At 69.1% G+C, this 56885-nt stretch carries 53 protein-coding genes, 1 tRNA gene, 1 pseudogene and 1 riboswitch (1 of these 56 running past the window's edge); of the genes and pseudogenes, 41 read left to right on the top strand and 14 right to left on the bottom strand.

Going from position 1 to position 56885, the window contains the following annotated elements; genetic code table 11:
• From ACN8HC_RS15765 to der, 5 genes are all read left to right on the top strand, one after another.
• Positions 1-364, top strand: partial view of a pseudouridine synthase gene (locus ACN8HC_RS15765; protein ID WP_490075790.1) — the 3' portion only. It extends 539 nt beyond the left edge of the window; the window shows 364 of its 903 coding nt (coding positions 540-903); its start codon lies beyond the left edge, outside the window; it ends in the stop codon at positions 362-364.
• 68 nt (positions 365-432) lie between these two features.
• A complete protein-coding gene (locus tag ACN8HC_RS15760) occupies positions 433-1527 on the top strand; it encodes a prephenate dehydrogenase (RefSeq protein WP_490075789.1) in 1095 nt (364 codons plus the stop codon).
• A 62-nt stretch (positions 1528-1589) separates the two neighbouring features.
• The gene (cmk, locus tag ACN8HC_RS15755; protein ID WP_490075788.1) at positions 1590-2288 is read left to right on the top strand and encodes a (d)CMP kinase; all 699 of its coding nucleotides are present in this window, start codon (positions 1590-1592) and stop codon (positions 2286-2288) included.
• The gene (locus ACN8HC_RS15750; RefSeq protein WP_490075787.1) at positions 2285-2965 is read left to right on the top strand and encodes a lysophospholipid acyltransferase family protein; all 681 of its coding nucleotides are present in this window, start codon (positions 2285-2287) and stop codon (positions 2963-2965) included. The genes cmk and ACN8HC_RS15750 overlap by 4 nt, the downstream gene beginning before the upstream one ends.
• A gap of 33 nt (positions 2966-2998) precedes the next feature.
• Positions 2999-4447 carry a ribosome biogenesis GTPase Der gene (gene der, locus ACN8HC_RS15745; RefSeq protein WP_490075786.1) on the top strand — a complete coding sequence of 483 codons (1449 nt, stop codon included), beginning with the start codon at positions 2999-3001 and terminating at the stop codon, positions 4445-4447.
• 49 nt (positions 4448-4496) lie between these two features.
• Here der and ACN8HC_RS15740 read toward each other — a convergent pair whose 3' ends face one another.
• A complete protein-coding gene (locus ACN8HC_RS15740) occupies positions 4497-5006 on the bottom strand; it encodes a group I intron-associated PD-(D/E)XK endonuclease (RefSeq protein ID WP_490075785.1) in 510 nt (169 codons plus the stop codon).
• Between the two features lie 335 nt (positions 5007-5341).
• Between ACN8HC_RS15740 and ACN8HC_RS15735 the strand changes: the two genes are divergently transcribed.
• Positions 5342-5416 (top strand) — tRNA-Pro (locus ACN8HC_RS15735).
• Between the two features lie 1053 nt (positions 5417-6469).
• Here the strand turns inward: ACN8HC_RS15735 and ACN8HC_RS15730 are convergent.
• From ACN8HC_RS15730 to ACN8HC_RS15705, 6 genes are read right to left on the bottom strand one after another with little or no spacing between them, the layout of a single operon-like run.
• On the bottom strand, positions 6470-7999 hold the full coding sequence (locus ACN8HC_RS15730; protein ID WP_490075784.1) for a S53 family peptidase: 1530 nt from the start codon (positions 7997-7999) through the stop codon (positions 6470-6472).
• A gap of 45 nt (positions 8000-8044) precedes the next feature.
• Positions 8045-9175, bottom strand: coding sequence for an N-methyl-L-tryptophan oxidase (solA, locus tag ACN8HC_RS15725; RefSeq protein ID WP_490075783.1), 1131 nt, complete (start codon positions 9173-9175; stop codon positions 8045-8047).
• 2 nt (positions 9176-9177) lie between these two features.
• The gene (locus ACN8HC_RS15720; protein ID WP_490075782.1) at positions 9178-9996 is read right to left on the bottom strand and encodes an amino acid ABC transporter ATP-binding protein; all 819 of its coding nucleotides are present in this window, start codon (positions 9994-9996) and stop codon (positions 9178-9180) included.
• The gene (locus ACN8HC_RS15715; protein WP_490075781.1) at positions 9993-10862 is read right to left on the bottom strand and encodes an amino acid ABC transporter permease; all 870 of its coding nucleotides are present in this window, start codon (positions 10860-10862) and stop codon (positions 9993-9995) included. Before ACN8HC_RS15715 ends, ACN8HC_RS15720 begins: the two co-directional genes overlap by 4 nt.
• Before the next feature lie 6 nt (positions 10863-10868).
• Positions 10869-11855 carry an ABC transporter substrate-binding protein gene (locus ACN8HC_RS15710; protein WP_490075780.1) on the bottom strand — a complete coding sequence of 329 codons (987 nt, stop codon included), beginning with the start codon at positions 11853-11855 and terminating at the stop codon, positions 10869-10871.
• A gap of 14 nt (positions 11856-11869) precedes the next feature.
• Entirely contained in the window at positions 11870-12589 is a 720-nt protein-coding gene (locus tag ACN8HC_RS15705; protein ID WP_490075779.1) for a GntR family transcriptional regulator, read from the bottom strand.
• Positions 12590-12701: 112 nt separating this feature from the next.
• Between ACN8HC_RS15705 and ACN8HC_RS15700 the strand changes: the two genes are divergently transcribed.
• The 6 genes from ACN8HC_RS15700 (at position 12702) to ACN8HC_RS15675 (ending at position 20193) form a co-directional block, all read left to right on the top strand.
• Complete coding sequence (locus ACN8HC_RS15700) at positions 12702-13445, top strand: haloacid dehalogenase type II (protein WP_490075778.1); 744 nt, start codon at positions 12702-12704, stop codon at positions 13443-13445.
• A gap of 6 nt (positions 13446-13451) precedes the next feature.
• Positions 13452-14750, top strand: a complete 1299-nt coding sequence (locus tag ACN8HC_RS15695) for an NAD(P)/FAD-dependent oxidoreductase (protein WP_490075777.1) — start codon at positions 13452-13454, stop codon at positions 14748-14750.
• Complete coding sequence (locus ACN8HC_RS15690; protein WP_490075776.1) at positions 14747-16210, top strand: aldehyde dehydrogenase family protein; 1464 nt, start codon at positions 14747-14749, stop codon at positions 16208-16210. Before ACN8HC_RS15695 ends, ACN8HC_RS15690 begins: the two co-directional genes overlap by 4 nt.
• A 103-nt stretch (positions 16211-16313) precedes the next feature.
• Positions 16314-17390 carry a tartrate dehydrogenase gene (locus tag ACN8HC_RS15685; RefSeq protein WP_490075775.1) on the top strand — a complete coding sequence of 359 codons (1077 nt, stop codon included), beginning with the start codon at positions 16314-16316 and terminating at the stop codon, positions 17388-17390.
• A gap of 47 nt (positions 17391-17437) precedes the next feature.
• Positions 17438-18694, top strand: a complete 1257-nt coding sequence (locus ACN8HC_RS15680; RefSeq protein ID WP_490075774.1) for an aspartate aminotransferase family protein — start codon at positions 17438-17440, stop codon at positions 18692-18694.
• 20 nt (positions 18695-18714) lie between these two features.
• The gene (locus ACN8HC_RS15675) at positions 18715-20193 is read left to right on the top strand and encodes an NAD-dependent succinate-semialdehyde dehydrogenase (protein ID WP_490075773.1); all 1479 of its coding nucleotides are present in this window, start codon (positions 18715-18717) and stop codon (positions 20191-20193) included.
• A 36-nt stretch (positions 20194-20229) separates the two neighbouring features.
• Here the strand turns inward: ACN8HC_RS15675 and ACN8HC_RS15670 are convergent, their stop codons facing one another.
• Positions 20230-20733: an HNH endonuclease gene (locus ACN8HC_RS15670; protein ID WP_490075772.1), complete on the bottom strand. Its 504-nt coding sequence runs from the start codon at positions 20731-20733 to the stop codon at positions 20230-20232.
• A 203-nt stretch (positions 20734-20936) separates the two neighbouring features.
• Here ACN8HC_RS15670 and ACN8HC_RS15665 point away from each other — a divergent pair, with 203 nt between their 5' ends.
• From ACN8HC_RS15665 to gcvP, 12 genes are all read left to right on the top strand, one after another.
• Positions 20937-21761, top strand: a complete 825-nt coding sequence (locus ACN8HC_RS15665) for a class II glutamine amidotransferase (protein ID WP_490075771.1) — start codon at positions 20937-20939, stop codon at positions 21759-21761.
• A 12-nt stretch (positions 21762-21773) separates the two neighbouring features.
• On the top strand, positions 21774-22592 hold the full coding sequence (gene fdhD, locus ACN8HC_RS15660) for a formate dehydrogenase accessory sulfurtransferase FdhD (RefSeq protein ID WP_490075770.1): 819 nt from the start codon (positions 21774-21776) through the stop codon (positions 22590-22592).
• A 73-nt stretch (positions 22593-22665) separates the two neighbouring features.
• Positions 22666-23256, top strand: a complete 591-nt coding sequence (clsA, locus tag ACN8HC_RS15655) for a cardiolipin synthase ClsA (protein WP_490075769.1) — start codon at positions 22666-22668, stop codon at positions 23254-23256.
• 50 nt (positions 23257-23306) lie between these two features.
• Positions 23307-24233, top strand: coding sequence for a DUF881 domain-containing protein (locus ACN8HC_RS15650; protein WP_490075768.1), 927 nt, complete (start codon positions 23307-23309; stop codon positions 24231-24233).
• Positions 24230-24562: a small basic family protein gene (locus ACN8HC_RS15645; protein ID WP_490075767.1), complete on the top strand. Its 333-nt coding sequence runs from the start codon at positions 24230-24232 to the stop codon at positions 24560-24562. Before ACN8HC_RS15650 ends, ACN8HC_RS15645 begins: the two co-directional genes overlap by 4 nt.
• Complete coding sequence (locus ACN8HC_RS15640; RefSeq protein WP_490075766.1) at positions 24562-25305, top strand: DUF881 domain-containing protein; 744 nt, start codon at positions 24562-24564, stop codon at positions 25303-25305. The genes ACN8HC_RS15645 and ACN8HC_RS15640 overlap by 1 nt, the downstream gene beginning before the upstream one ends.
• Before the next feature lie 53 nt (positions 25306-25358).
• A complete protein-coding gene (gcvH, locus tag ACN8HC_RS15635; RefSeq protein ID WP_490075765.1) occupies positions 25359-25748 on the top strand; it encodes a glycine cleavage system protein GcvH in 390 nt (129 codons plus the stop codon).
• Positions 25749-25802: 54 nt separating this feature from the next.
• Positions 25803-26297, top strand: coding sequence for an FHA domain-containing protein (locus tag ACN8HC_RS15630; RefSeq protein WP_490075764.1), 495 nt, complete (start codon positions 25803-25805; stop codon positions 26295-26297).
• Positions 26294-26977 carry a transcriptional regulator FtsR gene (gene ftsR / locus ACN8HC_RS15625; RefSeq protein WP_490075763.1) on the top strand — a complete coding sequence of 228 codons (684 nt, stop codon included), beginning with the start codon at positions 26294-26296 and terminating at the stop codon, positions 26975-26977. The genes ACN8HC_RS15630 and ftsR overlap by 4 nt, the downstream gene beginning before the upstream one ends.
• 10 nt (positions 26978-26987) lie before the next feature.
• A complete protein-coding gene (locus tag ACN8HC_RS15620; protein ID WP_490075762.1) occupies positions 26988-27476 on the top strand; it encodes a bifunctional nuclease family protein in 489 nt (162 codons plus the stop codon).
• A 213-nt stretch (positions 27477-27689) separates the two neighbouring features.
• Entirely contained in the window at positions 27690-28229 is a 540-nt protein-coding gene (locus tag ACN8HC_RS15615; RefSeq protein ID WP_490075839.1) for a MerR family transcriptional regulator, read from the top strand.
• 32 nt (positions 28230-28261) lie between these two features.
• Positions 28262-28354, top strand: a riboswitch (glycine riboswitch).
• A gap of 74 nt (positions 28355-28428) precedes the next feature.
• Complete coding sequence (gcvP, locus tag ACN8HC_RS15610; protein WP_490075761.1) at positions 28429-31296, top strand: aminomethyl-transferring glycine dehydrogenase; 2868 nt, start codon at positions 28429-28431, stop codon at positions 31294-31296.
• A gap of 112 nt (positions 31297-31408) precedes the next feature.
• On the opposite strand, the gene ACN8HC_RS15605 is transcribed toward gcvP, so the two are convergent.
• The 4 genes from ACN8HC_RS15605 to ACN8HC_RS15590 all read right to left on the bottom strand — a co-directional run bounded on the left by ACN8HC_RS15605 (position 31409) and on the right by ACN8HC_RS15590 (position 37734).
• Positions 31409-32008 carry a histidine phosphatase family protein gene (locus ACN8HC_RS15605; RefSeq protein ID WP_490075760.1) on the bottom strand — a complete coding sequence of 200 codons (600 nt, stop codon included), beginning with the start codon at positions 32006-32008 and terminating at the stop codon, positions 31409-31411.
• The gene (locus ACN8HC_RS15600; RefSeq protein WP_490075759.1) at positions 32005-33273 is read right to left on the bottom strand and encodes a pyridoxal phosphate-dependent aminotransferase; all 1269 of its coding nucleotides are present in this window, start codon (positions 33271-33273) and stop codon (positions 32005-32007) included. Before ACN8HC_RS15600 ends, ACN8HC_RS15605 begins: the two co-directional genes overlap by 4 nt.
• A gap of 76 nt (positions 33274-33349) precedes the next feature.
• Positions 33350-36568: an AAA family ATPase gene (locus tag ACN8HC_RS15595; protein WP_490075758.1), complete on the bottom strand. Its 3219-nt coding sequence runs from the start codon at positions 36566-36568 to the stop codon at positions 33350-33352.
• On the bottom strand, positions 36565-37734 hold the full coding sequence (locus tag ACN8HC_RS15590) for an exonuclease SbcCD subunit D (RefSeq protein WP_490075757.1): 1170 nt from the start codon (positions 37732-37734) through the stop codon (positions 36565-36567). The genes ACN8HC_RS15595 and ACN8HC_RS15590 overlap by 4 nt, the downstream gene beginning before the upstream one ends.
• Before the next feature lie 162 nt (positions 37735-37896).
• On the opposite strand from ACN8HC_RS15590, the gene ACN8HC_RS15585 reads away from it, so the two are divergent.
• Complete coding sequence (locus ACN8HC_RS15585) at positions 37897-39378, top strand: glutamate-cysteine ligase family protein (protein ID WP_490075756.1); 1482 nt, start codon at positions 37897-37899, stop codon at positions 39376-39378.
• 102 nt (positions 39379-39480) lie between these two features.
• Here ACN8HC_RS15585 and ACN8HC_RS15580 read toward each other — a convergent pair whose 3' ends face one another.
• On the bottom strand, positions 39481-40092 hold the full coding sequence (locus ACN8HC_RS15580; protein ID WP_490075755.1) for a histidine phosphatase family protein: 612 nt from the start codon (positions 40090-40092) through the stop codon (positions 39481-39483).
• A gap of 811 nt (positions 40093-40903) precedes the next feature.
• Between ACN8HC_RS15580 and ACN8HC_RS15575 the strand changes: the two genes are divergently transcribed.
• From ACN8HC_RS15575 to ACN8HC_RS15525, 11 genes and pseudogenes are all read left to right on the top strand, one after another.
• Complete coding sequence (locus ACN8HC_RS15575) at positions 40904-41338, top strand: OsmC family protein (protein ID WP_490075754.1); 435 nt, start codon at positions 40904-40906, stop codon at positions 41336-41338.
• Between the two features lie 2 nt (positions 41339-41340).
• On the top strand, positions 41341-41877 hold the full coding sequence (locus tag ACN8HC_RS15570; protein WP_490075753.1) for a DUF1697 domain-containing protein: 537 nt from the start codon (positions 41341-41343) through the stop codon (positions 41875-41877).
• 51 nt (positions 41878-41928) lie between these two features.
• Positions 41929-42552 (top strand): L-threonylcarbamoyladenylate synthase, encoded by a 624-nt coding sequence (locus ACN8HC_RS15565; protein WP_490075752.1) that lies wholly within the window; start codon positions 41929-41931, stop codon positions 42550-42552.
• Positions 42549-43433: a DUF3626 domain-containing protein gene (locus ACN8HC_RS15560; RefSeq protein ID WP_490075751.1), complete on the top strand. Its 885-nt coding sequence runs from the start codon at positions 42549-42551 to the stop codon at positions 43431-43433. Before ACN8HC_RS15565 ends, ACN8HC_RS15560 begins: the two co-directional genes overlap by 4 nt.
• Positions 43399-44376 (top strand): quinone oxidoreductase family protein, encoded by a 978-nt coding sequence (locus ACN8HC_RS15555; protein WP_490075750.1) that lies wholly within the window; start codon positions 43399-43401, stop codon positions 44374-44376. The genes ACN8HC_RS15560 and ACN8HC_RS15555 overlap by 35 nt, the downstream gene beginning before the upstream one ends.
• A 148-nt stretch (positions 44377-44524) precedes the next feature.
• Positions 44525-45817 carry an MFS transporter gene (locus ACN8HC_RS15550; RefSeq protein WP_490075749.1) on the top strand — a complete coding sequence of 431 codons (1293 nt, stop codon included), beginning with the start codon at positions 44525-44527 and terminating at the stop codon, positions 45815-45817.
• A 40-nt stretch (positions 45818-45857) separates the two neighbouring features.
• Positions 45858-47186 carry a C1 family peptidase gene (locus ACN8HC_RS15545; RefSeq protein WP_490075748.1) on the top strand — a complete coding sequence of 443 codons (1329 nt, stop codon included), beginning with the start codon at positions 45858-45860 and terminating at the stop codon, positions 47184-47186.
• 2 nt (positions 47187-47188) lie between these two features.
• Positions 47189-47947, top strand: coding sequence for an alpha/beta fold hydrolase (locus tag ACN8HC_RS15540; RefSeq protein ID WP_490075747.1), 759 nt, complete (start codon positions 47189-47191; stop codon positions 47945-47947).
• A 78-nt stretch (positions 47948-48025) separates the two neighbouring features.
• The gene (locus ACN8HC_RS15535) at positions 48026-48925 is read left to right on the top strand and encodes a metal ABC transporter solute-binding protein, Zn/Mn family (protein ID WP_490075746.1); all 900 of its coding nucleotides are present in this window, start codon (positions 48026-48028) and stop codon (positions 48923-48925) included.
• The gene (locus ACN8HC_RS15530) at positions 48922-49752 is read left to right on the top strand and encodes a metal ABC transporter ATP-binding protein (protein ID WP_490075745.1); all 831 of its coding nucleotides are present in this window, start codon (positions 48922-48924) and stop codon (positions 49750-49752) included. The genes ACN8HC_RS15535 and ACN8HC_RS15530 overlap by 4 nt, the downstream gene beginning before the upstream one ends.
• A pseudogene (locus ACN8HC_RS15525) lies at positions 49749-50486 on the top strand (metal ABC transporter permease); the annotation flags it as partial. The gene ACN8HC_RS15530 and the pseudogene ACN8HC_RS15525, both read left to right, overlap by 4 nt.
• A 28-nt stretch (positions 50487-50514) precedes the next feature.
• Here ACN8HC_RS15525 and ACN8HC_RS15520 read toward each other — a convergent pair.
• Positions 50515-51558, bottom strand: a complete 1044-nt coding sequence (locus ACN8HC_RS15520) for a bile acid:sodium symporter family protein (protein WP_490075744.1) — start codon at positions 51556-51558, stop codon at positions 50515-50517.
• Between the two features lie 153 nt (positions 51559-51711).
• Between ACN8HC_RS15520 and ACN8HC_RS15515 the strand changes: the two genes are divergently transcribed.
• Genes ACN8HC_RS15515 through ACN8HC_RS15495 form a run of 5 tightly spaced genes read left to right on the top strand, consistent with a single transcriptional unit; the run spans position 51712 to position 56650 of the window.
• A complete protein-coding gene (locus ACN8HC_RS15515) occupies positions 51712-52239 on the top strand; it encodes a nucleotidyltransferase family protein (RefSeq protein ID WP_490075743.1) in 528 nt (175 codons plus the stop codon).
• A gap of 46 nt (positions 52240-52285) precedes the next feature.
• On the top strand, positions 52286-53158 hold the full coding sequence (locus ACN8HC_RS15510) for an AAA family ATPase (protein WP_490075742.1): 873 nt from the start codon (positions 52286-52288) through the stop codon (positions 53156-53158).
• Complete coding sequence (locus ACN8HC_RS15505) at positions 53155-54258, top strand: vWA domain-containing protein (RefSeq protein ID WP_490075741.1); 1104 nt, start codon at positions 53155-53157, stop codon at positions 54256-54258. The genes ACN8HC_RS15510 and ACN8HC_RS15505 overlap by 4 nt, the downstream gene beginning before the upstream one ends.
• Positions 54251-55369, top strand: a complete 1119-nt coding sequence (locus ACN8HC_RS15500) for an XdhC family protein (RefSeq protein ID WP_490075740.1) — start codon at positions 54251-54253, stop codon at positions 55367-55369. The genes ACN8HC_RS15505 and ACN8HC_RS15500 overlap by 8 nt, the downstream gene beginning before the upstream one ends.
• A gap of 48 nt (positions 55370-55417) precedes the next feature.
• On the top strand, positions 55418-56650 hold the full coding sequence (locus ACN8HC_RS15495) for a transcriptional regulator (RefSeq protein WP_490075739.1): 1233 nt from the start codon (positions 55418-55420) through the stop codon (positions 56648-56650).
• The last annotated feature ends 235 nt before the right edge of the window (positions 56651-56885 follow it).

Here is a 56885-nt window from a genome sequence, read left to right as displayed (position 1 = left end):
CGCCAACCGGCTGCAGCACCCGTCCTACGGCGTGCCGAAGACCTATGTCGCGATGATTCCCGGGCCCGTGCCGCGCACGCTCGGCAAACAGCTGCGCGAGGGCGTCGAGTTGGAGGACGGCAAGGTGACGGTCGACTCGTTCAAGGTCGTCGACTCCACGCCCGGCTGGGCGCTGGTGGAGGTCGTGCTGCACGAGGGTCGCAAGCACATCGTGCGTCGCATGCTGGAAGCCGTCGGCCACCCCGTCGAGTCGCTCTCCCGCACCGATGTCGGGCCGGTGCACCTCGGTGAGCTGCGTCCCGGCAAGATGCGGCCGCTCACCCGGCAGGAGGTCGCGGGGCTCTACAAGGCGGCGGGGCTTTGAGCGCCGACGGAGCCGAGGATCGCAGCGCAGCGAGGACCGGAGGCGAGGGAAGAGGCGCGACAGAAAGTGTGACCGATACACCCACCGTTCGCATCGTCGGCACCGGGCTGATCGGCACCTCCATCGGCCTTGCGTTGTCGCACAAGGGTTTTCGAGTGCTGTTGACCGATCCGTCGCCGACCGCGCAGGCGCTGGCGGCGGATCTGGGCGCGGGAGTCGTGGACGACGACAGCGTCACGGACCTCGTCTTCGTCGCGGCGCCGCCGGACGTCGCGGCATCCGTCGTCGCCGACCAGTTGAAGCGCTGGCCGACCGCCGTCGTCGCCGACGTCGCCTCGGTCAAGCAGCGGGTCGCCGACGACGTGCGCCGGCTGGTCGATCCCACCCAGCTGCATCGGTATGTCGGCAGTCACCCGATGGCCGGTCGTGAGCGCTCGGGCGCCGTCGCGGCGCAGGCCGATCTCTTCGAGGGCCGCACCTGGGTGGTGTGCCCGCAGGACGAGACCGATCCCGACGCCGTCACGCTGGTGCAGGACCTGGCCCGCGCCACGGGAGCAGCGGTCGTCGCGATGCCCGCTGACGAGCACGACGCGGCGGTCGCGGTCGTGTCGCACGTGCCGCAACTCGCGGCGTCCGTTGTCGCCGCGCAACTGCGGGAACTGCCCGAGAGTGCGATCGCGTTGTCCGGCGGCGGGATTCGCGATGTCACCCGCATCGCGGAGAGTGACCCGATGCTCTGGACGCAGATCCTCGCGGGCAACGCGTCGGCGGTGGCGCCGGTGCTCGACCGAGTGATCGCGCAGCTGACGACCGTCGCGCGGTCGCTGGACCAGCTGGCGGCGGACGACAGCACCGCCGACGGCAGTCGGGGAGCGGTGGCGCGATTGATCTCGGACGGTCAGCTGGGCCATGCCCGGATCCCCGGCAAGCACGGGTCGGCGCCTGCGACATACGCGACGGTCATCGTGCCGATCCCGGACGAGCCGGGGTCGTTCGCCAGGCTCTTCAACGATGTGGGGGACGCGGGCATCAACCTGGAAGACCTGCGGATGGAGCACGGCGTCGGTGCGATGGTCGGCCTGGTCGAGCTCTCGGTGCTGCCGGCGGTCGTCGACCGGCTGCGAGAAGTGTTGGAGCACAAGGGATGGAGTGTCCATGAGTGAGCGCAGCGAACGGCCAAAGGACTCAGGACGAATGGCGGGACCCGACGAAGGAGGGGACGGGCATGAGTAAGCCGCTGGTCATTGCGATCGACGGCCCGTCGGGCACCGGCAAATCGAGTGTGTCGAAGGCGGTCGCCCGGCGACTTGCTCTCAGCTATCTCGACACCGGTGCGATGTACCGCGCACTGGCCTGGTCGTGTGTCGCCGCCGGCATCGACCTCGACGACGCCGACGCGGTGAGCGAACACGCTCGCACGTTCGACCTGCGGATGGGCATGGATCCGGCGGCGCCCACCGTCGCGGTCGGTGAGCGGCGGATCGACCGCGAGATCCGGGAGGACGCCGTCACGTCCGTCGTGTCCCGGGTCGCCACGAACCTGGCGGTCCGTGCCGACCTCAAGCAGCGTCAACGCGATCTGATCGCCCAAGGCGTCGCCGCGACCGGTGGTTGCGTTGCAGAGGGTCGCGACATCACGACGGTCGTGGCACCCGATGCGCCGGTGCGAATCCTGATGACGGCGAGCGAAGAGGCCCGTATGGCGCGCCGGTCCCGCCAGCTGCGGGTCGATGTCGAATCCACCAGGTCGCAGATCGTGGACCGGGACCGGACGGACTCGACGGTCTCGCAGTTCAGGACCGCGGCCGACGGAGTCGTCGCCATCGACACCTCCCACCTCGACTTCGCCCAGTCGGTCGAGGCGGTGCTGCAGGTGGTGAGCGAGGTCACCGAGGGCGACCCGCAGCGAATGACTCGGAGATGAGGAACGGAGCTTCGAGTCAGCGCTGTCGCCCACGGCTGGTTGCGGGGTGCCGCAAGCTGGGCTTCGGACTCGCGCACGCGTTGTATGACGTCCAGACGCTGCACGGTGACCGCATGCCGGCCACGGGACCGGTCATCGTGGTGTCCAACCATGTCGGATTCCTCGACGGGCCGATGGTTTTCATCTTCGCGCCGCGCCCCCTGCGCTTCCTGGTGAAGCGGTCCTACTTCTCGTCGTCGTGGGGTGTGTTCCTCAGAGCGACGGGGCAGATCCCGATCGACCAGAACACCGCGGACCGCGATGCGCTGGCCGCCGCGCGCGAGGTGCTGGTCGATGGTGGCGCGCTCGGCATCTTCCCGGAGGGCACCCGCGGCTCGGGCGCGGTGCGGACGGCACAACAAGGAGCCGCGTTCCTGGCACAGGTGACCGGAGCACGCATCGTGCCCGTCGCCGTGCTCGGCACGAAGGGCACCGGCGGCCGCGACTCCTGGCCGAAGCTGCGCGGATCGGTCCGGCTGGTGGTGGGCGAGCCGTTCGTGCTCACCAAGCGGGTCGGCGTGCCGGGCCGGCAACGGCTGCGCATCGCGACAGAGGAGTTGCGGACGAAGCTGGCCGCCCATGTCCTCGAGGCGACCCGGGAGACCGCCCTGGCGCTGCCGGAGGGTGCGCCCGAATAACGGATTCGGGTCCTCGTCAGGGATGATGGGGCAATGTCTGATTCCACCCACGACGAGTCCGTCGAGAATGCGCTCCGGGTCGGCCTGGACGATTTCGAGCTGAGCGACGAGGACCGTGCGCTGCTCGCGACCGACGGCACGGGCGCCGGTGCGGCGGAGGAGGCCGCCGCCCGTCCGGTGGTGGCGATCATCGGCCGGCCCAACGTCGGCAAGTCGACGCTGGTCAACCGGGTCCTCGGCCGCCGCGAGGCCGTCGTCGAGGACGTGCCGGGTGTCACCCGTGATCGGGTCGCCTACGACGCCGAGTGGTCCGGGCGCGACTTCACCCTCGTCGACACCGGCGGCTGGGAGGTCGACGCGAGCGGCATACACCTGCGGGTCGCGGAGCAGGCCGAGGTCGCCATCGACCTGGCCGACGCCGTGCTCTTCGTGGTCGATGCCAAGGTCGGCGCCACGGACACCGACGAGGCCGTCGTGAAACTGCTGCGCCGTTCGAAGAAGCCGGTCGTGCTGGTGGCCAACAAGGTCGACGACCAGAAGACCGAGCTCGAGGCGGCCGCGCTGTGGTCACTCGGACTGGGGCAGCCGTGGCCGGTGTCGGCGTTGCACGGCCGGGGGACCGGCGACGCGCTGGACGCGCTGCTCGACGTGCTGCCGGAGAAGTCCGCCGTTGCGGCATACGGACGCGGTGGCCCGCGCCGGGTCGCCCTCGTCGGGCGCCCCAATGTCGGCAAGTCGTCGCTGCTCAACAAGCTCGCGGGCGAGGACCGCGTCGTCGTCGACAACGTGGCCGGCACGACCCGTGACCCGGTCGACGAACTCATCGAACTCGGCGGGAAGACCTGGCGATTCGTCGACACGGCCGGCATCCGGCGGCGGGTACACCTGAGTCGAGGAGCGGACTACTACGCCTCACTGCGCACCCAGGCCGCGATCGAGAAGGCCGAGGTCGCGGTCGTGCTCATCGACGCCGAGGAGAACATCGCGGAGCAGGACGTGCGCGTCGTGCAGCAGGTGATCGACGCCGGGCGGGCGCTGGTGCTGGCCTTCAACAAGTGGGACCTGCTCGACGAGGAGCGTCGCCACTACCTGGAACGAGAGATCGAGCGTGACCTGTCCCAGGTCTCCTGGGCGCCGCGAGCCAACATCTCGGCGGTGACCGGTCGGCATCTCGACCGGCTCGTTCCCGCGCTCGAGATCGCGCTGGACTCGTGGGACCAGCGCGTGCCCACCGGCCGGCTCAACTCCTTCCTCGGCGAGGTGGTGGCCGCGCACCCACACCCGGTGCGCGGTGGGAAGCAGCCGCGCATCCTGTTCGCGACCCAGGCGTCGACCCGTCCGCCGCGGTTCGTCATCTTCGCCTCCGGCTTCATCGAGGCCGGCTACCGCCGCTTCCTGGAGCGCCGGCTGCGTGAGGAGTTCGGCTTCGAGGGCAGCCCGATCGAGCTGTCGGTGCGGGTGCGCGAGAAGCGTCGCCGCTAGCACGCACGATGTGGTTTGTGGCCGGCGTGGACGGTAGTCACACCAGTCCTCACGAGACTTCCTCGGTCACGGACCATCGCTGTGTGACCTTGAACTGGTCGTATGAGGCGAGGCTGACTGATGTCAGTCCACCGACGACCTGCGTTGGAATCAGGTAGAACTGCAGATCCCCATCGATGACGAAGAAGGCGTCGACGTCGTCCGGATCATACGGTGAGGACGCATGTCCGCTTTGTGCGATCCCCGCGATCCAGGAGGCACCAACTTTCCAGGTGCTGCTCTTGACCTGGATGCGTTGCGTCGCACCGCTTCTGATCACCACCAGGTCGTAGGCGCACGGCTCGAGAGGCCACGAGACGTCATACCGGCACAGGGTGAACCATGCGGCGGCCATCATCGGCGCGGCCCTGCGAAGCATCTCCGGCGCTGGCAAGTCGGGCGTGGAGTCAGCGGTATGACGGGGTGGACACAAATGGTCCGTCGACAGCACGAGGCGGATGGCGTGTCCTTTCAGGGTGGGGGCCCAGGACCCGCCTCTCAAGCCGAGCCGATCCGCCACCTCCGTCCAACTCGAACTCGCCGAAACGGCAAGGGCCAAGTCCTGGTCGGTCCATCTGCGCTGGCCCCGGATCCAGTCCCAACTCGTCGGCGCGACGCCGCACGGAGCGCTGCGCTGAAGCCGAGGTTGCCGTCAGACCGAGCTCACGAAGCACGCCCCGCCAGGACGTGACAGCGCTGATCGCGGCTGCCAGCTGTTCGTCCGAGTAGCTTCGACATCCGCCCATGGACGCAACGCTAGGCGGCACCACCGACAGTGAGCGTGACCGGTTTTCGGACCTGTGGTGCCCTGCGGTATCGTTCATCCGGCACGGCCGCGATCTCGTGGCCGAGCAACGGGCTGTGGCGCAGTTTGGCTAGCGCACTTGACTGGGGGTCAAGGGGTCGCAGGTTCAAATCCTGTCAGCCCGACGGACGAAACCGCCGACTTGTCGGCGGTTTTCGTCGTCTTGGGCCGATACACCCGGCGGCGCGGGCGAGAGTCAGCAGCGTGCATAACTCGCGACGGTCGCGACTTGCGCGCGGGAAGCGGCCCGGTGGCGTGCATAACTCGCGACGGTCGCGACTTGCGCGCGGGAAGCGGCCCGGTGGCGTGCATAACTCGCGACGGTCGCGACTTGCGCGCGGGAAGCGGCCCGGTGGCGTGCATAACTCGCGACGGTCGCGACTTGCGCGCGGGAAGCGGCCCGGTGGCGTGCATAACTCGCGACGGTCGCGACTTGCGCGCGGGAAGCGGCCCGGTGGCGTGCATAACTCGCGACGGTCGCGACTTGCGCGCGGGAAGCGGCCCGGTGGCGTGCATAACTCGCGACGGTCGCGACTTGCGCGCGGGAAGCGGCCCGGTGGCGTGCATAACTCGCGACGGTCGCGACTTGCGCGCGGGAAGCGGCCCGGTGGCGTGCATAACTCGCGACGGTCGCGACTTGCGCGCGGGAAGCGGCCCGGTGGCGTGCATAACTCGCGACGGTCGCGACTTGCGCGCGGGAAGCGGCCCGGTGGCGTGCATAACTCGCGACGGTCGCGACTTGCGCGCGGGAAGCGGCCCGGTGGCGTGCATAACTCGCGACGGTCGCGACTTGCGCGCGGGAAGCGGCCCGGTGGCGTGCATAACTCGCGACGGTCGCGACTTGCGCGCGGGAAGCGGCCCGGTGGCGTGCATAACTCGCGACGGTCGCGACTTGCGCGCGGGAAGCGGCCCGGTGGCGTGCATAACTCGCGACGGTCGCGACTTGCGCGCGGGAAGCGGCCCGGTGGCGTGCATAACTCGCGACGGTCGCGACTTGCGCGCGGGAAGCGGCCCGGTGGCGTTTTCCGGCTCGCCGACGGCGGCCAAGATCGACGGTGATCACGTCCGCGTGGAGATGATCGATTCGATGCCCGACCACTGAACGGGTCACCTCGGACGAACTTCCGTCGCGCGGTGGTATGGCGCGGGGCGGGCTGAAGCCGCACCGACACTCCCCGTCAGCCGCCGAACGCCTTGGCGGTCGCAGCGGACGGCACGCCGAGGCCTGTGCACGCGTCCCAGCCCGGTCCGGCGGAAAAGGCACCGTTGCTGCCCGAGGTGACGTCGCGCAGCGCGTTGGAGGCCTTCCCGGGTGTGACTCCGGCATACAGCTTGGCTTGTGCCAGCCCAACCCGCTGACCGGTCAGCTGCGCGATGCGGGCGACCAGGCCGGCCCACAGCGGTGCAACGGCCGACGTGCCGCCGATGACTTCCGCGGAGCCGTCGACATACACCTGGTAACCCGTCACCGGGTCGGCGTCGGCAGCCACGTCCGGGACACCGCGCCCGGGGCTGCCGCCACCGGACTGCGGCACGCCCGCCGAGGACTGCCACGACGGCAGCGGGAAGACATCACTGACTCCGCCTCCCGTCGCGCCACCGGATCCTCCGTCGTTCCAGACCGTTTCGCTCTGCACCGTGCCGCCGGAGGCATGCAGTGTGGTCCCGCCACAGCCGAGCACGTGCGGGCTGGCGGCGGGGAAGTCCACGTGCTTCGCGGCGCCGGAGGTGTCGTTGTCGGCACTGCCGTTGTCGCCCGCCGCAACAGTCACGGTGATGCCGAGGGCGACCGCGTCGGCGAACGCGTTGTCCATCGCGGTCCGTGCCTGGGCGGTCCACTGGTCCTCGCTCTGACCCCACGAGATGCTCATCGCGACCGGTGTGGGCGTCGCATGCGTCGCGGCAGTGATCGCGTCGAGGAAGCCGGCGTCGGTGTTCGGGCCGAAGTAGACGACGATGGACGACTTCGGCGCCAGCGCGCCGGACACCTCGATGTCGAGCAGCACCTCGCCATCAGCACCCTGCGGGTCCTGGCCGGGCGTGTTCTGTGCCCCGTCGACGCCCTGAGCGGTGACCTTGGGCGTCGCCAGCCCGAGCCCGGAGAAGTAGGTGTCGAGGTCCGATTGCGCGAAACCACCGCCCAACTCGATGATCGCGATCGTCTGCCCGGACCCGTCCGCGTCCGGCATGCCGTAAACCGTCGCCAGCTCCAGGGGTGTGTATGACGTGGAGACCGCCTTCGGATCGACGAAGATGCTGCGCGTCTCCGCCTGCCGCCGGTTGTCCAGACCGAGCACCGCCACGACGACGCCCTCCAGTGCCGCGGGCACCGAGAGCGATCCGGCACGCACTCGGTGCTGTACCCCGCGGTGCTGCGCCAGGTGCAATTCGGTCCCGAAGAAGCCGCTGAGCGCGGACACCGAGCCGGAGATCCGCATCGTTCGCGACGCGGCATGTTCGGCGACGACGTCCAGTCCTGCGCCGCTGACCGCATTCCGCACCGTTTCGAGGTCGGCCGGGTCGGCGCCGTAGTGCTGGGCCAACTCCTCACGAGTCAGTGGCAAGGCGTCACTGTCGTATGGCGGCAACTGTGCCGGCCGACGCAGCACGACCGTCACCTCGACCACGTCCTCGGGCGGCGCTGCGCCGATGATGGTTCCGATGGCGGGACGCTCGCTGCCGGGCAGCGCGACGAGTTCGAAGGACATCCTCCGAGTATGTGCCCGCAAGCGCCGGAGAGGTGGTAAGCGCGTTCAGCAGAATCGGGCGGGGTCGGTGAAGGCCGGCGCGGTGGCTCCGTCCGGGCCGAGTGCGAGTGACGCCGCGATCGCGCCGTATCCGGTCGCCATCTTGAAGCCGGCACCGCTGAAACCCGTTGCTACGACGATGCGTCGAGAGCCGGGCGCGAAGCCGAGCAGGGGAGCGCCGTCGGTCGTGTAGAGGTCGGGGTAGGTGTCGGAGCGCACGACATACGGGATGAGACCGGGGAAGTAGCTGGCTGCGGTCTGCCGCACCTCGCTCATCTCGGCCTCGGTCGGTGTCCGCAACAGGTCGTCAGGGTCCTCGGTGCGGCGAGCCCGTCCGTCCAGACTTGCCTTGACGGTCGTGCCGTCCAGGGACGGAGCGCCGTACATCGAGGTGCCGCGGGCGATTCGGATGAAGATGGGGAAGACCTCCGGTGCGAAGGCCGCCGGATCGCGGGTCTCGAACCAGGTCAACAGGATCCGGGTCGGATAGACGCTCGAGCGCAGCGGCTCGGGCAGCAGCTTCGCGGCCCAGGCGCCGCCGGTCACGATCACCCGGTCGACGGTCCACGAACGGTCCGCCGACTCGATCCGCACCCCGTCACCGGTCTCGGTCACGGCCGTGACAGGCGTATCGGTGAGGACTGTCGCGCCCCGGCGCTCGGCGCACTCGATCGCCGACAACACGGCGGTGTCGGTCTTGAGGTAGCCCGCGTGCGGGTCCCAGACACCGACCTCGTCGTCATCCAGATCGTGCTGCGGGTAGCGCTCCGCCATCTCGGCACGGTCCAGGATCTGGTGCTCGGCGCCCACCGCCCGGATCGATTCCAGCAGCGCCGGAATGTAGTCGCCGTCGCGATGGCCGATGGACAGGCCGCCGCTGCGCCCGAAGACCGACCGTCCGGACTCCTCCTCGAGCTCGCCCCACAGGTGCCGCGAGCGCTGCAGGATCGGGTAGTAGGGATCGGTGCCGCGGTAGGTCATCCGGAACAGCCTCGAGTCACCGCCGACCGCGCTGCGCGGGTGGGCCGGTGTGCGTGCCTCGAAGCCGAGCACCGAGCTGTCCTGCCGGCTGGCCTGCCACAGCGCCATGCTGCCGATGCTGCCGGTGCCGATGACGGCGGTGTGCGCGTCTGTCACGGTCAGAGAACCTTCTTGAGGAATTGTCGGGTGCGGGCTTCTTGGGGGTTGGCGAGCACCTCGCGGGGGTCGCCGCGTTCGACGATGCGCCCGTCGGCCATGAAGAGCAGGCTGTTGGCCACTTCTCGGGCGAAGCCCATTTCGTGGGTGGTGACGAGCATGGTCATGCCGGCGGTGGCCAGTTGCCGCATGACGTCCAGGACGTCGCCGACGAGTTCGGGGTCCAGGGCGGAGGTGGGTTCGTCGAAGAGCATCACCTTGGGATCCATGGCCAGCGACCGCGCGATCGCGACGCGTTGCTGCTGACCGCCGGAAAGTTGGGCGGGGTAGTGCTTTTCGTGGCCGGCGAGCCCTACCTGGTCCAGTAGCTCACGCGCCTTTTTCGTCGCGTCGGTCTTCGAGGTGCGTTTCACCAGGGTTTGGCCGACGGTGATGTTCTCCAGCGCGGTCATGTTGGGGAAGAGGTTGAAGGATTGGAAGACCATGCCGATGCTGGTGCGCTGCCGGCGCAGTTGGCCGCGGGGGAGCGGACGGTAGTGGGTGGCCTCCTCGACATACCCCAGGTGTTCGCCGTTGACCTTCAGCACCCCGGAGTCGATCTCCTCCAAACCGTCGATGCAGCGCAGCAGGGTGGATTTGCCGGAGCCGCTGGGGCCGATCAGGACGCATACCTCGCCGGCGGCGATGTCCAGGTTGATGTCGGTGAGCACGGTGTGCGGGCCGAAGGATTTGACCAGTTTGCGGATGTGGACGGTGCCGGGGCCGTCTGCCGCGCCGAGTCCGGCCGGGCGGAAGGGTTCGGTGAACGGGGTGCTGGTCATGCCGGCACCTCCTGCAGCACGGTGGGTTCGGCGATCGCGCGGCGCGATTTGCCGTAGTAGGCCTCGATCTTCGATTGCGGGTAGTTGAGCAGCAGGGACACCACCAGGTACCAGATGCACGCGACGAGCAGCAGCGGGATCGTCTCGTAGGTGCGCGCGTAGATCAGTTGCACGCTCTGCAGCAGGTCGGCGACCCCCAGCACGCTGACCAGGGAGGTTTCCTTGAGCATGCTGATCAGCTGGTTGCCGGTGGCGGGTATGACGGTCGGCATGGCCTGCGGGATGATGATCTTGCGCATCTTCTGGCCCTCGCTCATCCCGATGGAGTCACCGGCCTCCAACTGCCCCTTGGGGACGGAGTTGAAGCCGCCTCGGACGATCTCGGCCATGTAGGCCGCTTCGTTGAGCGACAACCCGATGATGGCGGCGGAGGTGGCGCTGATCAGGGCGTTGGTGTCCAGCTTGCCGCCCAGTGGGGTGAAGGGTATGCCGAGGCGGATGTTCGGGTAGAGCGCGGCGATGTTGAACCACAGGATGAGCTGCACCAGCACCGGCGTGCCGCGGAACAGGTTGATGTAGCAGACCGCGATGATCTTCACCGGCAGGATCTTCGAGGCGCGCATGACCGCGATGAACAGCCCGAGGACGGTGGCGATCACCATCACCAGCACGGTCATCCAGATGGTCAGCCACAGTCCCTTCAGCACCGTGCCGGCGGTCAGGTACTGCCCGATCGTGCCCCACTGGTAGCGAGGATTGGTGATCAGCGTGTACGCGACTCCTGCGGCGACCACCGCGCAGACCGCCCACATGAGGTATTCGTAGAGCCCGCGCCGGTGGATCCGCGGCTTGTCGGTGGCGTCCATGCGGGCTCAGTTCGACACGGACGTCGCGATCGAAGCCTTGCTGATCGCGCCGCCGCCGAGACCCCAGTTGTCCAGGGCCTTCTTGTAGAGCGGACCGTCCATGACCGACTGCATCGCCTGCTGCACGGCCTTGGTCAGCGGCGAGTTCTTCTTCAGGCCGATGGCGACCAGGTCGGTCCCGAGCGACGCCGGCTTGTTGTACTGGTCCTGGTCCACGCTGAACGTCGAACCGTGCTGCTGCACGGCATACGCCAGCGACGGGGTGTCGTAGAAGATGCCCTCGATGCGGCCCGAGGCCAACTGGGTCAGCGCAGCGTTGACGTTGGGCAGCACCACTGTGCTGACCGCCTTCTTGCCGCCGGTGGTGCACTTCTTGGACAGCGCGGGCAGGTAGGTCTGCTGCTGGGTGGTGCCCGTCATGACGGCGATCTTCTTGCCGCAGATCGAACTGGTGTTGATGTCCAGCTTTTCCGGGTTGCCCGCCTTCGTCGCCAGTGACGATCCATCGGTCCAGTAGTTGATCATGTCCAGCACCTTCAGGCGGTCCGGGGAGGCGGACATGTCGGTCGCGGTGAAGTCGTAGCGTCCGCCGGTGAGCCCGGGGACGATCGTGTCGAACGAGACGTTCTTGATGTCCAGCTTCAGGCCGAGCTTGGCGGCGATCAACCGGGCGATGTCGACGTTGTAACCCTCCGGCTGGTTGCTGGTCGACAGGAACGATGTGGGCGGATACTGCAGGTCCATGGCGACCGAGATGGTGCCCTTGGACTTCACCGACGCCGGCAGCAGCTTGACCGCTGCCGGGTCCGCTTTCACGCCCTGCGCGATGTTGCCCTGCGTGCCCTTGGCACTGGTGCTGCTGCCGCCGCCGGCTGTGGCGCCACCGGCACCGGAGCTGCCGGTGGACCCGGACTCCCCACCGGAGGTGGAGCAGGCGGCGGTGCCGAGCGCGAGACACGCAACGGCGAGGAGCGAGATTGCTCGAGTCTTCATGGTGGGTCTCCTGATCAGCGTTGCGGCACGACGGCCGGTGTGGTGGGGTTTGCGCGCTCAGCGGGGGTGCTGGCGGCGAGGTTCGAATTCGCCCGGGACAGGTGCTGGGCGATGACCGTGGTGATCTGCTCGGGGTCGTGAGCACGTAGTGCGTCGATGAAGTCGCGGTGGTCCTGCATCAGCTCGTCGCCCGACGGCTTGGCGTTCTCCAGCCACGCCATGCAGGTGAGGGTCTCGGCCGAGAGCAGCTGGTATGCCGCCATCAGTCGTGAGTTGCCTCCGGAGGCGACCAGTGCCTGGTGGAACTCCAGGTCCGCCTGGGCGATCGCGAGCCGGTCGCCGTCGTCGAGCTGCTCACCCAGTGCCTGCAGTGCATCCTCCAGGTGACCCGCGGTCCGCTCCACTGCAGCATCGCCGGCGGTGATGATCGTGCGCGCAGCGTGGCTCTCGATCGCGGTGCGCGCGTCGTAGATCTCCTGGATGTCGCTGTCGCTGAACTCTTTCACCGTCACGCTCTTGTTGCGTTCGGAGACGAGTAGACGTTCGGTCACGAGCCGCTGGAACGCCTCGCGCACGGGGGACCGGGACACGCCGAGCTGTTCGGCGACGGACTTCTCGTTGAGCGCCTGGCCGGGAGCGAGAGCACCGGACATGATCAGCCGCCGCAACTCGGTGCAGACGCGGTCGGTGGTCGAGGTGAAGGTGAGCGGCGAGAGCCGCAGGGCTGAGTCCACGGGGGTCTCCTCATCGGTGGATGCCGAGCAATGTAGTGATGTTCATTGCATGCTGTCAACGGTATGTCGAATGTTGTCGACAATATTCCAGATTCGCGCTACTGTCTCCGGCATGCCGTCCGGCGCAGCCGCGGCATACCCGAACGCACGCACCACATCGAGCCGACCCCAGGGAGCGCTGACCGTGATCAACTACCGCCCGAAGTACGTGTCCTTCGACTGCTACGGCACTCTGATCAACTACCAAATCGACGCTGCGACAAGGAAAGTCGTGCGCGGGCAGATCAGTGACAAGGACTGGCCGGCGTTCCGCGAGTCGTTCAGCAAATATCGCTACGACGAGGTCCTCGACGCCTACCGCCCCTACCGGGAGGTGCTGCAGGACGCCTACGACCGGGTCTGCCGCAAGTGGCGGATCGAGTCCGACCCGACGGCCGGCAAGCAGTTCGGCGAGGCCGTCCTGTCCTGGGGCCCGCACGCCGACGTGCCCGTACCGCTCGCCAAGATGGCCGAGAAATACCCGCTGGTGATCCTGTCCAACGCGGACACCGAGTTCCTCGACGCCTCCGTGCCGAAGCTCGGCGCGCCCTTCCACGCGGTCTTCACTGCGGAGCAGGCGGGCTACTACAAGCCCCGCTACCAGGCGTTCGAATACATGGTCGAGCAGCTGGACGCGAAGCCGGAGGACTTCCTGCACGTGTCCTCGCACACGCGCTACGACATCATGCCGATGCGCGATCTCGGCTTCCCCAACCTGGTGATGCTGCGCCGCGGCTACGACCCCGCCGCGCACTCCTACGAATACGTCGACGTCGACTCGCTGGACGAGCTCAACCAGATGCTCGGGACCGACTGACAGCTGATGAAACTCGTCTCCTACTGGCAGGACACCGCCACGCCGCCGGGCGACTTCCGGCACACTCCGGTGCCGGACAAGGTCGACGTCGCCGTCGTCGGTGCCGGCCTCACCGGCCTCTCGGCAGCGCTCGAGCTGGCACGCGGGGGAGCCCGGGTAGCGGTGCTGGAATCACACTCGGTGGGCTGGGGAGCCTCCGGTCGCAACGCCGGTATGGCGACGACGGGTCTCGCGATCGGCTTCGGCCAGGCCGTCGCCCGCTACGGTCGCGATCGGGCGGTGGAGTACTACCTGGAATACGACAAGGCGATCAGCGCGGTCGAAACGCTGGTGCGCGACCACTCGATCGACTGCGATTTCGCCCGACACGGGAAGCTGTCGCTCGCGCTCACTCCTCGGGACGTGGCCGGCATGCGGCGCACCCAGCGGGAGGTGGCCGCCATCGGCGACCTGCCGGACCTCGAGGTGCTCGGCCCGGACGACATCCGCAAGGAGATCGGCTCGGACTTCTACCACGGCGGGATGGTCGATCCGCTCGGTGCCGGGCTGCACGTCGGGAAGTTCGTCAGCGGGCTGGCCGTCGCGGCGATCGCCGCCGGGGCCACCGTTTGTGAGAACGCGCCCGTGGTCTCGCTCGACCGCGACGGTGGCCGGCACGTCGTGCAGACCTCGCGCGGGCCGGTCCTCGCGAACGACGTACTCGTCGCGACCAGCGGCTACACCTCGTCACTGACGCCATGGCTGCAGCGGCGCGTCATACCGGTCGGCAGCTTCATCGTCTGCACGGAGCCGCTCGACCCCGAGCTGGCGGCGGAGCTGCTGCCCCGTGGGCGAATGGCCTCGGACGCGAAGATGCTGACGTACTACTTCCGGCTGACACCGGACGATCGGCTGCTGTTCGGCGGCCGGGCACGCTTCGCGCTGTCCAGCCCGGACTCCGATCTGCGCAGCGCGCAGATCCTGCGCAAGGCGATGACCGAGATCTTCCCGCAACTCGCCGAGGTCGGCATCGATTACACGTGGGGCGGACTGGTCGATCTGAGCATGGACCAGATGGTCCATGCCGGAGAGCACGACGGCGTGCACTACAGCGTGGGTTACAGCGGCCACGGCGTGCAGATGGCGACCTACTCCGGGCAGCAGATCGCGCGCAAGCTGCTCGGCGCGCGCGCCGACCTGCCGTTCCAGGACATCGGCTTCCGCGCCGTTCCGGGACACGTCGGGCCGCCCTGGTTCCTGCCGTTCATCGGCGCGGGCGCGCACGTCATCGACAAGTGGAACCTGCTGCGAGGAGGTAAGGCGTGACCGCGACCGCGCAGACCGTCGACCGGCCCGGCACGCTGACCCCGCCGCCAGGCGGGGCACTGATCGCCGGCGGGTGGCGGACGGCTCCGCTGGACCTTCCGGTGCACGACCCGGAGAACGGTGCCGTTGTCGGCAGGGTGAGCCGGTGTTCCGCCGACGACGTCGAGTCGGCGGTGCGAGCAGCGGCCGAATCGCTGGGTGACGACTGGCCGTTGCATGCCCGGACGGCATCGCTGCGCCGTGCGGCCGACCTCGTGCAGGAGCGCGCCGAGCTGTTCACGCAGGTGATCGCGGCCGAGGGTGTCAAGACCCTCGCCGAGGCACGTGCCGAAGTGGTTCGGTGCGTCGAGACGTTGCGCGTCGGCTCCGAATCCGGTGACGTGCTGACCGGTGAGACCCTGCCGACCGGTGCGAGTGCGCGAGGCGAGGGACGGATCGGCTGGTTCAGCCGGGAGCCGCTCGGTGTGGTGGCCGCGATCAGCAGCTTCAACGACCCGCTCAACCTGGTGGCGCACAAGTTCGTGCCTGCGATCCTGGCCGGTGCGGGCCTCGTGCTCAAGCCATCGGACCAGACCCCGCTGACGGCGCTGCATCTCGCCCAGGTGTTGCTCGAAACCGGTGTGCCGGCGCCTCGGCTGTCGGTCCTCTGTGGCGGTCCGGAGGTCGGCGAGGCGCTCACCGCGCACCCGGCTGTCGCGGTGGTGTCCTTCACCGGCGGCACGCGGACCGGCGCCGCCATCAGCCGGAACGCCGGCGTCAAGAAGCTGCTGATGGAGCTCGGCGGCAACAACGCGACGATCGTCTGCGCGGACGCCGATGTGGAGCTCGCCGTCCGCAAGATCGTCGACGGGGCGTTCGGCGTCGCCGGTCAGAACTGTCTGTCGGTGCAGCGCGTCTTCGTGGAGCAGCCGGTCTTCGACCGGGTGCTGGACGGGGTGTCGCGCGGTGCGTCGTCCCTGAGGGTCGGCCCGAAGCTCGATCCGGACACGAAGGTGGGCCCACTGGTCAGCGTGGCGGCCGCGCGGCGCGTCGCGGAGCTGGTCGACGACAGCATCGAGCGCGGCGCTCGGCTGGTGACGGGTGGCCGGCGCGACGGCAGCTTCTATCCGCCGACGGTGCTGACCGGCGTCCCGGCCGACGCGCCGATCCTGCAGGAGGAGATCTTCGGCCCGGTCGTCGTCATCGAGCCCGTCGCCACCGCCGCGGACGCCGTATGTCGGGCCAATGACTGCCAATTTGCCCTTCAAGCAGGGGTTTTCACTGCCTCGCTGGACAACGCGATGCGACTTGCACGAGCGATCACGGCTGGTGCGGTGCTGATCAACGACACCAGCGATTTCCGGCTGGACGCCATGCCGTTCGGCGGGTTCGGCCAGTCGGGCATCGGTCGCGAGGGCATCCGCTCCGCGACGTTGGAACTGACCGCACCCAAGTGTGTGCTGCTTCCGGAGCCGCGCTGAGCGGCGCGCGGTCGCCATACCTTGCAGCGTCGCCCGTCGACGGCGGCTACACCGCAGCGTCGTCGAGCGCACCTACCTTGGAACGAGCGAAAGGAGCAGGAGTATGACGGACGGGCGCAGCTATACGGTCGACCTCATCGCCGGTGATGGCATCGGTCAGGAGGTGGTGCCGGCGGCGACGCGTGTGGTGGACGCGCTGGCCGGCCGGCACGGTTTCCGGATCGGCTGGCGGGACCGGGAGTGGGGCTCGGCCTATTTCTTCGAGCATGGCCGGATGATGCCGGTCGACGGGATTGAGCAGTTGTCCGACGGCGACGCGATCCTGCTGGGGGCAGTCGGCCATCCCGACCTGCCGGATCACGAGACGTTGTGGGGGCTGCTGATCCCGATCCGGCGGGAGTTCCTGCAGTACGTCAATCTGCGCCCGGTCCGGGTGCTGCCGGGTGTGGTGTCCCCGCTGCGCGAGGTGGCGGACCTGGACATCGTCGTCGTCCGGGAGAACGTCGAGGGCGAATACTCCGCGATCGGTGGTCGCGCCTACCGCGGTAGTGCCGAGGAGTTCGCGGTGCAGGAAGCCGTGTTCACCCGCGGCGGGATCAGCCGGGTGGCCCGGTATGCGGCCGAGCTCGCGGCGTCCCGGAGCGGATCCCTGACGTCCGCAACGAAGTCGAACGGCATCATCCATTCGATGCCGTTCTGGGACGAGGTCGTGTCCTCGGTTGCCGCGCAGTTCCCGGACGTCCGGTTGCGCAGTGTGTTGATCGATGCGCTGGCCGCTGCGCTGGTGCTGCGACCGGCCGATTTCGACGTCATCGTCGCGTCCAACCTGTTCGGTGACATTTTGTCGGATCTGATCGCGGCCCTGGCGGGTTCGATCGGCATCGCGCCGAGCGCGAACATCAATCCGCCGCGCGATCACCCGTCGATGTTCGAGCCGATCCACGGGTCGGCACCGGACATCGCCGGCCAGGGCGTCGCCAATCCGGTCGGGCAGTTGTGGTCGGCGTCGATGATGCTGGACCACCTCGGCGAGGGCGCGGCGGCTGCCGCGCTGATGTCCGCGATCGAGGAGGTCATGGCCGCCGGAGTGCGGACCGCCGACCTCGGCGGTTCCGCCGGCACCGAGGAGTTCACCGCCGCGGTCCTGCGAACCATCGAGTCCAGCGCCGGCCGGGCCTGACGACTCACGTTCCGCACCAACACTTTCCGAGCAACGAAGGAGCCCGCATGGCATCGCTGAGTCCACTTCTGAAACAAGCCACCCCGGTCGTCGTCGACCACGCGTCCGGCAGCTGGATCCACGGCACCGACGGCCGCGACTATCTGGATTTCACGACCGGCATCGGCGTGACGAGCACCGGCCACTGTCATCCGCGTGTCGTCGAAGCGGCGCGTGAGCAGACCGGCAAGGTGATCCACGCGCAGTACACCACGGTGATGCACCGGCCGCTGTTGGAGCTCACCGAGAAGCTCGGTGAGGTGCTGCCCGAGGGGCTGGACTCGGTGTTCTACGCCAACTCCGGCTCGGAGGCGGTGGAGGCGGCCATCCGGCTCGCCCGAATGGCGACGGCGCGGCCGAACCTCGTGGTTTTCCAAGGTGGTTTCCACGGGCGCACGGTGGCCGCGGCATCTCTCACGACGGCTGGGACGCGCTTCTCCGCGGGCTTCGCCCCGTTGATGCCGGGCGTCCACTTGGCGCCGTTCCCCTACGCGTTCCGCTACGGCTGGGACGAAGAGACGGCAGTGGAGTTCGCGCTGCGGGAGCTGGACTACCTGCTGCTGAGCCGGACGGCGCCGAACGACACGGCGGCCTTCCTGATCGAGCCGGTGCTCGGCGACGGCGGCTACCTGCCCACGCCACCGGCGTTCCTGGACGGACTGCGGGAGCGTGCCGACCGGCACGGCATCCTGCTGATCCTGGACGAGGTGCAGGCGGGCTGCGGCCGGACCGGGAAGTTCTGGGGCCACCAGTTCTCGTCGATCACTCCCGACATACTCGTCACGGCCAAGGGCATCGCGTCCGGCTTCCCGATCAGCGCCATCGCTGCCCCGACCGATCTGATGGCCAAGGGGTGGCCGGGCTCCCAGGGCGGGACGTATGGCGGCAACGCCGTGGCCGCGGCTGCCGGTTGCGCCACCCTCGACGTCATCCGGGACGAAGGTCTGGTGGAGAACGCGCGGAGCCGCGGCGACCAGTTGCAGGACGGCCTGAAACTGTTGCAGCACAAGTATTCCGGCATCGGCGACGTACGAGGCCTGGGCCTGATGCAGGGCATCGAGTTCGTCGACGAGTCGGGTGAACCGGACGCCACGACAGCGACCGCCGTCCAGCAGGCCACCACCGCACACGACCTGCTCACGCTCACCTGCGGCCCGGCCGGCAACGTCGTCCGGCTCATCCCCCCACTGGTCGTCACCGAGGCCGAGATCGACCTCGGGCTCGAGCGCTTCGCGCTCGCCCTCGACGACGCGCTGACCCGATGACCAATCCGGAAGGAAGACACATGAGAACCACCACCCCCGCCGGCGAGCTCGTCAGCACCGTCCCCACCGACCTGTTCATCGACGGCGAATGGGTCGGCTCGACCACCGGAAAGCGCTGCGACGTGGTCAATCCCGCGACCGGTGAGGTCATCGCCTCGATAGCCGACGGCGGTCCGGAGGACGCTCGGCTGGCCATCGAGGTCGCGGACCGGACCCAGCGGACCTGGGCGCGCACCGCTCCGCGGGCACGCAGTGAGATCCTGCGCCGGGCGTATGAGCTGATGATGGAACGGCAGGACGACCTGGCGGCGATCATCACCACCGAGATGGGCAAGCCGCTGGCCGAGGCACGCGGCGAGGTTGCCTACGCCGCGGAATTCTTCCGGTGGTTCTCCGAGGAAGCGGTCCGGATCGGCGGGGACGCCACCCTCAGCGGCGACGGCAAGACCCGCATCATCGTGACCAAGGCCCCGGTCGGGCCCTGCGTCCTGGTGACACCCTGGAACTTCCCCCTGGCCATGGGCACTCGCAAGATCGGTCCGGCGATCGCGGCGGGGTGCACGATGGTCTTCAAGCCCGCCCATCTGACGCCGCTCAGTTCGTTCGCGCTGGTGCAGATCCTGGTCGAGGCCGGCCTGCCGGCCGGTGTGCTCAACGTCGTCTGCTCCTCCGACCCCGGATCGGTGGTCGAGCCGTGGATGCGCAGCGGCAAGGCGCGCAAGGTGTCCTTCACCGGTTCCACTGCGGTGGGTGTGCGGCTGCTGGAGCAGGCCAGCGAGCACGTGATGCGTTCCTCGATGGAACTGGGCGGCAACGCGCCCTTCATCGTCTTCGACGACGCGGACCTGGATGCTGCCGTGGAAGGCGCGATGATCGCCAAGCTGCGCAATATGGGGGAGGCCTGCACCGCGGCCAACCGCATCTTCGTGCAGCGCGGGGTCGTCGAGGAGTTCGCCCGCCGGCTGGCCGAGCGCATGACAGCCCTCTCGGTGGGTGACGGCATGAGGGACGGAACACAGGTCGGCCCGCTGATCGAGCCGAAGGCGGTCGAGAAGGTGGCGACCCTCGTGGCGGACGCGGTCGACCGGGGCGCCCGGGTGGTGTGTGGTGGCGCACCGTTGGAGCGTGACGGGTTCTTCTACGCCCCCACGGTTCTCGCCGACGTCGCACCGACCTCGCTGTTGATGTCGCAGGAGATCTTCGGCCCGGTCGCACCCATCATCGCCTTCGACGACGAGGACCAGGTCGTGCAGCTGGCCAACGACACCGACTGGGGCCTGGTCGGCTACGCCTTCACCCGGGACGTCGACCGCGCCTTCCGGCTGCAGGAGTCGATCGAGGTCGGCATGCTGGGCATCAACACCGGACTGGTCTCCAACCCGGCGGCGCCATTCGGCGGCGTCAAGGAATCCGGCCTCGGCCGCGAAGGCGGCCGCACCGGCATCGAGGAGTTCCTCGAGGTGCGCTACCTCGCCATACCGCGAACCCTAGGCACGTGACCTGAGGGCTCGCGCCCCGCGATGCGAGGCCCTCGCCTACCAGCTGAGATCCTCGCGCGTCGGCACGAACGGCTCCCACAACAGCCGCATGCCCGCCTCGTCCGGCGTGCGGTCGGCCTTGCGCTGGTTGCACGGCTCGCAGGCGGCCACCGCGTTGTCCCAGGCAGTTACACCACCGCGGGACTTGGGCAGCACGTGATCCATCGTCGTCGCGACCGGCATCCCGCAATAGGCGCACTGCCCGTGGTCGCGCTTCAGGACGCCCGCCTGGCTGTAGACCGGCGTGCCGCGCGAGAACTGCTCCCAGGTGATCTTCACGCTCGCCTCGGTGAGCTTGAGGCCACCGCGTTTGGCGTATGCCCACGTCATCTTCACGTAGCGCAGCAGCCGCAGCACGGTCGGCTTCGGGAAGGGGCCGAAGGTCTCCTCCGGGTGCGACTCCTCGATCGTGGCGACACCACGCCACAGCATGTTCATGGCGTGCTTGACCGACACGGTGTGCAGCGGCTCGTAGCCCGCGTTCAGAACCAGGACCGACATTGGTTGACCTCCTTCCTCTCCCAAGGAATGGTCACCGTCTCGTGGCGCGATTGCACCCCATTATCGGCGAAGAACTCTTGAATTTCCTGCAGGCGTGTGCGCCGAGTGTGCTTCCGGTGACCCGCTGCGGGTGCGGCGGAACGCCGAGCGCATCATGGTCGGTAGTGCAGTGCGCCGCCGTCGGGCGGCGGAACGGAGGTCGTATGTGTCGCCTGCTGGGCTGGTCGTCGGACCACTCCGTCACGGTCGCCGAGCTGCTCGGACCGGTCGCTCTGGACCGGCTGCGGGAGCTCGCCGGCGTGCATGCGCAGGGCTGGGGTGCCGCCTGGTATGCCGAGGGCGACGACCAGCTGCACGCGCACCGTTCGGTGGCGGCAGCCGGTCAGGACGCCGACTTCGCGCGTTTCGTCCACGACACGCCCACCCGCCGGGGGCTGCTGCATCTGCGACTCGCGACGCCCGGACTCGGCCGGGAACTGGTCGACAGCCACCCCTTCGTCGCCGACGGTATGGCGTTCGCCCACAACGGTGCCATCACCCCGCTCGACCGCATCGACCTGCTGCTGCCGCCGGGTGCGCCGGCTCCCGCCGGCAGCACCGACAGCGAGCGCTACTTCGCCCGGTTGCGCAGCAGCATCGGACAGAAGCGGCACCCCGCGGCCGTCGCCCATGCGGCCGGACGGGTGGTGTCCCGGATGCGGTGGCACGGCATGGATGCCAGCAGCCTCAACGCACTGCTGCTCACGCCCCGTCAGCTGCACCTGATCAGCCTGCACGACCCCTCGGCCGAGCCGGCCGATGTGCAGGTCTGGCCGGTCGGCGAGAGCGCGCACCCGCCATACCTCGACCTGAGCCTGGTCCGGCGCGACGGCACGACGCTGGTCGCGTCCAGCGGCATCCTGCGCGAGGAGGACGGCGTGACGCTCGTCGACGCGGCCACGGTCGTCACGATGGACGACCGTGGGGGAGTTGCGCGGGTGACACCGATCCCCGAACGCATCGTCGAGCCGCTGCGCCGCAGCGCCTGACCAGGCCCGCCGATGGGACGGATCACCAGCAGACACAAGGTCGTTCGCATCGACCTGGACCACGGTGCGACGACGCGGGTGGAGACGGTCGCCGTCGAGGAACCCCTGGAGATCCGCATCGACGACGAAGTGCTGACCGTCACGATGCGCACCCCCGGGCACGACGTCGAGCTGGCGCACGGCTTGCTGCAGGCCGAGGGCATCATCGGGGACCGTGCCGACGTCCTCGTCGCGCGCTACTGCGTCGACACCGAAGAGATGAACGTCCTGCAGGTGCAGCTGCGTTCGCAGGCGAGCGTCCCCGCCACCGCCCAGCGCCGGCTGATCTCGCACGGAGGCTGCGGCCTGTGCGGCAAGACCAGCATCGACGCGATCGCGCAGTCTCCGGCGTATGACGCAGCCGTCCTCACCGGCGTGGGTCTGCGGGTGCCCGCCGAGCGCATCGCGCAGCTGCCCGAGCTGCTGCGTGCCGGCCAGACGGTCTTCGAGCGCACCGGGGGAGTGCACGCCGCCGGGCTCTTCGCGGCGGAGGGCGATGCTCTCGTCATCCGGGAGGACATCGGCCGGCACAACGCGGTCGACAAGATCACCGGCTGGGCGCTGCTGCAGGAGCAGCCGACCGAGCGGTGCGTGGCGATGGTCTCGTCGCGGGCGTCCTTCGAGATCGTGCAGAAGGTGGCGATGGCCGGCATACCCGTGCTGGCGTGTGTGTCGGCGCCGTCCAGTCTCGCCATCGAGGCGGCCGACCGGCTCGGCGTCACGCTGATCGCCTACACCCGCGGGCGGCGGATGACCGTGTGCACCCACCCCGAGCGAGTGGTCGCACCATAACGATCCGGACGGTGGCGGCGCCGCTCCGGGGATGTCGGCCGCGCCGGCGCAGGCACCACTTAGCCTTGAGCCCGTGACTGACTCGTTGCCGCTGCATCGGCAGATCTGGACGGTGCCCAACCTGCTGTCCATCGGGCGACTCGTCGGCGTACCGGTCTTCCTCTGGCTGATGGCCACCGACCATCGCCTGTGGGCGCTCTGGGTGCTGGTCGCCTCCGGAGTGACCGATTACCTGGACGGCAAGATCGCGCGCCGGTTCGGCCTGGTCACGCGGCTCGGTCAGTTGCTCGACCCGGCAGCGGACCGGCTCTACATCCTGTCCACCATCGTCGCGCTCGCCTGGAAGCACATCATCCCGTGGTGGCTGGTCGCGGTGCTGCTGGTGCGCGAGCTGATGGTTTTCGCGCTCGGTCCTGCGCTGCGCAAGCACCGCCTGCCGATCCCGCCGGTCCACTTCATCGGCAAGGCCGCCACGTTCTGCCTGATCTACGGCTTCCCGCTGGTCCTGCTCGGCAGCCTGGACAACGTCTGGGGGCATGTGGCGCGCCCGATCGGCTGGTCGTTCGTGTGGTGGGGTACGGTCCTCTACTGGCTCGCCGGAGTGATGTATGTCGGGCAGGTCCGCGGCATGGTTCAGACCCACCAGAAGGCACAGGCGGAGTAGGCAATGAGGAACGAATTGCCTCCGCAGCGAGCGCGGGCGTCGGTTACCTCATGACCGCAGCGGGGGAGCAGCACGCCGGCCCTCCCGTGCACGGCAACGGACGCGGACAGGCCGACCCGGCATGGTCGATGTCGCTCATCACCGAGCTGATGAAGGCACCGCTCGACCCGGGCTACCGGGCAGCCGCCGACAAGCGCGCCGCCGCGGGCGAGCCGGCGTCGACCGGTCTGCGTTCGCCGCTGCTGCTGGTGACGCTCGTCGTGATCGGGCTGTGCCTGGCCGTCGCCGCACACGCGCTGCGGCTCCCGCAGGCAGCGGCCGACAAGCGCCGGACCGAGTTGATCAACACCATCAAACAGCGGCAGCACGAGATCGACTCCGACAGCCGCACCATCAACACCACGCAGAAGCAGATCAACGCGCTGCAGGCCAAGGCGCTGGCGCACCAGAACGACACCTCGCTCGCCGATCGGCTGAAGGCGCTGGAGGTGAGCACCGGCGCCGGCGCGGCTCACGGGCCGGGTGTGGTGCTGACCGTCAACGACGCGCCGGGCTCCGGCGTCGACGCCCAGGGCAATCCGCGCACGGACAGCTCGGACACCGGCCGGATCACGTCGACCGACCTGCAGATCGTCGTCAACGGGCTCTGGGCCGCCGGAGCGGAGGCCGTCTCGATCAACGGGCAACGCGTCACGAGCCAGACCGCCATCCGCTTCGCCGGGGAAGCCATCCTGGTCAACTTCCGCGCCCTGAGCCCGCCATACGCGATCTCGGTGATCGGTGGTCCCCAGCTCGCCGACCGGTTCCGCGGTAACGCGGGTGGCGCTTACCTGCGCGCTTTGGTGAGTGACTACAAGATCCGCGAGGATCTGTCGGCCAAGGCATCAGTCGACGTCCCGGCCGCGGCCACCGCACCGCTCGCGCACGTGTCCACCGGCGCCACGCCGTCCTCGTCCACCACCCAGGGAGGGTCATGATCCCGGCCATCGGCCTCGTCGTCGGCCTCGTCGTCGGCATCGTCCTGCACCCCGACGTGCCGCTGGCGCTGCAGCCTTATCTGCCGATCGCGGTGATCGCGGCGCTGGACGCCGTCTTCGGTGCGGTGCGTGCCGTGCTCGACGGGATCTTCGACGACAAGGTCTTCGTCGTGTCGTTCCTGTCCAACGTCGTGGTTGCGGCGCTGATCGTCTACCTCGGCGACCAGCTCGGCGTCGGGTCTCAGCTGTCCACCGGCGTCGTGGTCGTGCTCGGTGTCCGCATCTTCAGCAATGTGGCGGCCATTCGCCGACACCTCTTTCACGCGTGATGCCTGAACAGCCGGAGAAGGAAAGTGTCCGCACCGGGTGGGCGCGACTGTGGCGCGCCGGTCGCCCGCGGCTGACCCGGGCCAACGCCTACATCACCGTGCTGGCGCTGCTGCTCGGCTTCGCGATGGTCGCGCAGGTCCACGAGACGCGCTCCTCGGGCCTGGAGAACCTCCGGCAGGAGGACCTGGTCGCCCTGCTGGACAGCGTCAATCAGCAGTCGCTGAAGCTGAGCAAGGAGGCCGACAGCCTCACGACGACCAAGAAGCACCTCGAGGACGACAACGGTGACCAGGCCGCGCTCAAGGCGGCCACCGCCCGGCTCCAGACGCTCGGCATCCTGGCGGGAACGCTGCCGGCGACCGGTCCCGGCATCCGCATCACGGTCGACGACCCCAAGGACGTCGTGAAGCCCAGCGATGTGCTCAACGCCGTCGAGGAATTGCGCGACGCCGGCGCCGAGGCGATGCAGATCAACGACGTCCGCATCGTCGCCTCCACCTATTTCGTCGAATCCACCGACGGCCGGCTCGTGGTCGACGGCACGCCACTGAGGCCGCCATACGTCATCACCGCGATCGGGGACCCGCACACGATGTCGACCGCGATGGCGATCCCGGGCGGGGTCGTCGACGCGCTCAGGCAGCTGGGCGCGTCGCCCTCGGTGACGTCCGCCGAGCGGGTTGACGTGACTGCGTTGCGGGCGGCGAGTACGCCTCGTTACGCTCAGCCTGACAACCCGTGACCCGGCGTATTTCGTCCGGTCCCGCCGAATCGGATTCGCGTCCAAGGAGACTCATGAGCGACCTGGAATACCCCGCCGACCTGCGTTACACCGCTGACCACGAGTGGGTGAAGGACCAGGGCGACGGTGTCGTACGGGTCGGGATCTCGGCGTTCGCGCAGGATGCGCTCGGCGACGTCGTCTACGTGAGCCTGCCGACGGTCGGCGACACCGTCGACGCGGGCGACTCCTGCGGGGAGGTGGAGTCCACCAAGTCGGTCAGTGACCTCTACGCACCGCTGGCCGGCGAGGTCACCGCGGTCAACGACCAACTGGACGCCACACCGGAGCTGGTCAACAACGACCCCTACGGCGAGGGCTGGATGTACGAGCTCAAGCTGGCGGACGGTTCGGCGCTCGACGGGCTGCAGGACGTGGACTCCTACAAGGCCGGCCTCGGCTGAGCGTACGATCGACACTTCCGACACATCCGGCACACGACCCCCGAGGTTGATTCGATGACGAACGACGACAGCGGTCCCAGGCAGGGCGACTCGGGGCGCGACGACGCAGCCGCGCCGCCCCGCGAGGGTCCGAGCGACGCCACCGCCCGGTTCACCGCGGCGTCCGGCGAAGGCGTGGCCGAGCGCTCCGTCAGCTCGGAGGTCCGGCTGTCCGCGTCCGACCAGGCCACCGTGGACGCGCTGCGGCCGGGCACGGCGCTGCTGCTGGCGCTTCGCGGTGCCAATGCCGGTGCCCGTTTCCTGCTCGACGACGCGGAGGTCAGCGTCGGGCGTCACCCGAGCAGCGACATCTTTCTGGACGACGTCACCGTCTCCCGGCGGCACGCGGTGTTCCGTCGCACCGAGCGCGGCTACGCGGTGACCGACATCGGGTCGCTCAACGGCACCTATGTCAACGGCGCACTCGTCGACTCCTACGACCTGAGGACCGGCGACGAGGTCATGGTCGGCAAGTTCCGCCTCATCTTCTACGGCGCAGCGACGTCGTGACCGCGGGGGCGTCCGGCCTGTCGATCGGCGCCGTCCTGAGCAGGTTGCAGGAGGAGTTTCCCGACCTCACCTTGTCCAAGGTGCGGTTCCTGGATGCCCAGGGACTGGTCTCCCCGGAACGCACCGCGTCCGGCTACCGCCGCTATGCCGAGCGCGACGTCGACCGGCTCCGCTTCGTGCTGCAGTGCCAACGCGACAAGTACTGGCCGCTGAAGGTCATCGCGGAGGCACTCGACGCCTACGACCGGGGCCTGCGGCCTGCCGAAGCCGACGACGTGCCGCAGGCTCCCGCCCGCAGCGCGGATCCGGCACTCGCTGCTGTCTCGGTCGCGGCAGCCCCTGAGGACACCGCGCTCCGGCTGACCCGGGCCGAGCTGCAGCGCGCCACCGGCCTGGACACCCGTGCCTTGGTCGACCTGGAGTCGTTCGGCCTGATCAAGACCGACGACGAGAAGCTCTACACCGGGCTGGACCTGCAGGTCGCTCATGCCGCGGCAACGCTGTTGTCCTATGGCATCGAGGCGCGGCACCTGCGCCCTTTTCGGCTCGCCGCCGAGCGGGAGGTCGCCCTGGTCCGCGGCCTGGGCGGTATGTCGCACGGCGTCGACCTCGACGAACTTGTCCGTCAGTGCCTGGAGCTCCACCTTGCGCTGGTGCGGGCGGACCTCACGCGGGAGTAGCGTGGGATCTGTGAAACAGGTCGACGTGATGGGCGTGCGGGTCGAGATGCCGACCAACAAACCGATCCTGTTGCTGCGCGAGCGCGACGGTGAGCGATACGTGCCGATCTGGATCGGCGCCCCCGAGGCCACCGCCATCGCTTACGCCCAACAGGGGGTGACCCCGCCGCGGCCGCTGACCCACGATCTGCTGCTCGACGTCGTCACCGGACTCGGTCACGAACTGTCGAGTGTCGTGATCACCCGGATGGAGGAGGGCATCTTCTACGCCGAGTTGGTGATCGACGGCAGCACCCGGATCAGTTCGCGCTCGTCGGATGCCGTCGCGGTCGCCCTGCGGGCCAAGGTGCCGGTCTTCGTCGACGACGACGTGCTGGACGAGGCGGGCGTCGATGTGCCGGTGGAAGAAGAGGACGAAGTGGAGAAATTCCGTGAGTTTCTCGACAACGTCTCGGCCGAGGACTTCGAATCTCACGATGAAGGTCCGGACGAGCCATGATGGTCAATCTCGACCTCAGGTTGAAGGTTACGCCGAGAAAGGCGACCGCGACACGCGCGCCGGTCGTTGATTCCGCACCGTGCTCGCCATACGTTTGCGGAACATCACGCGCGAGTTCGGGCTTGGTGTTCCGGTCCGTTGGGGCAGTTGATGGAGGATGTCGTGGTCAGCAAGGGTGAAGCACACGAGGTGCAGTCCAAGGCGCCCGCGCCCATGCAGGAAGCGCTGTTCACGCACGACCTGCCCGAGGAGATGACCGACCAGGTCGGTTACCGCGGCCCCGCCGTCTGCCGGGCGGCCGGCGTGACCTACCGCCAGCTCGATTACTGGGCGCGCACCGGCCTGCTGGAGCCGTCCGTGCGCAACCCGAGCGGTTCGGGCCACCAGCGTCTCTACAGCTTCCGCGACATCCTGGTCATCAAGGTCATCAAGCGGCTGCTCGACACCGGCGTCTCGCTGCAGCAGATCCGGGTCGCCGTCACCGTGTTGCGCGAGCACGGTGTCTCTGAGCTCGCCGGGATCACGCTGATGTCCGACGGCGCCAGCGTCTACGAATGCACCTCCGACGACCAGGTCATCGACCTGCTCCGCGGCGGCCAGGGCGTCTTCGGGATCGCCCTCGGGTCGGTCTGGCGCGAGGTCGAGGGGTCGCTCTCGGAGCTGCCGGGTGAGCGCCCCGACGCCGAGGCGCCAGCCGACCATCCCGGTGACGAGCTGCGCGAGCGCCGCGCCCGCCGCCGCACCGCCGGCTGACCTGCCGTCACCTGATAACCTGGGTTCGCTTACGACACCGGGTGGGAGAGTCCCGCCGACACGGTCGGGACGCCGAAGGGGCAACTTCCCCAGAACCTCTCAGGCGCCAGGACCGCCCGGTTGAGGCAGCTCTGAAGACACCGGCCGGTGACGACAGTTGGGGAGACGTCATCCCGCCCAGTCTCCGAAGGTGTCGCCCATGACTGCTGTCGACCTGCCCGACTTCGCCTCCCGTCACATCGGCCCGACCGATGACGACGTGGCCACGATGCTGCAGGCGCTCGGATATACCGGCATCGAGGAGCTGCTGGCCAAGGCCGTCCCGGGCGGCATCCGCGCCTCGGAGGAGCTGGACGTCGAGGCTGCCGCCTCCGAACCCGCCGTCATCGACGAGCTGCGCGAGAAGGCCGACCGCAACCGCGTGCTGACGTCGATGATCGGACTCGGCTACTACGGCACGCACACGCCGCCGGTCGTGCGCCGCAACATCCTGGAGAACCCCGCCTGGTACACCGCGTACACGCCCTACCAGCCGGAGATCTCGCAGGGCCGGCTGGAGGCACTGCTCAACTTCCAGACCGTCGTCTCCGACCTGACCGGCCTGCCGACCGCCGGCGCCTCCCTGCTGGACGAGGCCACTGCCGTCGCCGAGGCGATGACGCTGATGCGGCGCGGCTCGAAGGCGCCCAAGGACGCCGTGCTGTTGCTCGATGCGCAGCTGATGCCGCAGTCGATCGCGGTCGTCGAGACCCGTGCCGCGGCGCTCGACATCGAGCTGGTCGTGGCCGACCTGCGGTCGGTGACCGATGTTGCCGGTCTGCGGGCCGCCGCGGGGGAGCGTGACGTGTTCGGTGTCGTCGTGCAGTACCCCGGTGCCGACGGCGTGATCTGGGACCCGCGTGCGCTGACGGCCGCGGCACACGAGACCAAGGCGCTGGTGACGGTCGCCGCGGATCTGCTCGCGCTGACCCTGCTGACCTCGCCGGCCGACCTGGGCGCGGACGTCGCCGTCGGGACCAGCCAGCGGTTCGGAGTGCCGATGGGCTTCGGTGGGCCGCACGCGGGCTACATGAGCGTCCGCCAGGGCCTGGAGCGCACCATGCCGGGCCGGCTCGTCGGCGTCAGTGTGGACGCGGACGGCGCCCCGGCATACCGGCTGGCCCTGCAGACCCGCGAGCAGCACATCCGGCGGGAGAAGGCGACGTCCAACATCTGCACCGCACAGGTGCTGCTGGCCGTCATGGCGTCGATGTATGCCGTGTGGCACGGACCCGAGGGCCTGAAGCGAATCGCGCGGGAGGTGCACGGCAAGGCCGTCGGACTCGCGGAGTCGCTGGTTGCCGGCGGTGTCGAGCTGGTGAGCGACAGCTACTTCGACACGCTCACCGCCGTCGTGCCGGGGCATGCCGACTCGATCGTCGAGGCGGCGCTCCAGCGCGGGATCAACGTATGGCGGGTCGACAACGACCACGTGTCCGTGAGCGTCGACGAGACCACGACGGACGAGGAACTCGCAGGGGTGGCAGGCGCTTTCGGCGTCAACGCGCCGGTGCCGTCGGACGGCGGTCTCGCCTGGGACGACGCGCTCGTGCGCACCGACGAGATCCTGACCCACCCTGTCTTCAGCGCGCACCACAGCGAGACAGCGATGCTGCGCTATTTGCGGACGCTGGCCGACCGCGACTACGCGCTCGACCGCGGCATGATCCCGCTCGGTTCGTGCACGATGAAGCTCAACGCGACCACCGAGATGGAGTCCATCACCTGGCCTGAGTTCGCCAACCTGCATCCGTTCGCGCCGGCCGACCAGACCGAGGGCATCCGGGAGCTGATCACCGATCTCGAGCAGTGGCTGTGCGAGATCACCGGCTACGACTCGGTGTCGCTGCAACCCAACGCCGGCTCCCAGGGTGAGCTCGCCGGGCTGCTCGCGATCCGCGGATATCACCAGGCGCGAGGCGAGTCGGACCGCAACGTCTGTCTCATCCCCGCCTCGGCGCACGGCACCAACGCCGCCTCCGCGGTCATGGCCGGCATGAAGGTCGTCGTCGTCAAGACGGCGCCCACGGGCGAAGTCGACATGGACGACCTGAAGGACAAGCTCAAGGAGCACGGTCAGGACCTGGCCGCGATCATGGTGACCTATCCGTCGACGCACGGTGTGTTCGAGGACACCATCTCCGAGCTGTGTTCGCTGGTGCACGAGGCGGGCGGCCAGGTCTACGTCGACGGGGCCAACCTCAACGCGCTGATCGGCCTGGCCCGGCCGGGCAAGTTCGGCGGCGACGTGTCGCACCTCAACCTGCACAAGACGTTCTGCATCCCGCACGGTGGCGGCGGCCCGGGCGTCGGTCCGATCGGCGTGCGGGAGCACCTCGCGGCATACCTGCCCTCGCACCCGTTCGCCGAGGAACTCACGGGGGAGACCGGTCCGGTCTCGGCAGCGCCATACGGCTCGGCCTCGATCCTGCCGATCTCGTGGGCCTACGTGCGGCTGATGGGCGGCGCCGGGCTGGCGAAGGCGACGCAGACCGCGATCCTGTCGGCGAATTACATTGCCAAGCGGCTCGGTTCGCACTTCCCGGTCCTGTATGCCGGCGAGGACGGTCTCGTCGCGCACGAGTGCATCCTGGACCTGCGCGGCCTCACCAAGGAGTCCGGCGTGACCGTCGACGACGTCGCGAAGCGACTGATCGACTATGGATTCCACGCTCCCACAATGTCGTTCCCGGTGGCGGGCACGCTGATGGTGGAGCCGACCGAGAGCGAGTCGTTGGAGGAGCTGGACCGCTTCTGCGAGGCGATGATCGCGATCCGTGCGGAGATCCAGGAGGTGCTCGACGGCAAGGTCGACGCCGCCGAGTCGGCACTGCGCCATGCTCCGCACACGGCTGAGTCGCTGACCACGGAGGAGTGGGCTCACCCCTACTCCCGGCGGGACGCGGTCTATCCGGCCGGGGTGGACCCGCTGCGGAAGTACTGGGCGCCGGTGCGGCGGATCGACGGTGCGTACGGCGACCGGCATCTGGTCTGCTCGTGCCCGCCGCCGGAGGCCTTCGAGGACTGAGAACGCTCGGATCGGGGCCGGAAACCGGTCCCTTCGCCGACTGGCACAGTTACCGCCGACTGGCACACCCACAGCTGTGCCAGTCGGCGGTAACTGTGCGACTCGGTACTTGCTACTCCGGGTCGGACCAGCCGGTCAGGCGCCAGCCGTCGCTGCGCAGCTCGGTCTGGGCGAACGCGCAGTTGGCGAATTCCTTCGGTTTGACGCCGGATCCGAAGGTCAGCAGGTTGCGTATGGCGAGCGTGAGTATGCCGCCGTGCGCGATGACGAGAACGGTCTCGCCGGGATGTGCGTCGGCGATGTCCTGCAGCACGGTGTTGGCCCGGGCGACGACCTCCGCGCCCGACTCCCCGCCGTCCACCCTCGCCGAGAGGTCCCCGGCGAGCCAGGTGGCGAAGGTCTCCGCGAAGGGGTCGATGTCGCGCTGGACGTCGGCGTAGGTCCCGACGCTGAATTCCTGCAGCCCGCCCCGGGTCGTGACGTCGACGCCGAGCTTGGCGGCGGCGATCTCGGCGGTCTGGACCGCTCGGGCCATGGTGCTGCTGTAGATGTGCACCACGCGCCGGCCGTGCAGCCGGTCGGCGAGCGCAGCGGCCTGCGCCCGGCCGTCGCGGGTGAGCGAGCCGCCTTTGCCGGACCAGGTGGTCGCCTCGTAGGCGGCCGCACCGTGCCGGGCGAGCAGCACGGTCGCGGGGCAGTGCAACTGCGTCATACGACCGGGGTCCGTGGGGTGCCTACGACCGGGGTGCCGAGGGGAGCTCCGGCGCGAACTTCCTTCAGATAGTTGGCGATTCGGCCGATGGCCTCGGTGAGCACTTCGATGTCCGGCAGAGTGACCAGCCGGAAGTGGTCGGGCTCGAACCAGTTGAAGCCGGTGCCGTGAGTCACCAGGATCTTCTCCGCCCGCAGCAGCTCGATCACGAACTCCTGATCATCTTCGATCGGGTAGACGTCGGGGTCGAGCCGCGGGAAGCAATAGAGCGCCCCGCGCGGTTTGACGCAGCTGACGCCCGGGATCTCGTTGAGCAGCCGCCAGGCGGTCATCGATTGCTCGTAGAAGCGGCCGCCCGGACCGATCAGCTCGTTGATCGACTGATAGCCACCGAGCGCGGTCTGGATGGCGTGCTGCCCGGGCACGTTGGCACACATGCGCATGTTGGCGAGCAGGGTCAGACCCTCGAGGAAGTCCGCGGCGATGTGCTTCGGCCCGGAGATCATCAGCCATCCGGCGCGGAACCCGCACGCGCGGTAGGCCTTCGATAGGCCGCTGAAGGTGAGACAGAGCACGTCGTCCGCAGCGAAGGTGGCTGCGTGATGGTGGACGGCGTCCTCGAACAGGATCTTCTCGTAGATCTCGTCCACCATCAGCACCAGATCATGCCGGCGGGCAATGTCCACCAGGCCACGCACCGTTTCCTCCGAGTAGACCGCGCCGGTCGGGTTGTTCGGGTTGATGATGACGAGCGCATGCGTGTGGTCGGTGATCTTCGCCTCGATGTCCGCGAGGTCAGGATTCCAGTCGTTGGCCTCGTCGCACCGGTAGTGGACCGGCGTCCCGCCGGCCAGCGAGACCGCGCCGGTCCAGAGCGGGTAGTCGGGTGCCGGGATGAGGATCTCGTTGCCGTCGTCGACGAACGCCTGCAACACCATGCTGATCAGTTCGGAGACACCGTTGCCGATGAAGACGTCCTCGACCGTGGTGTCGGTCAGGCCGTGCGACTGGTAGTAGTGCGCGACGGCGGTACGCGCCGAATAGATGCCCCGGCTGTCGCTGTAGCCCTGGGACTGCGGCAGGTTGTGGATCATGTCGCGCAGCACGGCGTCCGGCGCCTCGAAACCGAAGGGTGCGGTATTGCCGATGTTGAGCTTCAGGATGCGATGTCCCTGCGCTTCGAGCTTCTCGGCCTCGACGAGGATGGGTCCGCGCACGTCATACCGGACGTCCTGGAGCTTCTTGGACTGTTTGATGGGCCGCACCCTCGGATTTTCCCACGGCAGCTGACGCCGCGGTACGGCGACCGGCTGAGCGTCAGCTGGCGTCGCGGATCCGCACTCACGCCACCTCCGCGGTCACCACCTGCAGTGTCGAGCCGGACACCGTCTTGTGCACCCGGATCTGGGACGGGATGCGGGTGCGCAACTCGGGAACGTGACTGACGATGCCGACGGTGCGGCCACCGGCCCGCAGGCCGTCGAGCACGTCGAGCACCTGCTCGAGGCTGTCCTCGTCGAGTGAGCCGAAACCTTCGTCGACGAGCAGCGTTTCGAGCCGGCGGCCGCCGGCGGCCTGCAGGACCGCGTCTCCGAGACCGAGCGCGAGCGCCAGCGAGGCGACGAAGGACTCGCCCCCGGAGAGGGTGGTGGTGTCACGTGTGGTGCCGGTCCACGCGTCACGCACCCGCAGCCCCAGCCCGCTCTTGCTGCCTCGGCCGGCCCGGGCGTCGCTGTGCTCGAGCCGGTAGCGGCCCGCCGTCATCACGTCCAGTCGTTCATTGGCCAGCGCGGTCACGGCTTCGAGCCTGGCAGCGAGGACGTATGCCGTCAGCCGCATCCGCATCACGTTGTCCCCGGAGCCGGCGACCGCCGCCGACAGGCCGGTCGCGACGGCGAGTTGCTCGCGCAGCGGGACGAGCTGGGCGTCGTCCGCTTCGATCTCGGTCGTCAGGCGGTGGAGCGACTGCACCGCGCGCCGCAGCTCGCCGACGGCGTCATGGGTATGGCGCGCAGCCCGCTCCGCCGCTACGAGCTCGGCGGCGGCGGTGTCGACGTCGGCGGGTCCGGCGGCGGCTGCCGCGGCCACCTCCGGCTGCTCCAGGATCCCGGTCGCCTTCGCCTCGTCCGTGCGTGCCGCTTCCAGGGTTGCCCGTAGCCGCTGTTGTTCGGCGTCGGCAAGCATCGCTTCCCGCGCGGCGTCGAGGTCGGCGAAGCCGTGCTCGGTCAGGGTGCGTTCCAGCTCGTCGCGCGCACTGCGGAGCTCGGCCGCCGTGGTCCGCTGCGTCGCGGCAGCGGTGAGGAGGACCGCCAGCTGCCGGGCGGCGGAGGCGTGTGTCGCCGCCGGATCGGCGTCCTCGGTGCACCCGCACAAGGTGCCGTGCTCCGCGGCCATCTCGTCGAGCCGCGTGCAGGCAGCGGCGAGTTGGGTGTGGAGCGCGTCCAGCCTGGCGTCCGCAGCACGGCAGGCCTGTGCGGCAGTCGCCGCCGGCTGTTCAGCTGCCAGCTGCTCGGTCTGCACGCTCTTCAGCTGTTCGTCGATCGCACGGACCTCGGCCGCGGCCTCCGCCGCACGGGTGGTGTGCTCGGCCACGGCTGGATGGGCGGCCTTCAGCTCACGCGCCAGGGCCCGTATGGCGAGCAGCGAGGCCGTCTCTACCGCGGAATCCTCGGCCTCCAGCCGGTCGATCACCTCCGACAGCGCAGCACGATGATCGGCGATCGTGGAGCAGATCGAGGCCCGGCGCCTGGTCACCTCATCGACGGCATCGTCGTCCGGTGCCGTGCCGAGCCGGCCCAGGACCTCGGCCAGCGCACGGCACGTCGTCTGTGCGCGCCCGACGGTGGCCGACCAGCGCGCGGCGGCCTGCTGTGCCTGCCGGCAGAGGTCCTGCTGGCGCTGCTCCGCGGCCGCCACCCGGTCGGCGTCCACGTGATCAGGTGCGGCCTCGACCGGCTCCGGGTGATCGGGTGAACCGCACACCGGACACGGCAGGTTGTCGACCAGCTGGTCGGCGAGCTCGGCCGCGATGCCGGCGAGTCGCGCGGCGCGCAGCCGCAGCACCTCGCTCTCGGCTCGCGCCCACTCACGGTGTGCGTGTTGATGCTGCTCCGCGGACGCCGCCAACGCATCGAGGGCACCGGTCGCGGCGCGGGCCGCGACCAGTGCGGCGTCGAGGTCGGCCAGCAGGTCACGCCAGTGGCCGTGTGCACCTGCGTCCGAGAGGCGTGCGGCGCGGCGGGCGGTCAGCTCCGAGCGCCGGTCTCGAGCTGCGGCCAGCGACTTCTCGCACTGTGCGGCGTCGGCGGCAGCAGCTTGCCTGGCCGCAGCCGCGTCGCGCACCGCAGCGCGCACCGACTGCAGTTGACGCAGCAGCTCGGGCTGGCCGGCCAGTGCGGCGCTGCCGGCCGCGGAACGCTCGACCAGCGGTTGCAGCGCGGCATCGCTCAGAACATGCGCGCCGTGCGGCTCGGGCACCGGCCAGACGGTCTCGCGCGCCGTCGCCAGCCGGGCCTGCTCCGCGACGCCGCAGGCCTCGTCATGTGCGGACTCACGACGGGAAAGGGCGCTGATGGCCGGTCGGCACAGCTCGTAGCGGCCCGCGCGGTCGAGCCGCTGCGCCGCCGCGGCGATCGCCGGGCTGTCGGCGGCGAGACGGTCGAGCGTCTGCTGGGCAGCCCGGGCCTGCGCTTGCAGTCCGGCGATGGTTCGCAGCTCCGCGACGTGCACACGCAGCTGCTCGACCTGCGCCTTCGCCGCGTCGGCCTCGGCCAGGGAAACGGTCAGCCGGTCCGACAACCGGCCGGTCAGGTCGCGCAGCGCAGCGGCTGCGTCGTCCCCTTCCAATGACGGCAGTGCGTCTTCGGCGGTGGCGTTGTCGCCGGGCAGGGCGCCGACGACGTCCTGGGCTCGGCCGATCAACGCGGATCGATGTGCGACTGCCGCTTGCACCTCGGCTTCCAGGTGTTTGCGATGCTCGATGAGCCACTGCTCCACGGCCGCGAAATCGCTGATGTCGAAAAGCCGCTCGAGCAGCTTGCCGCGGTCGTCGGCCTTGGCGCGCAGGAAGGCGGTGAACTCGCCCTGTGGCAACAACATCACCTGCGCGAACTGTGGCAGACCCATGCCCAGCAGCTCACCGATCATCTGGCCGACCTCGTCGGCGCGGCTGCTGAGACTGTGCCATCGGCCGCCGCGGAGTTCCTCCAGCTGCACGCTGCCGCGTTGCGCGCGCATGCCGGTGCCGCGCTTCTTGGGCACCTGGTGCTCCGGCGATCGGCATACGCGCAACCGACGATCGCCGACACCGAACTCCAGCTCGACCTCCGGCCGAGCGGCGGCGTCGGCGTGATCGCTGCGCAGTGTGTCGCGGCCCTGCATGCGGCTGCCCGGGACACCGGAGAAGAGGGCGAAGCAGATGGCGTCCAGGATGCTGGTCTTACCCGCGCCGGTCGGTCCGTGGATGAGATGCAGACCATCGGCGCCGAGGGCGTCGAAGTCGATGTGCTCCACGCCCGCGAACGGGCCGAACGCCTGGATCCGCAACCGGTGCAGTCTCATGCGGAACGCTCCACGGTGCGCACGCTCTCCGGACCGTCGTCGCTGTCGCGGTGCAGCCGCACCTGCTCGACCGCGGTGCGCAGCAGGGCGCGTTCGGCGTCGGTCGCGGCGGCACCGTCGCGGGTGTGCGCGAGGAAATCACAGCACAACTCCACGGTGTCCTTGCCCGCGACCCGCGTCGTGTAGCGGCCGTCCCGCAGCTGTCTGGCGGGTTGATCGAAGCGCAACTCGACGGTGTGCGGAAACCGCCGACGCAGCTGCTCCATGGCGCCCAGCGGCCTGCTCGCATCGGTGAGAGTTATCTGGCACCAGGCCGTTTCGGCCTCCGCGAGCGCAGGATCGACCAGCAGATCGGCGAGGGTGCCCCGCAGCACCGCGAGGGATCGCGCGACGGGGGCATCGACGATCTCCGTCGACACGACGTCACCGGTGACCTCCACCAGCACCGAGCCCTTGCGGTGGGACGCCTCGGAGAACGACATCGCGACCGGTGATCCGCTGTAACGTCCGATGTCGCCCACCTGCTGCGCGCCGTGCAGGTGGCCGAGGGCGGCGTACACCGTGCCGTTGAAGATCGACACCGGCACGGCGCTTGCGCCGCCCACGGTGATGTCACGCTCCGACCCACAACTGGTGGCACCGAGGACGAAGGCGTGCGCCATCACCACCGCCGGCAGGCCGCGGTGCGCGACGTCGGCCTGCACTCGGCGCATCGCGGCGCGCAGCACGCCGGCGTGCGTCGGCTCCGCCGCGTCGAGCGCCCGAGCGGTGAGCGACGGCTCCAGGTAGGGGAGTGGATAGACCGCGACGTCGTCGATGACCACCGGCGTGCCGACCGACTCGGCCGAGGTCCGGATGTGCACACCACCGTGCGCGAGCACGCGGGCAGCGAAACCGAGCCGCACCGCGGAGTCGTGATTGCCGGATGAAACCACGACGACGGCGCCGGCGTCCCGCAGCCGGGCGAGCGTCTCGTCCAGCAGGGCGACGCTGTCGGGTGCCGGCAAGGCGCGGTCGTAGACATCGCCGGCGACGAGCACCGCGTCGACCCGCTCGGCGCGGACCGTCTCGACGAGATGGTCCAGGTATGCCGCCTGCGCGTCCAGCAGTGAGGCGCCGTGGAAACGGCGACCCAGGTGCCAGTCGGAGGTGTGCAGGAAGCGCATGCCTGCAGGGTAGGAGTCGGCACCGACACGAGCCCGCAGCTTGCTCGGCGTGTGGCATCTCGTCCGTATGGTGGAGCGCCGCCCCGGACGCTCCGGGCGTTTTCCCGCCGACGGCCGCAAGAATGTGCGAGCGTGTCGTCACGCTCATCCGAGGAGGTTGTCATGGGCAGGGATGTCGCCGCCACGTCATACACCCGAGAGCAGCGGCAGCGCTATCGGGAGAAGGTGCGCCAGGACCTCGACGTTTTCGAACGCATGCTCACGACGCACAGTTTCGACTTCGAGCGCCAGCTCACCGGCATGGAGATCGAGCTCAACCTGGTCGGCGACGACCTCCAGCCGACCATGAGCAACGCAAGCGTCCTGGAGTCGATCGCCGACGAGGACTACCAGACCGAACTCGGGCAGTACAACATCGAACTCAACGTCAGCCCCCGGCCGATGCCGGGGGATGCCGCCCTGCAACTCGAGCAGGACCTGCGCACCAGCCTCAACCGCGCCGAGAAGAAGGCCAACGAAGCCGGCGCCCAGATCGCCATGATCGGCATTCTGCCGACCCTCATGCCCGAGCACTTCACCACCGAGTGGATGAGCGCCAACGCCCGTTACGCCGCGCTCAACGAGGCAATCTTCGCTGCCCGCGGTGAGGACATCTTCATCGACATCGAGGGCGTGAGTGGCGAACGCCTTGCCATGTATGCCGAGTCGATCGCGCCGGAGTCCGCCTGCACGTCCGTGCAGCTGCACCTGCAGGTGCAACCGCACCGGTTCGCCGACTTCTGGAACGCCGCCCAGGCGCTCTCCGGCATCCAGATGGCGATCGGCGCCAACTCGCCGTACTTCTTCGGCAAGGAGCTGTGGCACGAGAGCCGGGTGCCGCTGTTCGAGCAGGCGACCGACACCCGCGCGATCGAATTGAAGAATCAGGGCGTTCGGCCGCGCGTGTGGTTCGGCGAGCGCTGGATCACGTCGATCTTCGACCTCTTCGAGGAGAACGTGCGCTACTTCCCGGCGCTGCTGCCCGAGTCCACCGAGGAGGACCCGATCGCGGTCTTCGAGTCCGGTGAGGCGCCGCATCTCGACGAGTTGCGGCTGCACAACGGCACCGTCTACCGGTGGAACCGGCCGATCTACGACATCGTCGAGGGAAAGCCGCACCTGAGGGTCGAAAACCGTGTCTTGCCAGCGGGTCCCACGATCGTGGACTGTATGGCCAACAGCGCCTTCTACTACGGCGTGGCGCGCACCCTGGCGGACTCCGACCGGCCGGTGTGGACGCGGATGAGCTTCGCAGCGGCGCAGGACAACTTCGCCGAGTGCTCACGGCGAGGGATCGACGCGAAGGTCTACTGGCCGGGCTTCGGCGAGGTCCGGGCCGACGAGCTGACCCTGCGGCATCTGTTGCCGATGGCGCACCAGGGGCTCGCCGAGTGGGGCGTGGCGACGGAGGTGCGCGACCGGTACCTCGGCGTCATCGAGGATCGGTGTCGGACCGGGCAGAACGGCGCCTCCTGGCAGATCGACTGTGTCAAAGCCCTTGAGAGGCAAGGCAAAGAGCGGGCGTCGGCGTTGCAGGAGATGCTGCGGCTCTACCTGGAGAACATGCACGCCGGCGAGCCGGTGCACAGCTGGCCGGTGAAATAGCCACGGCACGTCGTGCGCGGGGGAGCGAAGCGGGGGAGGGAGCGAGCACGCCGGTCGAGTGGCCGGGGGAGCGAAGCGGAGGAGGGTGTATCGAGACCGCGACTACGCCACGTCGCCGCCGGTGTTCCAGACCTTGATGCACGGGGTGCCGTGGTAGAAGCCGAGGGTCGACAGCGAGCCGGCGTTGAGCATCAACTGGGCACCCATACGCGCCTCCTGCCGCAGGAAGATAGCGGCGAAGATCCGCAGCGAATGACCGTGCGCTACGAGGGCGACGTTGCCGACCTCGAGCAGCGGCACGACCCGCCGCACGACGTGACTGACCCGCGCCGCGACGTCCTCGACCGTCTCGCCGGGGGTCTCGCCCGGCTCGACCCCGTCGGCGAAGATCTCCCACGACGGGTCACCGAGCCGCTCGCGGATCTGCGGGGTGGAAAGCCCTTCGTACGCACCGTAATCCCACTCCCGCAGGTCCGGGTCGATGCTCACGTCGGTCAGTCCGGCGAGCTCCGCCGTGCGACGTGCCCGCTGCATCGGGCTGCAGAAGGTCGCGACGACGTCGAGTTCGGCGAGCTGGTCGCGCAGACTCCGGGCGTCGGCCTCGCCCTCGGGGAGCAGCAGGAGGTCCGTGGTGCCGGTGTGCCGCCCGTTGCGGGACCACTCCGTCGCGCCGTGCCGGATCAGGACAATGCTGTTGTCCGAGTGCGAGCTCATCGCGCGCCCCTCCTTCGTCGGGTCACGCGATGAGCCCTGAGTCTGATTGGTCGCTCGCTCCGCTCGCTCATCGCGCGCCCCTCCTTCGTCGGGTCACGCGATTCGCCCCGAGGCCGATTGGTCGCTCGCTCCGCTAGCTCATCGCGCGCCCCTCCTTCGTCGGGTCACGCGATGAGCCCTGAGTCTGATTGGTCGCTCGCTCCGCTCGCTCATCGCGCGCCCCTCCTTCGTCGGGTCACGCGATTCGCCCCGAGGCCGATTGGTCGCTCGCTCCGCTAGCTCATCGCGCGCCCCTCCTTCGTCGGGTCACGCGATGAGCCCTGAGTCTGATTGGTCGCTCGCTCCGCTCGCTCATCGCGCGCCCCTCCTTCGTCGGGTCACGCGATTCGCCCCGAGGCCGATTGGTCGCTCGCTCCGCTAGCTCATCGCGCGCCCCTCCTTCGTCGGGTCACGCGATGAGCCCTGAGTCTGATTGGTCGCTCGCTCCGCTCGCTCATCGCGCGCCCCTCCTTCGTCGGGTCACGCGATTCGCCCCGAGGCCGATTGGTCGCTCGCTCCGCTAGCTCATCGCGCGCCCCTCCTTCGTCGGGTCACGCGATGAGCCCTGAGTCTGATTGGTCGCTCGCTCCGCTCGCTCATCGCGCGCCCCTCCTTCGTCGGGTCACGCGATTCGCCCCGAGGCCGATTGGTCGCTCGCTCCGCTCGCTCATCGCGCGCCCCTCCTTCGTCGGGTCACGCGATGAGCCCTGAGTCTGATTGGTCGCTCGCTCCGCTCGCTCACGCTCGCCAACCTAGTGGCACGCTGTGCTGTATGACGACTCAGCCTTCCGACCCGCACCGGTCCGTCACCATCACGCGCACCGCGCCGGGCAAGTTCCGGGCGACGAATGCCCGCGGCGGCACGTTCGACTTCGGCAGCGGTGGCGACGAGCAGTTCACGCCCGTGGAGATCATGCTGGCGGCGATCGCGGGGTGCACCGGCATCGACGTCGACATCTTCACCTCCCGGCGCAGCGAACCTATCCGGTTCGAGGTCACCGCCGAGGGTGACAAGTTGCGTGACGAGCAGGGCAATCACATGGGCCCGATCGACATCACCTTCGCAGTGGAGTTCCCCGAGGGCACCGACGGCGACGCCGCCCGGCAGATCCTGCCGGACGCCATCCGCACCTCGCACGAGCGTCTCTGCACGGTCAGCCGCACAGTGATGCTGCCGACCGAGGTGACGTCCCACCAGGCGGAGTGAGCATGCCACGCCACATCGTGCTGCTGCGCGCGGTCAACGTCGGCAAGCGCTGGGTGAAGATGCAGCGCCTGCGTGAGGTGCTGACCGACGCCGGTTACGGCGACGTCGAGACGCACATCCAGAGCGGCAACGTGCACGTCGCGAGCCCGACACGCAGCGCCGCGAAGCTCGCGGCGAACATGGAGACGTTGCTGGAGAAGGAGTTCGGCTTCGCCATACCCTGCATCGTTCGCAGCCCCACGCAGCTCGTCGACGCACTGGAGACGGCCGACTCGCTCGCCGACCCCCTGGACGGTGCAACCCTGCGCCGTTATGTGACGTTCTTCCGTGACCCGCTCCCGGCGGACCGCGCCCAGGAGCTGGCCGACTGGAGCGAGCCCGGCGAGCGCCTGCACCCGGACGGCACCGAACTGCATTGGTGGCTCGGCAAACCCATGCACGAGTCGAAGATCTCGGGCGCGCGCCTCGAGCGCCCGGGAACAGTCTCGACCACGCGCGATCTGAAGGTCGTCCGCACCCTCGCCGAGAAGTGGGGCTGAGCAACCGGCGAGGGCATCGTGTCGATGCGCCGGAGGTCGTACGGTGGGCCCATGGCTCGCTACTTCGACGTGCATCCCAAGGACCCGCAGCCGCGCAGCATCGCGCAAGCCGTGCAGATCCTGCGCGACGGCGGACTGATCGCCTATCCCACCGACTCGTGCTTCGCGCTCGGCTGCACGCTCGGCAACCGGGACGGTCGTGACCGGATCGTGCGGATCCGCAGGTTGAAGGACAAGCACAATTTCACCCTGATGTGCCACGACTTCGCCCAGCTCGGCCAGCTCGTGCACATCGACAACCGGGTGTTCCGCGCGATCAAGGCAGCCACGCCGGGCGCCTACACCTTCATCCTGCCGGCGACCTCCGAGGTGCCGCACCGCTTGCAGCAGCCCAAGAAGAAGACCGTCGGCGTCCGCATCAGCACTCACCCGGTCGCGCGTGCACTCGTCGCCGAGCTCGGTGAGCCGATCATGACCAGCACCCTGCTGCTGCCCGACGAGGAGGAGCCGCTCACCGACGGCTGGCAGGTCAAGGAGTCCCTCGACCACCAGGTGGACGCGGTCATCGACTCCGGCGAGTGCGGCGTGGAGCCGACGACGGTCGTCGACTTCTCCGACGGCTACCCGGAGGTGGTGCGCGTCGGCGCCGGGGATCCGGCGTTGTTCGCCGCGTGAGCGACGTCGCCGAATGTGTGGCGCGTGCCGTCGCGCACGTCCGATCGCGGGCGTCGGGGCCGCCGTTGCGGGCCGACCTGCGGGTGACCTGCAGCTTCCATCCGGACCGGTGGGCGGCGCCCGGCTCGACCGAGCTGCTCCTCGAGCGGTTGGCCCGCGAGGGTTCCTACCACTCGCAGTTCGTCACCGGGACCAGCAACGGAGGCCTGACCGCCTTTCCTGGCGGTGACCGGTTCCGTTGGGAGAGTGCGCTTTTCGGCGGTGCGTATGACGATGCCGATCCGGACCTGCGGCCGACGTACGGTGCGCTCAACCACCGACGCAGAAGCACCGGCGCCTCGCCGAGATTCGGCTCGTCATACGTCCGGCTGGCGGCGCACACGCTGGAGCGGACCACCTTCTGCTACCCCGACAGCGTCTACGACCCGTCCGACGTCGGGGTTGTGAGCGCGTGTCGGCTCACCGAGATGGCCGACGCCGGCGGCCACGACCTGCTCGACGACTACGTCGAGGCGCACGTGCACGGCCACCTCGACCTGGCGACCGACGTCGAAGCAGTCGTCCTGGACCCGAGCTTCCGCGGGACGGAGGTCGGGGAGGCGGCCCGACGGCTGCCGTGTGCGGTCGAGTGGCACGAGGGATTCGTCGCGTCCATCGCCGCCATCCGGTCACATCCCGACTACCGCGGACCGGAAATCGTCCGGCTGGCAACCGAACTGGCCATCGACGAGCAGCTGACGCCCCGCATCCTGGGTGATGCCGCGAGGACCGGCCGCCACCCTCCACAGGCGATCAAGCAGGTCTGGCACTACGTCGCACGCTTCTCGCCGTGCCTACAGTTGGCTCATGACTCGTGCTCTGGTGGTGACGAAACCCGGTGACTCATCCGTCCTCGAGGTGCAGGACGTCGCGACACCTCCGCCCGGCTCTGGCCAGGTGCAGGTCCGCATCGCCGCGGTCGGTGTGAACTTCATCGACGTCTACAAGCGGCAGGGTGTCTATCCCATGGAGACGCCGTTCGTGCTGGGCGAGGAGGGCGCCGGCACGGTCACCGCCGTCGGCGCGGGGATCGAGGACGTCGCGGTGGGTGACCGGGTGGCGTGGGCCGGACAGGCCGGCAGCGCCGCCGAGGTCGCCAATGTGTCCGCCGCAGACGTCGTTCCGGTGCCCGACGGGCTGGACCTGGACGTCGCGGCGGCCGCGATGTTGCAGGGTATGACGGCGCACTACCTGGTCAACTCCACCTGGCCGGTGCAGGCCGGTCAGATCGCGCTGGTGCACGCGGCTGCAGGGGGCGTCGGCCAGTTGCTGGTGCAGCTCATCACCGGCAAGGACGCGGCGGTCGTCGCCACCGCGGGGAGCGACGAAAAGCTGGAGATCGCAAAGGACCTCGGCGCCGCCCAGCTGATCAACTACCGGGACTTCTCCGGAGACGCACTCGCCGACGAGGTCCGCCGTCTCGCCGGTCGCGGCGTCGATGTCGCCTATGACGGCGTCGGCAGAGCCACCTTCGACGCCTCGCTGAAGTCGCTGCGGCCGCGGGGGATGGGCGTGCTGTTCGGCGGTGCGAGCGGCCAGGTCGAGCCGCTCGACCTGCAGGTGCTCAACCGGCTCGGCTCGCTCTTCGTCACCCGGCCGACGCTCGCGTCATACCTGCAGAACCGTGAGGAACTACTCTGGCGCGCCGGCGACATTCTCGGGCGGCTCGCCGACGGCACGCTCAAACTCGAGATCGGCGCGCGCTTCGCGTTGGACGACGCGGCCGCGGCATACGACGCGCTGGAGGGTCGCAGAACCACCGGGAAGGTGCTGCTCGTTCCGTAGCCGGCCGTTCTGTCGCCGGGGCACCGCGGGGTCGATTTGGAGATATATATAGAATATGCATATAATTCTGGATGGTCAGAGTTCGTCCAGATGCGCGAGGAGCGAAGCAGTGAGTCACCCTGCGGCCGCTGAGAAGCAACGGCCTTCCATGTTCAACCAGCCCAAGGCGGTCTATGCCGTCGCCTTCGCCTGCGTGGTGTCCTTCATGGGCATCGGGCTCGTCGACCCGATCCTGCCGGCGATCTCCAGCCAGCTGCACGCGACGCCGAGCCAGACGACCCTGCTGTTCACCAGCTACTTGGTCGTCACCGCGGTGGCGATGCTGGTCACGAACGCCGTCTCCAGCCGCATCGGCGCCAAGAAGACGCTGATCGGGGGCCTCGGCCTGATCGTGGTGTTCGCGGCGCTGGCCGGCTCGGCCGGCTCGATCAACGGGATCGTCGGCTTCCGCGCCGGATGGGGCCTCGGCAACGCGCTGTTCATCGCGACCTCGCTGGCTGTCATCGTCTCCTCGGCGACCGGCGGCTTCGCCGGCGCGATCATCCTCTACGAAACGGCGCTCGGCGTCGGCATCGCGTGTGGTCCGCTCGTGGGTGGTCTCCTCGGTGAAGCTGACTGGCGTTACCCGTTCTTCGGCGTCTCCGTGCTGATGCTCATCGCGCTCATCGCGACCGTCTTCTTCCTCCCGGCAACCCCCAAGCCGAAGACCCGGACATCGCTCGCCGCACCGCTGAAGGCCCTCGGCCACCGCGGTCTGCTCACCATGGGTGTTGCAGCGCTGTTCTACAACTGGGCGTTCTTCACCATGCTCGGCTACGCGCCGTTCCCGATGCGTCTGTCGGCCATCCAGCTCGGCTTCGTCTTCTTCGGCTGGGGCATCCTGGTCGCCGTCTTCGCGATCTTCGGTGCGCCGTGGCTCCAGCGCCGGTTCGGCACCGCTCCGACCCTGTATGTCGCCCTGACGCTCTTCGCAGTGGACCTCGCGATCATCGCGATCTGGCCCACGGACCGTACCGTGCTGATTTGCGCGGTGATCGCAGCCGGCATCTTCATCGGCATCAACAACACGCTCACCACCCAGGCCGTCATGGTGATCTCCCCGGTCGAGCGCCCGGTCGCGTCGGCGGCATACGGCTTCGTCCGCTTCATCGGCGGCGGTCTCGCACCGTTCGCCGCCGGCAAGCTGGTCGAGCACTACAACCTGCACGTCCCGTTCGCGCTCGCTGCGGTCGCTGCTGTCGCCGCTGCGCTCCTGCTCAGCACTGCGCACCGCACGCTGGCCGCGGCCGACAAGGGCATGGATGAGGACGGCCACCACGTCGACGGCGGAGATGCGCCCGACCAGATCGCCAGTGAGGTCGGCGACGAATTCGGCGGCGCTGCAGCTGCTTTGGACGATTACGAGCGCGAGGAGCAGCGTAGTTCCGGCCTGGTCCGCTGACTGCTTTCACGGCGCGTCTACATCGTGAGAGGCTGACTTCATGGCCTTTTCCCCCACGTCGTTGACCGAGCAGGACGTCGAGCTCCTCCGCAAGGAGTTCGACGCCCGCCCGGTCAATCGTCTCTTCCAGAACGCCGTCACGACCAGCCCGATCACCAAGGTTGCGCTGGATCGCTCGATCGTGACGTCCACCGACCGGACGATGTCCCACCGCCTCGACAAGTGGCCGGCGACGAGCCAGGAGAAGAGCGGCCGCTGCTGGATGTTCGCCGGGCTCAACCTCCTGCGTGCCGGAGTGATGAGCAGGCTCGGCGTCAAGGACTTCGAGCTGTCGCAGAACTACCCGTTCTTCTGGGACAAGCTGGAGCGCTGCAACTACTTCCTGGAGTCGATGGTGCAGCTGGCCGACCGGCCGGCCGACGACCGGACGCTGTCCTGGCTGCTGCAGGACGTCATGGGCGACGGTGGCCAGTGGAACATGTTCGCCGCGCTCGTGCGCAAGTGTGGCGTGGTGCCCAAATCGGTGATGCCGGAGACGGATTCGTCGTCCAACACCGCCGCGATGAACAAGAACCTCCGCAGTCTGCTGCGTCAGGCTGCCCGCGACATCCGCGCAGCCCAGAGCGGCGACGAGGTCCTGGGGATCCGGGCACGCGTCATGTCCGCGGCATACCGGATCCTGGCCATCCACCTCGGCACCCCGCCCGCCGAGTTCGAGTGGCAGTGGACCGACGACGACGGCGGGTTCCACCGTGACGGGACCCTCACGCCGACGGAGTTCCGCGATCGCTACCTGACGATCGACGTGGACGACTACGTCTGCCTGGTCGACGACCCGCGACCGACGAGCCCGCGCGGACGCACGTTCACCGTCGACCAGCTCGGCAACGTCGTCGGGGGATCGCCGGTGCGCTATCTCAACGTGCCGCCGGCAACGCTGAAGAGCCTTGCCGCGCAAGCGATTGTCGCCGGCGAGCCGGTGTGGTTCGGCTGCGACGTCGGGCAGATGATGGAGCGCGACCTGGGCCTCTGGGATGCCGCGCTCTACGACTTCGAGGGCGTCTACGACACCGAGCTCTCGCTCGACAAGGCCGACCGGCTGCAGTTGCACGAGACGCTGATGACGCACGCGATGCTGCTGACCGGCGTCGACCTGGACGGCGACACACCGCGCAAATGGCGGGTCGAGAACTCCTGGGGCGACGACAAGGCGGACAAGGGCTTCTACACGATGAACGACTCGTGGTTCGGCGAATACGTCTTCGAGATCGCGGCGCCCCGTGACCGGCTGCCCGCCGACCTGCAGGCCGCGCTCGACACCGAGCCGATCGTGCTGCCCGCCTGGGACCCGATGGGTTCCCTCGCCTAGTCATGGCCGAACCCACCACGCATCACTTCGCGTCGTTCGACGGCGCCCAGCTCGTATGGCGCGAGCTCGGCGACGGCCGGCCCGTCGTACTCATCCACGGTTTCGTGTCCAACGCACTCACCAACTGGATCCGCTACGGTCACGCCCGAACCATTGCCGACAAAGGGTTCCGGGTCATCATGCCCGACCTGCGGGGGCACGGCGACAGTGCGCAGCCGCACGACGCCACGGCATACCCGCCGGACGTGCTGGCCCAGGACGGCGCAGCCCTGCTCGAACACCTGGGTCTGGACGACTACGACCTGGGCGGTTACTCACTCGGTGCCCACACCAGCGTCCGAATGGTCCTGCGCGGCGCCCGCCCGCGGCGGCTGATCGCCGCCGGTATGGGACTGGACGGCATCGAGAACCTCAAGACCCGCGACGAGGTCTACGAGACCGCCTTCGATCTCGACCAGGAGGTCGACAAGCGGTCCGCGGCCGGCAAGGCGCGGATCTTCATGCGGCAGACCGGTTCCGACCCGGTGGCGCTGCGCGGGGTGTGGCGGTCCAGCGTCCGCACCGACCCCGCTGAGCTGTCGACCATCTCGGCCCCCGTGCTCGCCCTGTGCGGTGCGCAGGACGTCGACCATCGGGCCGGCTCCGAGCGGTTCGCGCGGCTGGTGCAGCACGGCACGTTCGTCGAGATACCGGGCAATCACATGAGCGCCGTTGCCGATCCGTCGCTCGGCCGGGCCATCGCCGACTGGCTGGCCGACTGACCGATTGGGCGCTGCGGCTCGGCCTGCTATCGTTCCCTTAACGAGAATGACTATCAATACAGCTTGAGGGAGAACTTCGTGAAGTTGCGGTGGCTCGCGATGGCGGCGGCGTCGGTCCTGCTGATGACCGGATGCAGCCCGGATTCGGGCCGACCCGCTGCCTCGGACAGCCGGGTGCAGGTCGTCGCGAGCACCAACGTCTACGGCGACATCGTCCGGCAGATCGGCGGGTCGCACGTCGACGTCACCTCGATCCTGAACGACCCCAACGTGGACCCGCACGGCTACGAGTGCAACGTGAAGAACGCGGCCGCGGTGTCCGACGCCCAGCTGGTGGTGCAGAACGGCCTCGGGTACGACGACTTCATGCAGGAGTTGACGCAGGTCGCCGAACCACACGGCCAGACCGTCGTGACCGCGGCGAAGGTGCTCGGCGTCAGCGGACCCGACGCCAACCCGCACCTCTGGTACGACGTGCCGCGGATGCCCCAGCTCGCCCGCGCGATTGCGGCCGCCCTGGCAAAGATCGACCCGGCACACGCCGGTGCCTACCGTCACAACGCCACGACGTTCACCAAGGACCTGACACCGGTCGAGCAGGTGCTCAACACCATCAAGAGCCGGTATGACGGCGCGCGGATCGCCTACACCGAGCGTGTCGCCGGCTACCTGCTGACCGACGCCGGGCTCCGGCTCGGCATACCGGCCGGCTTCCCGCAGGCGATCGAGGACGGCGACGACCCGAGTCCCGGCGACACCGTCGCCTTCGAGGAGGCGTTGCAGCACCACACCGTGCGGGTACTGATCTACAACAGCCAGGTCACCGACAAACAGACCGATCAGCTGAAGAAGCAGGCGACCGACGCGGGCGTGCCGCTGGTGCCGGTCACCGAGACCCTGCCGCCGAAGAGCCGCAGCTATCAGGACTGGCAGCTGGCCCAGGTCAGGGAGCTACTCGCCGCACTGGAGCAGAAATGACGAGCATCGCCACCGACGTGCGACCCCTGGTCGACTTCCGCGACGCCACGCTGACGATCGGCGGCCGGACCTTGTGGTCCGGTCTCGACCTGACCATCGAGCGCGGTCAGTTCGTCGCCATCCTCGGACCCAACGGTGCCGGCAAGACGACCCTGCTCAAGGCACTGCTGGGGCTGGCACGGCTGTCCGGCGGCTCGGTCACCGTCGTCGGCCGGCAGCCGTCGCGGGGGAGTTCCGACGTCGGCTACGTGCCGCAGCAGAAGATCTTCGACGCCGACCTCGGACTGCGCGGCCGCGACCTGGTCGCGCTCGGCGCGGACGGCCACCGCTTCGGCGTCCCGTGGGCGAAGCGCGAGGTGCGGCAGGCAGCAGACGAGCTCATCGCGGCCGTCGGTGCGCAGGCGTATGCCGATGCGCCCATCGGCAAGCTGTCCGGTGGCGAACAGCAGCGGTTGCGGATCGCGCAGGCGCTGATGAGCAACCCACAGGTGTTGCTCTGTGACGAGCCGCTCACCTCGCTGGACCTGCGGCACCAGGAGGGGGTGCTCGAGTTGCTCGACCGGCGGCGCCGGGACTTCGGCACCACCGTGGTGATGGTCACCCACGAGATCAACCCGATCCTGCCGTTCGTCGACCGCATCGTCTATCTGGTCGGCGGCAACTGGGCGGTCGGCACACCGGATGAGGTGCTCACCACCGAGCGTCTCTCGCAGCTCTACGGATCGCCGGTCGACGTGCTGCGCGTTCGCGGTCGGGTGATCGTGGTCGGCGGCGGCGAGACCCCGGAACAGTCCCACCACTGCGGCCCGGAGGCGGTGTCCGCATGACCGACGTGCTGACGATGCTGCAGTACCCCTTTGCACAGCACGCGCTCATCGCGGCAACGCTCATCGCGCTCACCTGTGGGGTGGTGGCGCCGTTCGTCGTCATGCGCGACATGGCGTTCGCGGTGCACGGCACGGCCGAGCTGTCCTTCCCGAGCGCGGTGGCCGGTCTGCTCGTCGCGAACGACGCCGTGAGTGGTGCACTCGTCGGGTCGGTCGTCGTTGCAACGGCATTCGCGCTGCTCGGGCGCCGCCGGAGCGAGGGCAACACCGCCATCGGCGTGGTGCTCGCCTTCGGGCTCGGGCTCGGAGTGTTCCTGCTGAGCTTCTACAGCGGGTTCTCGTCGGCGGCGACCAACATCCTCTTCGGCTCGCTGGTGACAGCCTCCACCCGCGACGTCCTCGTGCTCGGCGCCCTTGCCGTGGTGGTGCTGGTCGTCATGGTGGTCATCTTCCGGCCGCTGCTGTTCGCCTCGGTCGATGCGGCGGTCGCCGGCGCCAGGGGTGTTCCGGTCAACGCGCTGAGCCTGATCTTCCTGCTGTTGCTCGCGCTGACGGTGACCGAGGCGGCCCAGGTCGTCGGCACGCTGCTCGTGCTCAGCCTGGCCATCACCCCGGCTGCTGCCGCCCGGAGATGGACGGCCAATCCGCTTGCGTTCACGGCGCTTTCGGTGCTGTTCGCCCTCGTCGCTGCGGACGGCGGGTTCCTGCTGAGCCTTGCGCTGGCCGACACCGACATCAAGGCCAGCGTCCTCATCGCGTTCGTCAGCTTCGGCATCTACCTCGTCTCGGTCGTGGCCGAGCGACTCCGCCCGCAGCCGGCTCGGCCACGGGCGTCGACGCATAGCGGGACGCCAGCCACGAGCACATCATCAGTTGCACCTGGTGAAACACCATCAGCGGCAGCACGATGATGCTCACCCCGTGACCGGCGAAAAGCACTGCTGCCATCGGCAATCCGCTCGCCAGGCTCTTCTTCGTTCCGCAGAACTGGACGGCGATGCAGTCCCCGTGACCGAAGCCGAGGCGCTCTGCGACCTGCCAGGTCAGCCACAACATGAACGCCACGAGCACGATCGAGAGCGCCACCAGGAAGACGATCTGTCCCGGCTCGACCGCACTCCAGATGCCCTGCCGGACGCCTTTGCTGAAGGCCGCATAGACGACGAGGACGATCGAGCCGCGGTCGACATACTTCAGGCGTGCCTTGTGCCGCTCGACGAACGACCCCACCACGGGCCGGGCGAGCTGACCGACGACGAACGGCACCAGGAGCTGCAGGCAGATGTCGACCATCGAACGTGCGCTGATCGACATGCTGCTGCCGCCGCCGATCACGCCCAGGCTCGTCAGCGCGATGACCAGCAGCGGCGTGAGGAGGACCCCGAGCAGGTTGGACGCCGACGCGCTGACGATCGCCCCCGCGACATTGCCCCGCGCGATCGAGGTGAACGCGATCGACGACTGGACGGTCGACGGCACCAGCGTCAGGTAGAGGACGCCGGTGTAGAGGCTCGGGCTCAGCAGATGCGGCTCAAGTACCCGCAAACCGACGCCGACCGCCGGGAAGACCAGGAACGTGAACGCCAGGATCACCGCGTGCAACCGCCAGTGCTGCAGACCCCGCCACGCCTCCTGCGGATGCATCCGCGCGCCGTACAGGAAGAACAGCAGCGCGATGGCCGCCGTCACCAGGTGGTCGAGGGTCGGCGCGAACGACACGGTCGCCGGGAAGACGCTCGCCAGAACGACCGTGGCCAGGATCGCCACGACGAACCCGTCGATGCGGAGGTTGCGGAGTGGATTCATGTCCCGGTCACCCTAGGGCGCCCGGCAGGCAGGCGTGCGAAGGTCTCGCCGGGGTCGGCGTGCGCGCGCGTATGCCGACGGGAAGCGGAGCGTGGGCGTGGACCCTGGACGACTGCTGGGGCCGGAAAAACGCTCCACGACATACTGGCTCGTATGACGACCGCAGGTGTGCTGCTCGCCGCCGGAGCCGGCCGGCGCATGGGCAAGCCGAAGGCACTGGTCGACGGGTGGCTGCAGCGGTCCGTGGACGTCCTCGCCGGCTGTGACCGGACCGTCGTCGTGCTCGGCGCGGCCGCGGACCAGGCGCGGCTGCTGCTGACCGACCGGGACGTGGAGATCGTCGAGGCCCAGGACTGGGACACCGGCATGGGCGCGTCGCTGCGGGCCGGCCTGCGCGCACTGACCGACGAAACTCGTTGCCTGCTCACGCTCGTCGACCTGCCCGACGTCGGCGGCGACGTCATCAGCCGGGTGCTGGACCAGCCGGACACGCCTGACGTGCTGGCGCGCGCGGCATACGGCGGAGTCCCCGGGCACCCGGTGCTGCTCGGCCGCGACCACTGGCCGGGCGCGCTGGCCGGCGCGACCGGGGATCGCGGGGCACGCGACTACCTGCGCGCGCATTCACCGGTGCTGGTGGAATGCGGTGACCTGGCCACCGGCCGGGACGTCGACCGGTGACCGAGGCCCAACCGCTCGCCAACCCCGCCTGGCCTAGCCTGACGGGATGAACTCACCGAGCGCGGTGGCGCAGGCGCTGGAGCACACCGGATACCTCTGTGACTCCGCGCTCGCGACCGTGACCTTCCTCGCCGGCGAGATGTCGCGACCCTTGCTGCTGGAGGGCGAGCCCGGCACGGGCAAGACGGCCCTGGCAGAGGCACTCGCGCAGATCCACCGGGTGCCGCTGATCCGGTTGCAGTGTTACGAGGGCATCGACGCCAGCCAAGCGCTCTACGACTGGGACTTTCCCCGCCAGATCCTGCACCTGCGCACGTTGGAGGCGGCGACCAAGGACGGCTCCCTCGACCCCACCGAGGCCGAGAAGTCGCTCTTCGACGAGCGTTTCCTGCTGGCCCGGCCGGTGCTGCGGGCGCTGCGCGAGTCGCCCGCGGTCCTGCTCATCGACGAGGTCGACCGGGCCGACGACGAGTTCGAGGCGTTCCTGCTGGAGGTGCTCTCGACATGGGCGGTGAGCATCCCGGAGCTCGGCACCGTCGCAGCCGCCACACCACCCACCGTGGTGCTCACCTCCAACCGCACCCGGGAGTTGCACGACGCGCTCAAGCGTCGCTGCCTCTACCACTGGATCGACCATCCCGGCCTGGAACGCGAGGTCGCCATCGTCCGCTCCCGCGAGCCGGACGTTCCCGAAGCGCTGGCTCGACAGGTGGTCGAGGTCGTCCAATCACTGCGGACCGAGCACCTCCTCAAGTCGCCGGGCGTCGCCGAAACCCTTGACTGGGCAAGGGCTTTGCAGCGCCTGGGCGCCAGCGAACTCGACCTGGAGCAGGCGGCCAACACCCTCGGAGCGGTGGTGAAGTACCGCGAGGACACCGACCGGGTCAAGCACGTCCTCGACCGGATGCTGGCCCGATGAATCACGATCCGGACGAGGTGCTGCTCGGTTTCACCCGCACGTTGCGGGCTGCCGGCGTGCGGGTCACCCAGGACCGCGCGACCAGCTTCCTCACCGCTGTCGCCATCGTCGGACTGGGCGACCCCGAAGGCGTGTATGGCGCCGGCCGCGCGACACTCTGCTCCGGACCGGACGACCTGGAGCGCTACGACCGGGTCTTCGAGGCGTGGTTCGGCGACCGGTCGGAGCTGCCCCGCAGCATTCCCCGCGAGCGCCGCGAGGACGTCGCCGCGCCGCTGCCGGTCAGCGACGACCCCGACGACGCGGGTGGCGAAGGGGAACGCGATGTGGTGCGGGCGGCGGCGTCCGAGGCGGACATCCTCCGGCACCGGGACGTTGCCGGCATGGATGCCGCGCAGAAGGCGATCCTCGACGCGATGATCCGGGCGTTGCGGCCGCGCGCGCCGTTGCGTCGCGCGGCCCGGCATACGCCATGGCGGCGTGGTGACGTCGACCTGCAACGCACGCTGCGCAGCTCGCTGCGCCTCATGGGCGAGCCGGGTCAAGTGCAGTGCCGGCGCCGAGGGACCGCGCCGCGCCGGATCGTGCTACTGGTCGACGTGTCGGCCAGCATGCGGCCCTACGCCGACGCGTTGCTGCGGCTGGCGCACACGCTCGTCGGCACCGGCGCACCGGTCGAGGTCTTCACGCTGGGCACCCGGATGACGCGCATCACGGCCGCTCTGCGCACCGCCGACCCGGACCGGGCGCTCGTCCGCGCCGGCGACGAGGTCCCCGACTGGGCCGGCGGCACCCGGCTGGGGGAGACGCTGGAGGCGTTCCTGGACCGCTGGGGTGCGCGCGGAATGGCCAGAGGTGCCGTCGTGGTTGTGTTCAGTGACGGCTGGGAGCGGGGTGACGCCCACCTGCTCGGCGAGCAGATGGCCCGGCTGGGTCGTCTCGCCCACCGGGTGGTGTGGGTCAACCCGCATCGCGGCAAGGACGGTTACGAACCGGTGCAGCAAGGCATCGTCGCGGTGCTCCCGCATTGCGACGACTTCGTCGCAGGGCATTCGCTGCGCTCGTTCGAGCAGGTTTTGGAGGTGGTTGCCCGTGCGTGAAGTGCTCACGGAGCTGATGCGGTGGTACGACGCGGGCGAGACGGTGGGTGTCGGCACGGTGGTGGCGACCTTCCGGTCGGCGCCGCGCCCGCCCGGTGCGTCGATGCTGGTCGGGCCCGGTGGGGAGGCGGTCGGCTCGGTGTCGGGCGGTTGCGTCGAGGGCGCTGTCTACGAGCTGGCGGGCGAGGTCGTGGAGTCCGGTGCACCGGTGCTGCAACGGTATGGCGTGTCCGACGACGACGCGTTCGCCGTGGGCCTGACCTGCGGCGGGATCCTGGACGTGTATGTCGAGAAGGTCGACAAGACCACCTTTCCCGAGCTCGCGGCGGTCGCCGACGACATCGAGCACGACCGGCCGGTCGCGGTCGCGACGGTCGTCGATCACCCGGATCCCGGGTGGGTGGGCCGGCGGATGGTGCTGCGCCCGGGGCAGGAACCGGTCGGCAGCATCGGCAGTGACCGGGCGGACGCTGCCGTGGCCGACGACGCCACGGGCTTGCTGGCCAGCGGTCGCAGCGCCACCTTGACCTACGGCCCGGACGGGCAGCGGCTGGACGAGGGAATGCGGGTGTTCGTGTCGGCGTTCGCGCCGCCGCCGCGGATGCTCGTCTTCGGGGCGATCGATTTCGCGGCCGCGGTGGCGAAGGTCGGCTCGTTCCTGGGTTACCGGGTGACGGTCTGCGACGCGCGGCCGGTGTTCGCGACCAAGACACGGTTCCCGGACGCGGACGAGGTGGTGGTCGAATGGCCGCACCGCTACCTGTCCGGTGAGGTCGAGGCGGGCCGGATCGACGGCCGGACGGTGATCACGGTGCTGACCCATGACCACAAGTTCGACGTGCCGTTGCTGGAGGTCGCGCTCACCGCTCCGGAAGTGGCCTACATCGGGGCCATGGGTTCGCGCAAGACCCATGACGACCGGCTGGCGAGGCTGCGTGAGAACGGTGTCGACGAGGACCGGCTGGCCCGGTTGTCCAGTCCGCTCGGACTCGACCTGGGTGCGCGGACCCCGGAGGAGACGGCGATCAGCATCGCCGCGGAGATCATCGCCCGTCAGTGGGGCGGCAGCGGCAACCGGCTCGCGGACACCGAAGGCCGCATTCACGCCTGATCCGGGACGGCTCCGGGATAGTGTGATGGTCATCACCCGGGAGGTGCCGTGGACCACGCTGTCGAGTCGTTGCGGGACCGTCGCCTGGACGCCGTCAAGGCGTGGACGGCGTTCGTCACCGAAGGCAACGAAACCGTCCCGGTGCGCCCGGAGATCCTCACCAGCTGGCGCCGGTCCCGACATGGGCCGGCCCTGGAAGTGAGCGGCGCGCCGCTCGCCGACGAGGGGGACACTGCGGCGTTCTGGCAGGACTCGCCGCTGCAGGCCGCGGTCGGCGTCGTGGAGGACGAACTGCGGCGCAGCGCCGAGGACGGCGACCTCGTGCTCGCCGTCACCGACACGGAGACCCGGATCCTGTGGACGTATGGCGGCCGGGTAATGCGCCGCAAGGCGGAGACCGTCAACTTCGTGGCCGGTGGCCGCTGGGACGACGCCAGCGTCGGCACCAACGCCCTGGACCTGGCGGGCCGGCTCGACACTCCGGCGACCGTCTTCTCGGCCGAGCACTTCTCACCGATCGTGCACAACTGGGTGTGCTGGGCAGCGCCGGTGCACGACCCGGTGACCGGTGAGCGGCTCGGCGTCATCGACCTGTCCACCACCTGGGACCGTGCGCACCCGATCGGGCTGGCCACCGCCCGGATGATGGCGCGGATGATCGAGAGCGCGATGCCCGACACCCGGCAGCATCCCCGGCACGGTCTCCCGCCGGTCGACCAGGGGCTGTCGCTGACCCTGCTGGGGGCGGCCGAGGCCCGGCTGGACGGCCAGCGGCTGCTGCTCAACCGCCGGCAGACCGAGATCCTGGCGCTGCTCGCGCTGCACCCGGACGGCCTGTCACTGGAGCGTCTGCACGCCCTCCTCTACGGCGACGCCGCGGTGAGCGTCTCCACGCTCAAGGCCGAGGTTTCGCACCTGCGGTCGACGCTGGGCGGGGCGATCTCGTCACGCCCCTACCGGTTGATGCTGCCGGTCAGCGTGGACGTCGACGAGGTGCTCGACCGCATCCGGCACGGGCAGGTGCTGGCCGCCGTGACGGCATACGGCGGTGACCTGATGCCGGGCACCAACTCGCCCGCGCTGTCCGAGCTGGCCGAGGTCGTGGCGGTCGCCGTGCGTGAAGCGCTGCTCGCCGACCCCGATCCGGACGCCGTGCTGCGCTACAGCGAGATCGCGCCCTACGACGCCGAGGTGCTCGAGGCCTGCCTCCGCGAGCTGGGCTCCGGCACCCACCGGGCGGTGCCGTTGCTCCGCGGCCGGTTGGCCGCCGCCCAACGCTGACCTGGCTGGAGTGGCGGCATACCTGCACATAACTCGCGACGGTCGCGACGTATGCGCGCCGCGGCCGGCATACCGCACCTAACTCGCGACGGTCGCGACTTGTGTACGCCGCGGCCGGGCGGATTCCACCGGTCTAGGCAACATCTCGAATTGAAGGAGATGTTGTGGGAGATCGTCAGAAGGGTTGTACTCGGTCGTATCCGCCGCAGGTGTGGTCGAAGTTTTTCGACTTGGT

The organism is Flexivirga sp. YIM B11880 (assembly GCF_058148645.1).
This window is presented reverse-complemented; position numbering and strand designations above follow the sequence as displayed.

Excerpts from the sequence above, each read along its gene's own strand:
- cmk (WP_490075788.1), top strand. The coding sequence starts at position 1,590 with ATGAGTAAGCCGCTGGTCATTGCGATCGACGGCCCGTCGGGCACCGGC.
- ACN8HC_RS15750 (WP_490075787.1), top strand. The coding sequence starts at position 2,285 with ATGAGGAACGGAGCTTCGAGTCAGCGCTGTCGCCCACGGCTGGTTGCG.
- der (WP_490075786.1), top strand. The coding sequence starts at position 2,999 with ATGTCTGATTCCACCCACGACGAGTCCGTCGAGAATGCGCTCCGGGTC.
- ACN8HC_RS15730 (WP_490075784.1), bottom strand. The coding sequence starts at position 7,999 with ATGTCCTTCGAACTCGTCGCGCTGCCCGGCAGCGAGCGTCCCGCCATC.
- ACN8HC_RS15720 (WP_490075782.1), bottom strand. The coding sequence starts at position 9,996 with ATGACCAGCACCCCGTTCACCGAACCCTTCCGCCCGGCCGGACTCGGC.
- ACN8HC_RS15715 (WP_490075781.1), bottom strand. The coding sequence starts at position 10,862 with ATGGACGCCACCGACAAGCCGCGGATCCACCGGCGCGGGCTCTACGAA.
- ACN8HC_RS15710 (WP_490075780.1), bottom strand. The coding sequence starts at position 11,855 with ATGAAGACTCGAGCAATCTCGCTCCTCGCCGTTGCGTGTCTCGCGCTC.
- ACN8HC_RS15700 (WP_490075778.1), top strand. The coding sequence starts at position 12,702 with ATGCCGTCCGGCGCAGCCGCGGCATACCCGAACGCACGCACCACATCG.
- ACN8HC_RS15695 (WP_490075777.1), top strand. The coding sequence starts at position 13,452 with ATGAAACTCGTCTCCTACTGGCAGGACACCGCCACGCCGCCGGGCGAC.
- ACN8HC_RS15685 (WP_490075775.1), top strand. The coding sequence starts at position 16,314 with ATGACGGACGGGCGCAGCTATACGGTCGACCTCATCGCCGGTGATGGC.
- ACN8HC_RS15680 (WP_490075774.1), top strand. The coding sequence starts at position 17,438 with ATGGCATCGCTGAGTCCACTTCTGAAACAAGCCACCCCGGTCGTCGTC.
- ACN8HC_RS15675 (WP_490075773.1), top strand. The coding sequence starts at position 18,715 with ATGAGAACCACCACCCCCGCCGGCGAGCTCGTCAGCACCGTCCCCACC.
- ACN8HC_RS15670 (WP_490075772.1), bottom strand. The coding sequence starts at position 20,733 with ATGTCGGTCCTGGTTCTGAACGCGGGCTACGAGCCGCTGCACACCGTG.
- ACN8HC_RS15665 (WP_490075771.1), top strand. The coding sequence starts at position 20,937 with ATGTGTCGCCTGCTGGGCTGGTCGTCGGACCACTCCGTCACGGTCGCC.
- fdhD (WP_490075770.1), top strand. The coding sequence starts at position 21,774 with ATGGGACGGATCACCAGCAGACACAAGGTCGTTCGCATCGACCTGGAC.
- ACN8HC_RS15650 (WP_490075768.1), top strand. The coding sequence starts at position 23,307 with ATGACCGCAGCGGGGGAGCAGCACGCCGGCCCTCCCGTGCACGGCAAC.
- ACN8HC_RS15645 (WP_490075767.1), top strand. The coding sequence starts at position 24,230 with ATGATCCCGGCCATCGGCCTCGTCGTCGGCCTCGTCGTCGGCATCGTC.
- ACN8HC_RS15640 (WP_490075766.1), top strand. The coding sequence starts at position 24,562 with ATGCCTGAACAGCCGGAGAAGGAAAGTGTCCGCACCGGGTGGGCGCGA.
- gcvH (WP_490075765.1), top strand. The coding sequence starts at position 25,359 with ATGAGCGACCTGGAATACCCCGCCGACCTGCGTTACACCGCTGACCAC.
- ACN8HC_RS15630 (WP_490075764.1), top strand. The coding sequence starts at position 25,803 with ATGACGAACGACGACAGCGGTCCCAGGCAGGGCGACTCGGGGCGCGAC.
- ACN8HC_RS15615 (WP_490075839.1), top strand. The coding sequence starts at position 27,690 with ATGCAGGAAGCGCTGTTCACGCACGACCTGCCCGAGGAGATGACCGAC.
- gcvP (WP_490075761.1), top strand. The coding sequence starts at position 28,429 with ATGACTGCTGTCGACCTGCCCGACTTCGCCTCCCGTCACATCGGCCCG.
- ACN8HC_RS15605 (WP_490075760.1), bottom strand. The coding sequence starts at position 32,008 with ATGACGCAGTTGCACTGCCCCGCGACCGTGCTGCTCGCCCGGCACGGT.
- ACN8HC_RS15595 (WP_490075758.1), bottom strand. The coding sequence starts at position 36,568 with ATGAGACTGCACCGGTTGCGGATCCAGGCGTTCGGCCCGTTCGCGGGC.
- ACN8HC_RS15590 (WP_490075757.1), bottom strand. The coding sequence starts at position 37,734 with ATGCGCTTCCTGCACACCTCCGACTGGCACCTGGGTCGCCGTTTCCAC.
- ACN8HC_RS15585 (WP_490075756.1), top strand. The coding sequence starts at position 37,897 with ATGGGCAGGGATGTCGCCGCCACGTCATACACCCGAGAGCAGCGGCAG.
- ACN8HC_RS15580 (WP_490075755.1), bottom strand. The coding sequence starts at position 40,092 with ATGAGCTCGCACTCGGACAACAGCATTGTCCTGATCCGGCACGGCGCG.
- ACN8HC_RS15575 (WP_490075754.1), top strand. The coding sequence starts at position 40,904 with ATGACGACTCAGCCTTCCGACCCGCACCGGTCCGTCACCATCACGCGC.
- ACN8HC_RS15570 (WP_490075753.1), top strand. The coding sequence starts at position 41,341 with ATGCCACGCCACATCGTGCTGCTGCGCGCGGTCAACGTCGGCAAGCGC.
- ACN8HC_RS15565 (WP_490075752.1), top strand. The coding sequence starts at position 41,929 with ATGGCTCGCTACTTCGACGTGCATCCCAAGGACCCGCAGCCGCGCAGC.
- ACN8HC_RS15555 (WP_490075750.1), top strand. The coding sequence starts at position 43,399 with ATGACTCGTGCTCTGGTGGTGACGAAACCCGGTGACTCATCCGTCCTC.
- ACN8HC_RS15550 (WP_490075749.1), top strand. The coding sequence starts at position 44,525 with ATGTTCAACCAGCCCAAGGCGGTCTATGCCGTCGCCTTCGCCTGCGTG.
- ACN8HC_RS15545 (WP_490075748.1), top strand. The coding sequence starts at position 45,858 with ATGGCCTTTTCCCCCACGTCGTTGACCGAGCAGGACGTCGAGCTCCTC.
- ACN8HC_RS15540 (WP_490075747.1), top strand. The coding sequence starts at position 47,189 with ATGGCCGAACCCACCACGCATCACTTCGCGTCGTTCGACGGCGCCCAG.
- ACN8HC_RS15530 (WP_490075745.1), top strand. The coding sequence starts at position 48,922 with ATGACGAGCATCGCCACCGACGTGCGACCCCTGGTCGACTTCCGCGAC.
- ACN8HC_RS15520 (WP_490075744.1), bottom strand. The coding sequence starts at position 51,558 with ATGAATCCACTCCGCAACCTCCGCATCGACGGGTTCGTCGTGGCGATC.
- ACN8HC_RS15515 (WP_490075743.1), top strand. The coding sequence starts at position 51,712 with ATGACGACCGCAGGTGTGCTGCTCGCCGCCGGAGCCGGCCGGCGCATG.
- ACN8HC_RS15510 (WP_490075742.1), top strand. The coding sequence starts at position 52,286 with ATGAACTCACCGAGCGCGGTGGCGCAGGCGCTGGAGCACACCGGATAC.
- ACN8HC_RS15505 (WP_490075741.1), top strand. The coding sequence starts at position 53,155 with ATGAATCACGATCCGGACGAGGTGCTGCTCGGTTTCACCCGCACGTTG.